The organism is Liquorilactobacillus vini DSM 20605 (genome assembly GCF_000255495.1).
Taxonomy (GTDB): domain Bacteria; phylum Bacillota; class Bacilli; order Lactobacillales; family Lactobacillaceae; genus Liquorilactobacillus; species Liquorilactobacillus vini.
On sequence record NZ_AHYZ01000062.1, the window covers coordinates 1 to 57,671 of the forward strand.

At 39.5% G+C, this 57,671-nt stretch carries 70 protein-coding genes and 2 pseudogenes (1 of these 72 running past the window's edge); 6 read left to right on the plus strand and 66 right to left on the minus strand.

Annotation, left to right across the window (positions count from 1 at the left end):
• Positions 1–199: 199 nt before the first annotated feature.
• Positions 200–784, minus strand: a complete 585-nt coding sequence (locus ON15_RS03860; RefSeq protein ID WP_010580173.1) for a DJ-1/PfpI family protein — start codon at positions 782–784, stop codon at positions 200–202.
• Positions 785–1,237: 453 nt separating this feature from the next.
• The gene (locus ON15_RS03865; protein WP_010580174.1) at positions 1,238–1,702 is read right to left on the minus strand and encodes a GNAT family N-acetyltransferase; all 465 of its coding nucleotides are present in this window, start codon (positions 1,700–1,702) and stop codon (positions 1,238–1,240) included.
• Positions 1,703–1,815: 113 nt separating this feature from the next.
• Between ON15_RS03865 and ON15_RS03870 the strand changes: the two genes are divergently transcribed.
• Both ON15_RS03870 and ON15_RS03875 read left to right on the plus strand, forming a co-directional pair.
• Positions 1,816–3,009, plus strand: coding sequence for a recombinase family protein (locus ON15_RS03870; RefSeq protein ID WP_081580158.1), 1,194 nt, complete (start codon positions 1,816–1,818; stop codon positions 3,007–3,009).
• Positions 3,002–3,196 (plus strand): phage integrase family site-specific recombinase, encoded by a 195-nt coding sequence (locus tag ON15_RS03875; RefSeq protein WP_010580176.1) that lies wholly within the window; start codon positions 3,002–3,004, stop codon positions 3,194–3,196. The genes ON15_RS03870 and ON15_RS03875 overlap by 8 nt, the downstream gene beginning before the upstream one ends.
• 64 nt (positions 3,197–3,260) lie before the next feature.
• Here the strand turns inward: ON15_RS03875 and ltrA are convergent, their stop codons facing one another.
• Positions 3,261–4,643 carry a group II intron reverse transcriptase/maturase gene (gene ltrA / locus ON15_RS03880; RefSeq protein ID WP_010580177.1) on the minus strand — a complete coding sequence of 461 codons (1,383 nt, stop codon included), beginning with the start codon at positions 4,641–4,643 and terminating at the stop codon, positions 3,261–3,263.
• Positions 4,644–5,070: 427 nt separating this feature from the next.
• Between ltrA and ON15_RS12190 the strand changes: the two are divergent.
• A pseudogene (locus ON15_RS12190) lies at positions 5,071–6,486 on the plus strand (recombinase family protein).
• Positions 6,487–6,510: 24 nt separating this feature from the next.
• On the opposite strand, the gene ON15_RS11220 reads toward ON15_RS12190, so the two are convergent.
• The 25 genes and pseudogenes from ON15_RS11220 to ON15_RS04020 form a co-directional block, all read right to left on the minus strand.
• Positions 6,511–7,203 carry an aspartate/glutamate racemase family protein gene (locus tag ON15_RS11220; protein ID WP_328285371.1) on the minus strand — a complete coding sequence of 231 codons (693 nt, stop codon included), beginning with the start codon at positions 7,201–7,203 and terminating at the stop codon, positions 6,511–6,513.
• A 27-nt stretch (positions 7,204–7,230) separates the two neighbouring features.
• Positions 7,231–7,818 (minus strand): uracil-DNA glycosylase family protein, encoded by a 588-nt coding sequence (locus tag ON15_RS03905; protein WP_010580179.1) that lies wholly within the window; start codon positions 7,816–7,818, stop codon positions 7,231–7,233.
• An 81-nt stretch (positions 7,819–7,899) separates the two neighbouring features.
• Positions 7,900–8,535, minus strand: coding sequence for a Crp/Fnr family transcriptional regulator (locus ON15_RS03910; protein WP_010580180.1), 636 nt, complete (start codon positions 8,533–8,535; stop codon positions 7,900–7,902).
• A 19-nt stretch (positions 8,536–8,554) separates the two neighbouring features.
• The gene (locus ON15_RS03915) at positions 8,555–9,100 is read right to left on the minus strand and encodes a DNA-binding protein (protein WP_010580181.1); all 546 of its coding nucleotides are present in this window, start codon (positions 9,098–9,100) and stop codon (positions 8,555–8,557) included.
• Positions 9,100–9,330, minus strand: a complete 231-nt coding sequence (locus tag ON15_RS03920; RefSeq protein WP_003671691.1) for a heavy-metal-associated domain-containing protein — start codon at positions 9,328–9,330, stop codon at positions 9,100–9,102. The genes ON15_RS03915 and ON15_RS03920 overlap by 1 nt, the downstream gene beginning before the upstream one ends.
• A 25-nt stretch (positions 9,331–9,355) precedes the next feature.
• Positions 9,356–11,256: pseudogene (locus ON15_RS03925) on the minus strand (heavy metal translocating P-type ATPase).
• Between the two features lie 223 nt (positions 11,257–11,479).
• Positions 11,480–12,037: a hypothetical protein gene (locus ON15_RS03930; protein WP_010580183.1), complete on the minus strand. Its 558-nt coding sequence runs from the start codon at positions 12,035–12,037 to the stop codon at positions 11,480–11,482.
• A gap of 338 nt (positions 12,038–12,375) precedes the next feature.
• The gene (rlmD, locus tag ON15_RS03935; protein WP_010580184.1) at positions 12,376–13,749 is read right to left on the minus strand and encodes a 23S rRNA (uracil(1939)-C(5))-methyltransferase RlmD; all 1,374 of its coding nucleotides are present in this window, start codon (positions 13,747–13,749) and stop codon (positions 12,376–12,378) included.
• Positions 13,750–13,822: 73 nt separating this feature from the next.
• Positions 13,823–14,869 (minus strand): diacylglycerol kinase, encoded by a 1,047-nt coding sequence (locus tag ON15_RS03940; RefSeq protein ID WP_010580185.1) that lies wholly within the window; start codon positions 14,867–14,869, stop codon positions 13,823–13,825.
• 40 nt (positions 14,870–14,909) lie between these two features.
• The gene (gene gatB, locus ON15_RS03945; protein WP_010580186.1) at positions 14,910–16,340 is read right to left on the minus strand and encodes an Asp-tRNA(Asn)/Glu-tRNA(Gln) amidotransferase subunit GatB; all 1,431 of its coding nucleotides are present in this window, start codon (positions 16,338–16,340) and stop codon (positions 14,910–14,912) included.
• A complete protein-coding gene (gene gatA / locus ON15_RS03950) occupies positions 16,340–17,803 on the minus strand; it encodes an Asp-tRNA(Asn)/Glu-tRNA(Gln) amidotransferase subunit GatA (protein ID WP_010580187.1) in 1,464 nt (487 codons plus the stop codon). Before gatA ends, gatB begins: the two co-directional genes overlap by 1 nt.
• A 3-nt stretch (positions 17,804–17,806) precedes the next feature.
• Positions 17,807–18,109, minus strand: a complete 303-nt coding sequence (gene gatC, locus ON15_RS03955) for an Asp-tRNA(Asn)/Glu-tRNA(Gln) amidotransferase subunit GatC (protein WP_010580188.1) — start codon at positions 18,107–18,109, stop codon at positions 17,807–17,809.
• Positions 18,110–18,198: 89 nt separating this feature from the next.
• Positions 18,199–19,335 carry a CamS family sex pheromone protein gene (locus tag ON15_RS03960; RefSeq protein ID WP_010580189.1) on the minus strand — a complete coding sequence of 379 codons (1,137 nt, stop codon included), beginning with the start codon at positions 19,333–19,335 and terminating at the stop codon, positions 18,199–18,201.
• Complete coding sequence (gene ligA / locus ON15_RS03965) at positions 19,332–21,341, minus strand: NAD-dependent DNA ligase LigA (RefSeq protein WP_010580190.1); 2,010 nt, start codon at positions 21,339–21,341, stop codon at positions 19,332–19,334. Before ligA ends, ON15_RS03960 begins: the two co-directional genes overlap by 4 nt.
• 21 nt (positions 21,342–21,362) lie before the next feature.
• Positions 21,363–23,615 (minus strand): DNA helicase PcrA, encoded by a 2,253-nt coding sequence (pcrA, locus tag ON15_RS03970; protein ID WP_010580191.1) that lies wholly within the window; start codon positions 23,613–23,615, stop codon positions 21,363–21,365.
• A 93-nt stretch (positions 23,616–23,708) separates the two neighbouring features.
• Positions 23,709–24,857, minus strand: a complete 1,149-nt coding sequence (locus tag ON15_RS03975; RefSeq protein ID WP_010580192.1) for an ATP-grasp domain-containing protein — start codon at positions 24,855–24,857, stop codon at positions 23,709–23,711.
• A 180-nt stretch (positions 24,858–25,037) separates the two neighbouring features.
• Positions 25,038–26,351 carry a nucleobase:cation symporter-2 family protein gene (locus ON15_RS03980; RefSeq protein ID WP_010580193.1) on the minus strand — a complete coding sequence of 438 codons (1,314 nt, stop codon included), beginning with the start codon at positions 26,349–26,351 and terminating at the stop codon, positions 25,038–25,040.
• Positions 26,351–26,932, minus strand: a complete 582-nt coding sequence (locus ON15_RS03985) for a xanthine phosphoribosyltransferase (RefSeq protein WP_010580194.1) — start codon at positions 26,930–26,932, stop codon at positions 26,351–26,353. Before ON15_RS03985 ends, ON15_RS03980 begins: the two co-directional genes overlap by 1 nt.
• A gap of 167 nt (positions 26,933–27,099) precedes the next feature.
• Positions 27,100–27,759 carry a glycoside hydrolase family 73 protein gene (locus ON15_RS03990; protein WP_010580195.1) on the minus strand — a complete coding sequence of 220 codons (660 nt, stop codon included), beginning with the start codon at positions 27,757–27,759 and terminating at the stop codon, positions 27,100–27,102.
• A gap of 11 nt (positions 27,760–27,770) precedes the next feature.
• Positions 27,771–28,367: an ECF transporter S component gene (locus ON15_RS03995; protein ID WP_010580196.1), complete on the minus strand. Its 597-nt coding sequence runs from the start codon at positions 28,365–28,367 to the stop codon at positions 27,771–27,773.
• A gap of 163 nt (positions 28,368–28,530) precedes the next feature.
• Positions 28,531–28,968: a MarR family winged helix-turn-helix transcriptional regulator gene (locus tag ON15_RS04000; RefSeq protein ID WP_010580197.1), complete on the minus strand. Its 438-nt coding sequence runs from the start codon at positions 28,966–28,968 to the stop codon at positions 28,531–28,533.
• 474 nt (positions 28,969–29,442) lie between these two features.
• Complete coding sequence (locus ON15_RS04005) at positions 29,443–29,649, minus strand: heavy-metal-associated domain-containing protein (protein WP_010580198.1); 207 nt, start codon at positions 29,647–29,649, stop codon at positions 29,443–29,445.
• Positions 29,612–31,876: a heavy metal translocating P-type ATPase gene (locus tag ON15_RS04010; RefSeq protein ID WP_010580199.1), complete on the minus strand. Its 2,265-nt coding sequence runs from the start codon at positions 31,874–31,876 to the stop codon at positions 29,612–29,614. Before ON15_RS04010 ends, ON15_RS04005 begins: the two co-directional genes overlap by 38 nt.
• A gap of 59 nt (positions 31,877–31,935) precedes the next feature.
• Complete coding sequence (locus ON15_RS04015; protein ID WP_010580200.1) at positions 31,936–32,403, minus strand: CopY/TcrY family copper transport repressor; 468 nt, start codon at positions 32,401–32,403, stop codon at positions 31,936–31,938.
• A gap of 30 nt (positions 32,404–32,433) precedes the next feature.
• Complete coding sequence (locus ON15_RS04020) at positions 32,434–33,615, minus strand: pyridoxal phosphate-dependent aminotransferase (protein WP_010580201.1); 1,182 nt, start codon at positions 33,613–33,615, stop codon at positions 32,434–32,436.
• Positions 33,616–33,831: 216 nt separating this feature from the next.
• Between ON15_RS04020 and ON15_RS04025 the strand changes: the two genes are divergently transcribed.
• Positions 33,832–34,737: an L-lactate dehydrogenase gene (locus ON15_RS04025; protein WP_010580202.1), complete on the plus strand. Its 906-nt coding sequence runs from the start codon at positions 33,832–33,834 to the stop codon at positions 34,735–34,737.
• A gap of 126 nt (positions 34,738–34,863) precedes the next feature.
• Here ON15_RS04025 and rpsI read toward each other — a convergent pair whose 3' ends face one another.
• From rpsI to rpsJ, 35 genes are all read right to left on the minus strand, one after another.
• Positions 34,864–35,256, minus strand: coding sequence for a 30S ribosomal protein S9 (gene rpsI, locus ON15_RS04030; RefSeq protein WP_010580203.1), 393 nt, complete (start codon positions 35,254–35,256; stop codon positions 34,864–34,866).
• A 13-nt stretch (positions 35,257–35,269) separates the two neighbouring features.
• Positions 35,270–35,713 carry a 50S ribosomal protein L13 gene (gene rplM / locus ON15_RS04035; protein WP_010580204.1) on the minus strand — a complete coding sequence of 148 codons (444 nt, stop codon included), beginning with the start codon at positions 35,711–35,713 and terminating at the stop codon, positions 35,270–35,272.
• A 134-nt stretch (positions 35,714–35,847) separates the two neighbouring features.
• On the minus strand, positions 35,848–36,597 hold the full coding sequence (gene truA / locus ON15_RS04040) for a tRNA pseudouridine(38-40) synthase TruA (RefSeq protein ID WP_010580205.1): 750 nt from the start codon (positions 36,595–36,597) through the stop codon (positions 35,848–35,850).
• Between the two features lie 28 nt (positions 36,598–36,625).
• Positions 36,626–37,423, minus strand: a complete 798-nt coding sequence (locus tag ON15_RS04045) for an energy-coupling factor transporter transmembrane component T family protein (RefSeq protein ID WP_010580206.1) — start codon at positions 37,421–37,423, stop codon at positions 36,626–36,628.
• Positions 37,416–38,291, minus strand: a complete 876-nt coding sequence (locus tag ON15_RS04050) for an energy-coupling factor ABC transporter ATP-binding protein (RefSeq protein WP_026049477.1) — start codon at positions 38,289–38,291, stop codon at positions 37,416–37,418. The genes ON15_RS04045 and ON15_RS04050 overlap by 8 nt, the downstream gene beginning before the upstream one ends.
• Entirely contained in the window at positions 38,267–39,103 is an 837-nt protein-coding gene (locus ON15_RS04055) for an energy-coupling factor ABC transporter ATP-binding protein (protein ID WP_010580208.1), read from the minus strand. The genes ON15_RS04050 and ON15_RS04055 overlap by 25 nt, the downstream gene beginning before the upstream one ends.
• A gap of 313 nt (positions 39,104–39,416) precedes the next feature.
• Positions 39,417–39,800: a 50S ribosomal protein L17 gene (rplQ, locus tag ON15_RS04060; RefSeq protein WP_010580209.1), complete on the minus strand. Its 384-nt coding sequence runs from the start codon at positions 39,798–39,800 to the stop codon at positions 39,417–39,419.
• A 29-nt stretch (positions 39,801–39,829) separates the two neighbouring features.
• Entirely contained in the window at positions 39,830–40,774 is a 945-nt protein-coding gene (locus ON15_RS04065) for a DNA-directed RNA polymerase subunit alpha (RefSeq protein WP_010580210.1), read from the minus strand.
• An 84-nt stretch (positions 40,775–40,858) separates the two neighbouring features.
• Complete coding sequence (gene rpsK, locus ON15_RS04070) at positions 40,859–41,248, minus strand: 30S ribosomal protein S11 (RefSeq protein WP_010580211.1); 390 nt, start codon at positions 41,246–41,248, stop codon at positions 40,859–40,861.
• Between the two features lie 24 nt (positions 41,249–41,272).
• Entirely contained in the window at positions 41,273–41,638 is a 366-nt protein-coding gene (rpsM, locus tag ON15_RS04075; RefSeq protein ID WP_010580212.1) for a 30S ribosomal protein S13, read from the minus strand.
• Between the two features lie 30 nt (positions 41,639–41,668).
• On the minus strand, positions 41,669–41,782 hold the full coding sequence (rpmJ, locus tag ON15_RS04080; RefSeq protein ID WP_003689393.1) for a 50S ribosomal protein L36: 114 nt from the start codon (positions 41,780–41,782) through the stop codon (positions 41,669–41,671).
• 34 nt (positions 41,783–41,816) lie between these two features.
• On the minus strand, positions 41,817–42,035 hold the full coding sequence (gene infA / locus ON15_RS04085; protein ID WP_010580213.1) for a translation initiation factor IF-1: 219 nt from the start codon (positions 42,033–42,035) through the stop codon (positions 41,817–41,819).
• Positions 42,036–42,215: 180 nt separating this feature from the next.
• On the minus strand, positions 42,216–42,872 hold the full coding sequence (locus tag ON15_RS04090) for an adenylate kinase (RefSeq protein WP_010580214.1): 657 nt from the start codon (positions 42,870–42,872) through the stop codon (positions 42,216–42,218).
• Between the two features lie 92 nt (positions 42,873–42,964).
• Entirely contained in the window at positions 42,965–44,263 is a 1,299-nt protein-coding gene (secY, locus tag ON15_RS04095) for a preprotein translocase subunit SecY (RefSeq protein WP_010580215.1), read from the minus strand.
• Positions 44,263–44,697 (minus strand): 50S ribosomal protein L15, encoded by a 435-nt coding sequence (gene rplO / locus ON15_RS04100; protein ID WP_010580216.1) that lies wholly within the window; start codon positions 44,695–44,697, stop codon positions 44,263–44,265. Before rplO ends, secY begins: the two co-directional genes overlap by 1 nt.
• A 34-nt stretch (positions 44,698–44,731) precedes the next feature.
• Positions 44,732–44,914 (minus strand): 50S ribosomal protein L30, encoded by a 183-nt coding sequence (gene rpmD, locus ON15_RS04105; protein ID WP_010580217.1) that lies wholly within the window; start codon positions 44,912–44,914, stop codon positions 44,732–44,734.
• Positions 44,915–44,929: 15 nt separating this feature from the next.
• The gene (rpsE, locus tag ON15_RS04110) at positions 44,930–45,430 is read right to left on the minus strand and encodes a 30S ribosomal protein S5 (protein WP_010580218.1); all 501 of its coding nucleotides are present in this window, start codon (positions 45,428–45,430) and stop codon (positions 44,930–44,932) included.
• Positions 45,431–45,450: 20 nt separating this feature from the next.
• A complete protein-coding gene (rplR, locus tag ON15_RS04115) occupies positions 45,451–45,807 on the minus strand; it encodes a 50S ribosomal protein L18 (protein WP_010580219.1) in 357 nt (118 codons plus the stop codon).
• Between the two features lie 26 nt (positions 45,808–45,833).
• Positions 45,834–46,370: a 50S ribosomal protein L6 gene (gene rplF / locus ON15_RS04120; protein ID WP_010580220.1), complete on the minus strand. Its 537-nt coding sequence runs from the start codon at positions 46,368–46,370 to the stop codon at positions 45,834–45,836.
• 26 nt (positions 46,371–46,396) lie between these two features.
• Positions 46,397–46,795, minus strand: coding sequence for a 30S ribosomal protein S8 (rpsH, locus tag ON15_RS04125; RefSeq protein WP_010580221.1), 399 nt, complete (start codon positions 46,793–46,795; stop codon positions 46,397–46,399).
• Positions 46,796–46,826: 31 nt separating this feature from the next.
• Positions 46,827–47,012 carry a type Z 30S ribosomal protein S14 gene (locus ON15_RS04130; RefSeq protein WP_010580222.1) on the minus strand — a complete coding sequence of 62 codons (186 nt, stop codon included), beginning with the start codon at positions 47,010–47,012 and terminating at the stop codon, positions 46,827–46,829.
• 14 nt (positions 47,013–47,026) lie between these two features.
• The gene (gene rplE, locus ON15_RS04135) at positions 47,027–47,569 is read right to left on the minus strand and encodes a 50S ribosomal protein L5 (RefSeq protein WP_010580223.1); all 543 of its coding nucleotides are present in this window, start codon (positions 47,567–47,569) and stop codon (positions 47,027–47,029) included.
• Between the two features lie 25 nt (positions 47,570–47,594).
• Positions 47,595–47,906, minus strand: a complete 312-nt coding sequence (gene rplX, locus ON15_RS04140) for a 50S ribosomal protein L24 (RefSeq protein ID WP_010580224.1) — start codon at positions 47,904–47,906, stop codon at positions 47,595–47,597.
• A 30-nt stretch (positions 47,907–47,936) separates the two neighbouring features.
• Positions 47,937–48,305: a 50S ribosomal protein L14 gene (rplN, locus tag ON15_RS04145; RefSeq protein WP_010580225.1), complete on the minus strand. Its 369-nt coding sequence runs from the start codon at positions 48,303–48,305 to the stop codon at positions 47,937–47,939.
• Positions 48,306–48,372: 67 nt separating this feature from the next.
• Positions 48,373–48,639, minus strand: a complete 267-nt coding sequence (gene rpsQ, locus ON15_RS04150) for a 30S ribosomal protein S17 (RefSeq protein WP_010580226.1) — start codon at positions 48,637–48,639, stop codon at positions 48,373–48,375.
• A 25-nt stretch (positions 48,640–48,664) separates the two neighbouring features.
• Positions 48,665–48,859: a 50S ribosomal protein L29 gene (rpmC, locus tag ON15_RS04155; protein ID WP_010580227.1), complete on the minus strand. Its 195-nt coding sequence runs from the start codon at positions 48,857–48,859 to the stop codon at positions 48,665–48,667.
• Positions 48,849–49,283 (minus strand): 50S ribosomal protein L16, encoded by a 435-nt coding sequence (gene rplP / locus ON15_RS04160; protein ID WP_010580228.1) that lies wholly within the window; start codon positions 49,281–49,283, stop codon positions 48,849–48,851. Before rplP ends, rpmC begins: the two co-directional genes overlap by 11 nt.
• 3 nt (positions 49,284–49,286) lie before the next feature.
• A complete protein-coding gene (gene rpsC, locus ON15_RS04165; RefSeq protein WP_010580229.1) occupies positions 49,287–49,943 on the minus strand; it encodes a 30S ribosomal protein S3 in 657 nt (218 codons plus the stop codon).
• A gap of 13 nt (positions 49,944–49,956) precedes the next feature.
• Positions 49,957–50,304 (minus strand): 50S ribosomal protein L22, encoded by a 348-nt coding sequence (gene rplV / locus ON15_RS04170; RefSeq protein WP_010580230.1) that lies wholly within the window; start codon positions 50,302–50,304, stop codon positions 49,957–49,959.
• A 13-nt stretch (positions 50,305–50,317) separates the two neighbouring features.
• Positions 50,318–50,599 (minus strand): 30S ribosomal protein S19, encoded by a 282-nt coding sequence (gene rpsS / locus ON15_RS04175; RefSeq protein ID WP_010580231.1) that lies wholly within the window; start codon positions 50,597–50,599, stop codon positions 50,318–50,320.
• Between the two features lie 49 nt (positions 50,600–50,648).
• A complete protein-coding gene (gene rplB, locus ON15_RS04180) occupies positions 50,649–51,479 on the minus strand; it encodes a 50S ribosomal protein L2 (protein ID WP_010580232.1) in 831 nt (276 codons plus the stop codon).
• A gap of 21 nt (positions 51,480–51,500) precedes the next feature.
• A complete protein-coding gene (gene rplW, locus ON15_RS04185; RefSeq protein ID WP_010580233.1) occupies positions 51,501–51,785 on the minus strand; it encodes a 50S ribosomal protein L23 in 285 nt (94 codons plus the stop codon).
• Positions 51,785–52,408 (minus strand): 50S ribosomal protein L4, encoded by a 624-nt coding sequence (gene rplD, locus ON15_RS04190; protein ID WP_010580234.1) that lies wholly within the window; start codon positions 52,406–52,408, stop codon positions 51,785–51,787. Before rplD ends, rplW begins: the two co-directional genes overlap by 1 nt.
• 21 nt (positions 52,409–52,429) lie before the next feature.
• Complete coding sequence (gene rplC, locus ON15_RS04195) at positions 52,430–53,059, minus strand: 50S ribosomal protein L3 (protein WP_010580235.1); 630 nt, start codon at positions 53,057–53,059, stop codon at positions 52,430–52,432.
• Between the two features lie 38 nt (positions 53,060–53,097).
• Positions 53,098–53,406, minus strand: a complete 309-nt coding sequence (rpsJ, locus tag ON15_RS04200) for a 30S ribosomal protein S10 (RefSeq protein ID WP_010580236.1) — start codon at positions 53,404–53,406, stop codon at positions 53,098–53,100.
• Positions 53,407–53,669: 263 nt separating this feature from the next.
• Here rpsJ and ON15_RS04205 point away from each other — a divergent pair, with 263 nt between their 5' ends.
• On the plus strand, positions 53,670–54,218 hold the full coding sequence (locus ON15_RS04205) for a cysteine hydrolase family protein (RefSeq protein ID WP_010580237.1): 549 nt from the start codon (positions 53,670–53,672) through the stop codon (positions 54,216–54,218).
• A gap of 35 nt (positions 54,219–54,253) precedes the next feature.
• Here ON15_RS04205 and fusA read toward each other — a convergent pair whose 3' ends face one another.
• From fusA to rpsL, 3 genes are all read right to left on the minus strand, one after another.
• Positions 54,254–56,347, minus strand: a complete 2,094-nt coding sequence (gene fusA, locus ON15_RS04210; protein WP_010580238.1) for an elongation factor G — start codon at positions 56,345–56,347, stop codon at positions 54,254–54,256.
• A 119-nt stretch (positions 56,348–56,466) separates the two neighbouring features.
• Complete coding sequence (gene rpsG / locus ON15_RS04215; RefSeq protein WP_010580239.1) at positions 56,467–56,937, minus strand: 30S ribosomal protein S7; 471 nt, start codon at positions 56,935–56,937, stop codon at positions 56,467–56,469.
• A 34-nt stretch (positions 56,938–56,971) separates the two neighbouring features.
• Positions 56,972–57,385 carry a 30S ribosomal protein S12 gene (rpsL, locus tag ON15_RS04220; RefSeq protein WP_010580240.1) on the minus strand — a complete coding sequence of 138 codons (414 nt, stop codon included), beginning with the start codon at positions 57,383–57,385 and terminating at the stop codon, positions 56,972–56,974.
• Positions 57,386–57,627: 242 nt separating this feature from the next.
• Between rpsL and ON15_RS12280 the strand changes: the two genes are divergently transcribed.
• On the plus strand, positions 57,628–57,671 hold the beginning of the coding sequence (locus ON15_RS12280; RefSeq protein ID WP_026049478.1) for a prepilin peptidase. The gene runs 637 nt beyond the window's last position; only the first 44 of its 681 coding nucleotides appear in the window; its start codon is at positions 57,628–57,630; the stop codon falls past the right edge of the window.

The following is a 57,671-nucleotide window of genomic DNA, read 5'->3' on the forward strand; positions in this document are numbered from 1 at the left end:
TACAGCTCTGCTGGTTAAAATTCACTTGAAATTTTTTAGTAATCCTTAACGTCATTTTTTCACTCCTTTTTTAATTGCTCAAGCTTGTCCCTGTCTGTTACCATTTTTTGACTTTAGTCAGCTATTAAAAAAGACAAACAGAAATATTTTCCATATCTCCATTTGCCCGCTTACAAGCCATTAGCAGCAATTAAATAAATTAAAGACTATTTTGAATATTATCAGCTAAATAGTCATAAAGCATTCCATGTTTCAAGTCTTTCGTATCATAGCCTAACGTTTCCGCAATCGCATAGGCAAACGCCCAAGCTGTTGCCGGTCCGCGACTAGTTAAAATCTTATGTTTCTGATCAGTCACGGTAATATCTTCTTTGAAATTGCCAGTTGGTTCATCTTTTCTTGTTTCTGAATCTAAGCCAGGAAAAATTGTATAATCGGCATCAGCTAAAACACCATAGCGAGCTAGAGCCCGGGGTGCGGCACACATGGCTGCATCCCATTGGCCATTTTCATGGCGTTTAACCATTAAATCCCGCAACTTCTGATTATCCCGCAAATTAGCTGAGCCAGTCATGCCACCGGGAAAAGCCACCAAATCATAATCCAGTAAGCTATCATCAACCACTTTATCGCACGTTAGTTTGATTTTATGATCACCCATGACATCCCTGCTGGTCAAACCAACCATGTCTGTTGGAATGCCTAGCCGCCTTAGGACATCAACAACACTCAAGCCTTCAACTTCTTCACAACCATCAGCAAAAACAACTGCTACTTTCGTCATGCATAAACTTCCTTTCTCGTTAAAAATCATGGATTTACTTCAATAACTAGTATGTTTGTTTAATCAACCACTATAACTAAATATCATCTATTAAGCGCAGCTAAAACTCCGCTTACAAATATTTCCAATTAAACAAATTAATTGTTCGATTCATTGGCTATTTTAGCACATTAACTGTTTACTAATCGCAAAAAAGCTTTAAAAAAGGTTGGATAATCATTGCTATTTTTGATCGCAGCCTGTATTTCACCGACCATTTAAAAACACTAGCATCTTTAAAGAAGCAAAAGTTAGTTGCATTTTATCAGTAATCTGCTATACCAACTGGTTTTCTTTCTTTTAACAGCTTGAGCACCCACGTAAAATAAAATTTAACCATCAAGTTAGCTATTTTTCAATTCGATCGCTAAAATTTTGCAAAACACACTCTCAAAAATTAATGTAAACTTTCACCTATTTCCCAATATATTTGATATAAATTTGACAAGGATTCCATTTATCCCACAAAGTTGGAAAACATTCTAACTTTTTATATCCTAAATGTTGGTAAAAACGATTGGTTAAATCATATTCTTGATGGCAACCGAACTTGACTGTTTTGACTTGTGAATAAGTGCATCCCAACTGCTTTGCTTTCGCTTCATAAGCTTTCACTAGTTTTGTTCCGATTCCATTTCGCTGATATTTTTTCTTAACTCCCATCACATAAATCTCTGCGCAGTCTTCGCTAGTTAAATTCAAAACAATGAAACCAGCAAATTCATCATCAACCTGGTAAGCCATAAATGGCCTGTTTTGAGAATTAATAATGTACTCCCTTGTACTTTCAGACAATCCAAACCATTCAGGAAGATCAGCTAGAATTGCTTTAGCAATGAGTCTTTTTTTCTTTTTATCAGTTATTTCTTCAATATTCAACTGTATAAAGCCTCCCAAATAAGGCGGTGACCTTTAATATTTCATGTGCTTGATAAAATATTTTACTGTTTTTTATTTTGATCAAGAAATATCCTCAGCTTCTTAACATCAAGATGATAATTAATGACCATATATATCCAATCCTGATAAAAATATTCTACCAAAAGCTGTCCATAATTGATACTAGCTCCAACTTAGTTATTAAGCCCAGTGAAGCGAAAATTATTAAGCAGATTTTCACCAGCTTCTTACAAGGTCAATCAACTGGACATATTGCCAAGCAGTTAAATACTCAGCAAATTCAAACCCAGCGTGGTCATCATTGGTGGAGTAGTACCATCATTAATATCCTGCGCAATATTAACTATACCGGTGATATGCTATGCCAGAAAACCTACCGCGATGATCAATACCACCGGCATTTTAATCAAGGCGAACTAGCACAGTATTTAATTGAGGACCATCATAAAGGAATAATCAACCATCATGACTTTAATCAAGTCCAAGATCGATTGAAACAAGTCGCACAAGAACGACACATTGAGTCCGGGAATCACAAATACCAGCAACACTACCTATTCACCGGGAAACTCATTTGTGATTATTGCGGTTCTGCGTTCAAACGACAGACGCGGCCAAATAAAACCTGCTGGGCTTGTCAGAAGCATTTGCATTCGGCAAAGCTATGCCCAGTGAGAGCAATTCCCGAGGAATGGATTCAAAACGCCTTTTGCAACATGATGAATAAACTGACCTTCAGTAAAAAGTTCTTAATGTTGCCTTTAGTGCAACAATTAAGGGACAACCTTATCAATGATCCTGCCGGGAAGCTAAGTCAATTTGCCAAGCAGATTAAAGAAAATGATGACAAGGCGGAAACATTAAATAAGCTGTTACAGGCAGGTTTAATTGATCAGTCATTGTATATCAATCAAACCGCTGAACTGGAACAAAGCACCTATCAGATTCAACAGCGAATTAAACAAATTAACAGTAATCACACTGACGATGCCAATAATCTGGAGGACTTTCGCGAACTTCTCCGCTGGTGCCAGCAAGGACAATTACTAACTAGGTTTGATCCCAAACTGTTTCAAACTTATGTCCGGTCAGTTAAGATTCTTAATCAATATGAGATTACCTTTCAGCTAAAATGTGGACTTAATTTGGAAGAACATCTTGCCAAGAAAGCCATGGTTAACGAGCATTTCTATCGAGATATTATTCATCAACGGTTCAATGAACCTATTAAACAGGCTGAATATCTATACAGTACCATTAAAAGTGAGGTGGACCTAATTGGGTAAAGTACATATCATTCCTGCTCATCAGCAACGTGGCAATAGTGTCCACCGTTTACCAGATGAACCACAATCAGAAAAACTACGAGTTGCGGCCTACTGCCGGGTATCAACTGAACTTGATGAACAAGCTAACTCATATGAAACACAAGTTAGTCACTATAAAGAGCTGAATCGAGTAGGAGGTAATTGATTATTTCAATTACCGACCTCTCACACCACCGTACGTACGGTTCCGTATACGGCGGTTCAATAATTTAAGCACTCTGTATTTGCTGGAGTGTCTTGGACAGATTTATTAGTCCAAGACGCTCCAGCTTTTGATTTGTATACGTATAGGTTAGTGTTTTACTATGGGCAGTTCGCCAATATCCCTTGCGGGTATTGGCATTAGTCTTGGCCTGTTCCGGTGTCATTCCTAGCTTAATTAGCTCACGATATCGGGTTTTGATTTTCTTCCACCGTTTCCATATCAACTGTCTAATTCTACTTCGCAACCATTGGTCCAGTTGTTGAATAAACGTCTTCATCTTGCCAATCCCATAGTACTGTAGCCATCCTCGCATTTTCTGTTTAATTTCCTTCATCAACATTAACCAACTAATTCCACGACTTCGCCCAGTCATTATCTTAAGGGCTTGTTTGATTCGCTGTTTCACGACCTTATGCGGTCGTGCATATGCCCCATTACGGTCTACACCGAGCGTAAATCCTAGAAACTTTAGTCGGAGTGGTGAACCAACCGTTGTTTTATGGCGGTTAATTGTTAGTTCCAACTTGTTTTCAAGAAAGATTGTGACATTGCGCAAGACTCGTTCTCCCGCTCGCTTACTTTTGACATAAATATTACAGTCATCGGCATAGCGCACAAATTGGTGGCCCCGCTGGGTCAATAGTTTGTCCAACTCGTTGAGGTAGATATTGGCCAGTAGCGGCGACAGGTTCCCACCTTGTGGTGTTCCCTTCGTCGTTTTTCGAAACATCTCGCCATTCATGACCCCGCTTGTTAGAAAGCGCCGAATTAGGTGGAGTAGCCATGGGTCAGTTACTCGTTGTTTGATGAAGTTCATTAGTAAGTCGTGGTTAACCGTATCAAAGTATGCCTTTAAATCGAGGTCTACCACATAGTGGTAGCCTTGATTGTAGAGTTCGGTGACGCTTTGAATCGCGTCATGCGCACTCCGGCCTGGTCGGAATCCATAGCTATTGTCGGAAAATACTTGTTCGTATATCGGGGAAATCACCTGTACCACAGCTTGTTGGATCATACGATCAACAACTGTAGGCACTCCCAGTTTTCTGGTTGAGCCATCGGGTTTTGGTATCTCTACCCGTCTGACTGGTTGCGGCCGATATGTTCCATTACGTAAACTCTCTAGGAGTTCTTCCCGGTTCTTGTAAATATATTCGGCCAGTTGGTCAACGGTCATGCCGTCAATTCCAGCTGCGCCCTTATTCCTCCGAACACGCTTAAACGCTAGGTTCAGATTACTACTTGCAAGGACCCGGTCTACAAATTGAATGCCATCCTGCGCCGTACTTTCACCGTTAGTAGTACTATGCGCCCCAAGATACTCTTTGTCTTCCAGACTATCCATCCCTTGGCGGTCAGCTTGTTCTGTTTTCTGCAATTTTCGCACTACCAACACCTCCAGTATCAGTGAGAATTATTATTGTTCAGTCCTTCATCTGTCATACGGCAGATTACTATGACCTCGGCTGACTCCTACCGGATTCAGCTAGCCATCACTGACTAGTTTGTTTCCGTACACCTATACCGGCGTCCTTGTTGGGAACTTATCCGCCAGGCCTCCCCGGGTAAGAGTGATAGCTTTCATACCATGCAACCGTTGGCTTTACTGACTTAGACTTCGAGTAGTGTAGGACTTCAGTTTGTGAAGCAACTTCATCCAGTCTAATCAGCCTTGTAGCCACTTCTTGTACATCGGTTCGGTATTTTGTCTTAGGCTTCCTTTAGACTCCGTCTCACGGCGGACGCCCTTGCCTTCAACTCGTGGTTCCGACTACTACGGCCCACAGCGGACTTACACCGCCTAGTTATCACCCATGCCGGGCGCACTTCAAAAAGATCCCAGCTGGGAAATGGCCGGAATCTTTGCCGATGATGGAATCTCAGGAACTAATACCAAGAAACGGGAACAATTTAATAAAATGATTGCCGCTTGTAAAGCTGGTAAGATTGACTTAATTGTTACCAAATCAATTAGTCGGTTTGCGCGGAATACAATTGATTGTCTAAAGTATATCCGGGACTTGAAAGCCATCAATGTGGCAATCTTTTTTGAAAAAGAGAACATTAACACAATGGACGCCAAAGGTGAGGTCCTAATTACCATTATGGCTTCCCTCGCCCAGCAAGAAAGTGAGTCCTTATCCCAAAATGTCAAACTCGGGTTGCAATATCGTTACCAGCAAGGCAAGGTTCTGATTAACCATAATCACTTTTTGGGCTATACCAAGGATAAAGATGGCAATTTAGTGATTGAACCAGAAGAAGCTAAAACGGTTAAACGAATCTTCTATAGCTACCTGCAAGGCATGACGATGAAACAAATTGCCGAATCACTCAAGGTAGATGGTGTCTTAACCGGCGGCAAGGGAACTAATTGGGGATCCAGCGGTGTTAACCGGATTCTAAAAAACTAGAAATATATGGGTAATGCACTCCTCCAGAAAACTTATACCGTTGACTTTTTAACCAAGAAACGAGTTAAGAATAAAGGGATCATGCCCCAATACTATGTTGAAAATGACCATCCAGCGATTATTCCTAAATCGGTCTTCATGCAAGTACAGAATCTAATCCGTCAACGGCGTAACGGCATTACTACCAAAAATGGTCGTCACCGCAGAGTTAACGGCAAATACTGCTTTTCGCAACGGGTCTTTTGCGGAAAATGTGGTGACATCTTCCAGAGAAACATGTGGTATCGGCCAACCAAAGTTGCTGTTTGGCGTTGTGCCAGCCGAATTAGACGTAGCAAGAAAGGTCGACGTTGTATGATCCGTAATATTAAGGAACAGTTATTAAAAGTGGCAACCCTTGATGCCATCAATCAGCTAATCGAAAGCCATGAGCTAGCCGATAAACAAATTAAGGCTAACATCATGAAGATCGTGAAGAATTCCAAAGGGCCAACAATTGAAGAACTTGATAAGCAACTGGAAGATGCACAGTTAAAACTAATTCAAGCTGCTAACCAGCACCAAAACTGTGACGATCTCACTCAAGAGGTCATGGTTCTACGGAAACAAAAGGAAAAGGTGCAGAGCATAGAAACAGAAAATCAAGTTAAACTACACAATATCAACCAGGTCAGCGATTTCGTAGATGAGCACCAGCACGGCATCCAAGAATTCGATCCGCAACTTGTCCGCCGCCTAATCGAAAAAATCACCATCTTTCAACGTTACATGGAGTTCACGTTCAAAGATAGTGAAGTGGTTAAAGTTAAGTTGTAAATATTCAGGATCTGCGGCACTCAGTTATTTTAGCTTTTTTAGAAGTTGATCCACAGCAGCCTTGATTTGAACCTGAGCAATATCAAACACTTGAATGTTATTGAAATCTTCCTGCCCTAAGATTAACGGCAATTCGGTACATCCCAAGACTGCACCATCAAGGTGATCTTTTTGAACCATCTTATTGATAATTATCATTAACTGCTGCTTAGTCTCTTTCTTAACAATCCCGTTTTCGAGTTCGTCTACAATTTTTTGATGAATTATGGATTGATTATTTTCACTGGGACGGCAAACTTCAATTCCGGCCTCTCGAAATGGCTTGATGAAAAAGTCATTTTGCATTGTAAATTTGGTGCCTAGTAAAGCTAATCGTTGAAGGTGCAACTGCTGGGCAGCCGCTACCGCTGTCTCGACAATGCTTAACAATGGCAAATCAGTGCGCGCTTGAATCTGATCAAATAATAGATAGGGCGTATTGCCACACATCAATCCAAAGTCACACCCGGCTTTCAATAAATTATTGGCCGCAGCTCCTACATAACCGGCGACTTTATCATACTGTTGAGCATCAAGCAGACGGAACATGTGATACATATTAATGGATTCGATAGTGATACGAGGCAGCTCTTTATCAGTCCCGATCTGCTCCTGATACCGCTTAATGATTGCCGAATAATAATTCATTGTTGCTTCTGGGCCTATACCACCGATAATGCCTAGTTTCTACATCTGGATCATCCCCTAATTATTTAGAATTATTTGAATTCTTCTTTGCAGGTCTGGAATTACCTGCTCCTCGAACCATGGATTTTTTGCCTCCCAAATTTTATTTCGTGGTGACGGATGAACGATTGGAAAATAGTCTGGCAGGTATTGCTGATAGTTCCTGACAATATCAGTCAACCGATCTTTGTACCTTAGATGAAGGTACCTCCTCGTTGCATAAGCACCCACTAAAATGGTTAGTTGAATGTCATGCATTAACTTTAATAGTTGTGGATGCCATTTTTTAGCAAAGTCCTTGCGCGGTGGAAGATCTCCAGACTTGCCTTTCCCGGGATAATAAAAATCCATTGGTAAAATTGCAATCATTCCAGAATTATAGAAAACGTCTCTCGAAACCCCTAACCAGGTCCGAAGACGATCACCACTAGGATCATCCCAGAATTTCATTTTTTCTTGGGCAATTCGTCCTGGTGCTTGACCAATGATATTTATTCTGGCAGATGAAGAAGCATAGTAAAGTGGCTTGATCCCTTGCTTTGTAAAAGATTCATTATCAGGATCTGCTTGAATTTCTTGAAAAATTTTTTGAAATTCACTTTGCATATAATATGACCCGCCTTTCTCTTATTTTCTAAACTGATATAATGTGTATATTATCAACTAAGCAATAATTGCCTAATTAAACTAATTTTCGAATAATTCAATTCGACGTAATTGACGCTTCAGTTGACCTTGCTTTTTTAATAAAGCAAATTTACGAGACAGGGTCTCAGGTGTTGTTCCAAGGTATAAGGCTAAGTCCTTCATTTTTAAGGGTAAGGTAAAATTGTTTTTACCAATTTCATCTGCATATGTTTGTAAATACTTTAATAACCGGTCTTCAACCTTCGGCAAAGCCAACAAGTGAATTTGTTTTTGCATTTCCGAAACTTTAACAATATTTAGTTCCAATAATCGAATACTTAATTCTGGCTGTTTATGCATCAGCTTCAGTAGATCCTGCCGTTTTAATAAACAAATTTCACTGTGTTCCGTAGCCTCGACGTAATTATTGATATTTTCTTGACCAAAAAGCCAATCCTCACCAATATAATCACCCGTATGCAAGATTTGCAAAACATTCTCATAGCCGTCTTCATCTAAGGTGTACTGCTTAGCGTTACCATCAGCGACAATTACTAAATTATCATTTATCGTTGGATCAATTATTACTTCACCCTTTTGATAGTTTTTATGCTGAACTAATTTTTCGATTTGCATCTTCTCATCCTGAGGTAAAGCATTAAATAGTGGTACTAAGTTAACACATAAATCAGCCATTAAATTCATCGTCCTTTAATTAAAAGTCATCATCGTCGTCTTCGACATACAATCCTTCTTTTAGTTCATGACCTAAGAAGTCTTGAGTTACCCGAATTTGCTCCTTAATCCAAGCCATTAAATTAGTTAAATTAGCAGATAATTCTGGCCAACTTTCATTGTTAGCTAAAGCAATTGCCTTAGTAATGAAGAGCGTTTGCGTATCAAAATCTTTTACCAAGGCAAATAATTGCTTATCATCTGCTAAATATTTACTACTGCCATCTTCTTCTAGCATAGTATATTCCTTAAATTGAGCTGTAATTGTTGGAATACTTTCACCATTATTAACCAATAAGTGATTCAATTGGTCAAATTCCTGACGTTCATAAGCAATCCAACCAGCAGCTTTTTCGGCTAAAAAAAGACTAGCAGATCCTTTAGCAAATAAGTTAGCTTGGTTAATCTTTAAAGAATGGATTAACAAGTTAGAAATAATGTGACCAGTCATGGCAGCTGCAGTTGGCTGATGGTGATCAAGGTCGCTTTGCTTCAATTCCGCCTGGTATTTTTCTTCTGCATTCATCAGTTAAGCTCCTTTTCCTTAATTCCTTGTACTTCATAACCCATTTTTTCAATAGCTGTCTTGACGTCAACAGTTTTAGTCTTATCAGGATCCAACGTAAATTTTAGCTTTCCTGCATTGAATAAAACTTTGATTTGGTCGGTTCCATCCAAACTACCAACCGCCCTTTCAATTTTGCTTAAGCATGAAGGACAGGTCATGCCAGATAATTTCATCATTACTTTTTCCATGATTAAATTCACCTTCCTTATTAATTTACATATCTAATGATACTTTGTTTTGTTGATTATAAACTTGATGATCGTCAATTTTTGTTGAAATTTGATTAATCTCATCCCGTTCAAGATAACAATTAAGATGCTAAATTCATGAATAAACATCCCACTTGCCATTTCAACATAACCCGCAAACAAACCGATGAACAACAATAAGACTGTCAGTAAAGCCATCACGATATTTTCATTCATGTTCAAAATTGTCTTCTTGGATAATCCAAGGGCATAAGCGATCTTTCGCAAGTCATTTTTAACTAAAACTATGTCTGAAACTTCAATGGCAACATCCGCTCCACTACCAACGGCAATTGCAACATTAGCATTAGCTAAGGCCGGACTATCATTGATCCCATCACCAATAAAAGCAATATGGTGTCCCTTAGCTCTTTCTTTTTTAACAAAAGCAGCCTTGTCTTGTGGCAACATTTGACCATGAACTTCATCGATTGGCAACTTCGCCGCAATTCGTTCAGCAGTTTCTTGATTGTCTCCAGAAAGCATCACTAGCTTCTTAACCCCTAATTCTTTTAAGTGGGTTAAAGCATCATTAGCTTCTGGGCGCAATTGGTCTTTAATACCAAAAACAGCTAATTGACTTTGGTCCTCATTGGCAAAAGTGACAATTGAATTACCTAATTGACTCAAATGATCAATTGTTTTACCCAATTTTGCATTGGCACGAGTATTTTCAACAATTAATTTTTGGTTACCTAAATAATATTTTTGATTATTTAAAGTGGCGATGATTCCCTTACCCTTAACAGTTTCCACTTTAATTGAAGCTGGCTTTTGTTTATTTAATTTGGCAATTGCCTGAGCTAAGGGGTGGTTACTTTGACGCTCAATTTGAGCAGCTAATTTAATAATTTCATCTTTGGGCCCATTTAATACCTCAATTGCACTAACTTCTGGATGTCCAACAGTCAAAGTGCCGGTTTTATCAAAAGCAATTTCATCAATCCGGTGAGTTTGATCCATTACTTGCGACCCTTTAAACATAATGCCGCTTTTAGCACCATTACCGATACCAGCAACTGTAGATACTGGTACACCAATAACTAGAGCACCTGGGCAGCCTAGCACCATGACCGTAATAGCTAACTTAAGATCTTTAGTAATTAGGCCCACAGCAATCGCAATTACAAGTACGGCAGGAGTGTAATATTTGGAAAACCGGTTAATTAACTTTTCTGTATGTGACTTTGTATCTTGTGCTTCTTCAACCATTTCAATAATTTTACCGAAAGTCGTATCTTCACCGACTGCGGTAGTTTCGACAGTCAATGTACCGTTTTCAAGGATAGTTCCTGCATATACTTCATTACCGGCTTTTTTATTAACTAATTTAGATTCACCGTTAACACTGGCTTCATTAAGATAACCAGAACCTGAAATAACCTTGCCATCGACTGGAACCTGATCACCAGTTTTAACTAAAATCTTCTCACCAGGATCAATGAAATCGACGTCTTCTTTCTCAGTTGAGCCATCATCTTGAACAACTAACGCAGTCTGTGGTGCCATTTTGGTTAAATCAGCAACGGCTGACCGCGTTTTCTTTAGGGTTAATTCTTCCAGTACATCTCCTAACATGAATAGCCAAGTAACAATGGCTGCTTCATTAAATTTACCAATAATGAAGGCACCGATTACCGCCAGCGATACTAATACATCAATAGAAATTAATTTAACCCTTAAAGATGAAATAGCCGTCAAAGCAATTGGAAGCACTCCGACAATTCCCACGATAAGCATTAAAGCCTGGTATGGTAAATTCATGTGCAATAGCCATTTAGATCCTTCAGCAAGCAACAGCAGAATAGTATTAACAAGCAAAAGCTGCTTTTTGTACCCCATAAAAAATTGTTGTAACTTAATCATTTTTCACCTCTCCCTTTCTTGACACTACACATTATAGGTAAAAAACAATTTAGGTGACTTGACTGTTATCAAGATACTAGTGTCTTTTTATATTTATCTTTTAAGCAAAAAATCACAGTTTTATCGTGTAAATTTCGTTTAATAAAAGAGATAATATACAAAGAAGACTAGAAACCATGCAAAAAGCATAGACTCTGGCTTTCAAATTTCAGTTCTATAAAAATTAATGTGCCAATTTAATCTCTCCAGCAGCAATTGGCAAAGTTGTATGTGCATCATAACTCATAACATTACCGGCAACGCTAGATGGTAATTTAAGATCCGCTGGTACGCCGTGAACATAAACTACTCGTTTATCTAATTGAAGATCCTCACTACCAAATGCTTGCTTAAATTTTGCTTGTAAATCTTTTAATGGGACATCCTTATCATATTCATAATGACCATATTTATCTGCAACCGGGTAGCCATCATGGGGAATGTTCATTTCTTGTGGTACATCATCAAAAGGAACCATCGTTGTCCCAGATACTGCCTTTGTTTCAGGTAAATCAATAAAACCATCATGATTCACGTCCTGCATTAGCGTCGGAACATGAGCTTGTTTCCCATCTGGAAATCCATGGAAATGTTCCCAATATTCAATATTGGCAGGCGTATCAAACATTTCCACATGAATATGAAGGCTATTACCATTTTCACTAAATGTTGCTATTCCATGCGTCTGTGTTTCAATTTTATCCGCATTTATTGGTTTAATTTTTGCAATATAATCAACCATATTTCTCATCCTTCCATTTGACTATTGCAATATAAATCTAGCATAAAAGCATTTTACAAAAATTGATTAGAATCAATAAATTAAATCTTTGATTATAAATATCTTTAATAATTAACATCCATTATCTTATCGTCATGTCAACCATTACTGCTTCTCTCATCAACTTAACCAACTCACCTCCCCAAAACGGACACTTATCTACACAACCTAAAAATCCAGCACGTCGTCCACTCGACCCTCTAGCTCAACAAGCAAAAAGTGTACTAATTCCAATCACCAAAAGAGGAATTAGTACACTTTTCATCTATCAAGAATGCCGGCATACCAGCGTTTACAGGCTATTTATCTGTGCGCTCAAGGACGGTTACGGATTCCACATGATTTGTCTGGGGAAATTGATCAAACGGCTGGATCGGCTGGGCAACCGCGTAACCGTGATCGGCCAAAAAACGCAGATCACGGACCAAAGTTGCTGGATTACAACTGACATAAACGATCCGCTTGGGTGCCAGCTGCAAGGCACTCGCCAAAACCTCTGAATCCAGTCCCTTGCGTGGCGGATCAAAGACCACTACATCTGGTTTAAGATCTTGATCGGCCCATTTTTTCATCCACTCGACGGCCGAACCAACTTGAAATTCCACATTTTTAATCCGGTTTAAGGCCGCATTCTTTTTTGCATCAGCAATTGCTTCCGGAACGATTTCAACCCCTAAAACTCGCTTAGCCTGAAGTGCCAGGTTTAATGAAATTGTTCCGATCCCGCAATATGCATCAATCACTGTTTCTTGACCAGTCAAATGAGCAGCTTCAATGGCGAATTGATAGATTTTTTCAGTCTGCAAAGAATTCACTTGGAAAAATGACTGTGGGGAAATTGCAAAATTGATTCCATTCAGCTGATCAGTGATTTGTTCTTTGCCGGCAAGCAATTTTTCAGTTTTTCCTAGAATAACATTAGTCCGCGCGGGATTAATATTTTGGTAAACGCTGACGACATCTGGGCAATGCTCAATTATTTCCTGGGCAATTTGATTTGCTGCCGGTAATTTACGCGAGCGGGTGACCAAGATCACCATGACCTCACCAGAATAATGACCGCGACGAATGACGATATGACGCAAGATTCCGCTGTGTGCTGGTTCATTATAAGCAGGAATCTCAAATTCGCGTAAAATATCGCGGACGACCATTAAAATCTGATCGATTCTAGGATCCTGAATTAAAAAATCGTGCAAAACAACGAACTGATGACTCCGCTGCTTGAAAAAGCCCGTTTCCAGTTGGCCGTTGACCATTCGAACCGGAATTTGAGCTTTATTGCGATAGTGTAGTGGCTCTGCCATTCCGACCGTCGGGGCAACCGCAATTTGATCTAAATGAACTTTATGCAATAGCTCGCGAAGCTGATTTTGTTTAAACTGAAGTTGGGCTTGATAGGTCAAATGCTGCAGCGGTGCGATCCCCGTTTGCAAATAAGCCAACTTAGAATTAGCTTGGCGCTCTGGACTATCATTGTATCGTTCCACGACTTTAGCGAAGCCGTAATTCTTGCTGACTTTTAAAACATGGGCCAAAATTTTTTCACCTGGCAGGGCATTTTCAATAAACAAGGGATAATGTCCAACCTTGGCTACTCCTCTGCCCTGATAGCTTAAGTCCTCAATCGTTAATTCTAGTTCCTGATTTTTTTGAACTGGAACATTTTTCATACTTCTATCTCACTTTCTTAATTAGTCAAAAAACACCGTGCTCTTAATATCTTGAAGCAACGGTGTTTTTAGCTTATTCTTTATTTGCCGTTTGGTCAGTGATCTTGTTCACAGGGCTTTTCTCCTGCTTGGCAATTCCTTCCATTTCCGCAACAAAATGCTCACGAGCATCCTCTTGTGCATCTTCAATTGGTGAAGTGATTGCAGTTGCTGGAATTTCGTCAATATTAGCTAACATTTCAATATGCTGCTTCAAATTGCGAAAAGCCATTGGAGCATCCCCACCATATTCACCATCAATGTTAATCATCAATTTATCATCAACCGGATGGGCAATTAGCTTCGATGTTTTAACATATAAGATCCGGGGATCATTGATATGCTTGCCGCCATTTAAAACCATTGTGATCAGCTGTAGGATCTCAACTAAATTGCTAGTTTTAACCACGATCAGTGTAAATTTACCATCGTCCAACGAAGCATCTGGAACAATTTGTTCAAAACCACCGACCGAATTTGTTAGCGCCAAGAAAAACATCGAGGCTGTTCCATCAAATTCGCCACCATCATATTGTAAACTCATTTTAATTGGCTTGATTCGCGGTAACAGTTCTGCTCCCTTAACCAAATAGGCTAAATAGCCGAACAAAGATTTATATTCAGATGGTACGCCATAGGTTAATTCGGTCAACAACCCTCCAGCTGCGATATTAACAAAATACTTTTTGCCAGCTTGACCGATATCCATTTTTACGGTTTTACCATTTGCAATCACTTTAGCAGCTTCAATTGGACTTTCCCGCGGAATCCGCAAAGCCCGGGCATAATCATTCGTTGTTCCAGCCGGAATGATTCCCATTTTGGGCCGGTGTTTTAACGGAGCGATCCCATTAACAACCTCATTGATTGTCCCATCTCCGCCAGCCGCGATCACTAAATTAAAACCAGCTCGTGCAACTCTTTTTGCTTCATTTCTAGCTGAGTTAGGCTCGGAAGTAGTTTGGAAAGCACTCGTTTCATAGCCAGCTCTTTCCAGAATATTCAGGATGTTCACTAAATCATACTTCATAGCTTCCCGGCCAGAAGTCGGATTATAAATAATTCGACAGCGTTTTTGCATTCTCAATTACCCCTTTAATCACCCAAACTTATTTTAACGACTATCTGGCCTGCAAACTTGCCAGCAATAACTGATTAACAACTTTTGGATTGGCTTTTCCGTGTGTTTGTTTCATAATCTGACCAACCAAGAAACCAATTGCTCGATCTTTGCCGTTCTTAAAGTCATCAATTGACTTTTGGTTATTGTCTAAAACTTGATCAATGATTGGCTGTAAAACTGCTGGATCAGATAACTGGACCATACCCTTTTGCTCGACCCAAGCTTTTGGTTCCGTATCATTAGTAATGATCTCTTTGAAGACTTTTTTCGCAATCTTCGAAGAAATCGTCTCATTTTCAATCATTTTGATCATTGTTGCCAAATGGGCAGGCGTTAATTTAGTTGCTGGCAAATCGATCTGTTTGGCATTCAAATAAGCGTTAACTTCACCCATCAACCAGTTAGCAGCTAATTTAGGAGCCGCGCCAGCAGCAACAGTTGCTTCAAAGAAATCGGACATTTCCTTGGTCTGTGTCAAAACTCCTGCATCATATTCTGGCAGTTTCCACTCTGAAACATAACGTGCGCGCCGTTTATCCGGCATCTCAGGAATCGATTGACGAACTTCTTCAATCCATTCATCAGATATGTGAACCGGCGGCAGATCCGGTTCTGGGAAATAGCGATAGTCGCTGGCACCTTCCTTGACCCGCATCAAAACTGTTTCACCTGTTGCTTCATCAAAACGCCGCGTTTCCTGCTGAACTTTGCCACCAGCCAGCAAAACCCGCTGTTGCCGTTTCGATTCATAATGAGCTCCCTTACGAACATGTTCAAAAGAGTTTAAGTTCTTCATTTCTGTCTTGGTTCCCAATTTATCTGAACCAATTGGATGCACGGAAACATTAACATCAGCTCGCATTGAGCCTTCTTCCATCTTAACATCAGAAACACCGGTAAACTGTACGATCTGCCGTAATTTCACCAAGTAGGCATAAGCTTCATCGGCCGATGAAATATCTGGTTTTGAAACGATTTCGATCAATGGTGTTCCCTGGCGGTTTAGATCGACATATGAATAGCCGTCCGGACTATGCGTATTTTTACCAGCGTCTTCTTCAACGTGCATTTCCTCGATCCCGATTTTCTTTTTTTTGCCATCGACTTCAATTTCAACCCAGCCATTGCGGCCAATCGGCGTTTCTGATTGGGTGATCTGATAAGCTTTCGGATTATCAGGATAGAAGTAATTTTTTCGATCAAAAAGCATATCACGCGTAATCTCACAATTCAAAGCTAAAGCCGCCCGCATTCCGAATTCAATAATCCCGCGGTTGATTGTTGGCAAAGCACCCGGATACCCCCAGTCAACAACATTGGTATTCGTATTCGGCTCAGCCCCGTATTCAACGGGTGCTGGCGAAAATGCTTTCGAATTGGTTTTTAATTCAACATGGACTTCAAGTCCGATCGTTGCTTCAAAATTCATTAATTCTGGCCTCCAATCGCTGGAACTTGTTTATGAAAATCGGTTGCTTGTTCAAAGGCATAACCAGCGCGATACAAAGTCTGCTCATCAAACTGATTGGCAATCAACTGCAACCCAACCGGCAAACCATTTGAAAAACCGGCTGGCAATGACATCCCTGGCAAACCGGCTAAGTTTACGGGAATTGTCAATATATCATTCATGTACATGGTAACTGGGTCATCAATATCTTCACCGATCCCAAAAGCAGTGGTCGGAGCAGTTGGTCCCAAGATCAGGTCATAGTCCCGGTAAACCTTAGCGAAATCACGGCAAATCAAAGTCCGAACCTGCGCAGCTTTCTTGAAAAAGGCATCATAGGTTCCAGCCGATAATGAGAAAGTTCCTAACATGATGCGCCGTTTAACTTCATCGCCGAACGCTTTGGAACGCGACTTGACATAAACATCTTCCAAATTCTTAACATCCTGTGCCCGATAACCATAACGAATGCCATCAAAGCGTTGCAGATTAGAACTCGCTTCAGATGATGCGATGATGTAATAAACTGGCACACCATATTTACTGTGCGGCAAGCTGACCTCAGCGACTGATGCACCTAATTTTTCAAAGGTGTTGATCGCATTTTGAATTGCTTCTCGAACATCAGCGGCGATCCCTTTACCAAGATATTCTTTCGGGACAGCAATCCGCATCCCCTTGATGTCGCCATCCAAACCAGCGGCAAAATCTGGAACTGACTGCGTTGAACTGGTAGCATCATGTGGATCAACCCCACTGATAGCATTTAAGATCAACGCATTGTCTTTAACCGTTCGCGTCAATGGTCCAATCTGATCCATACTGGAAGCAAAGGCAATCAGGCCAAACCGTGATACTCGACCATATGTTGGCTTGACGCCGACGATACCGTTAAAAGCAGCTGGCTGGCGGATCGAACCGCCTGTATCTGAGCCTAAAGCTCCGATTACTTCACCACTGGCAACAGCAGCAGCCGACCCACCTGATGAACCGCCAGGAACTTTGGTCTGATCCCAAGCATTCTTCGTAATTTTAAAAGCCGAGTTTTCTGTTGAACCGCCCATCGCAAACTCATCAAGATTGGTTTTACCAACAGTAATGACTTGTTTAACAGCTAATTTATCCATGACCGTTGCATTGTAGATTGGCTGAAAGTTTTCTAAGATTTTGCTGGCAGCAGTGGTCCGCAAATCTTTCGTGACAATGTTGTCTTTAATTGCTAAAGGAATTCCTGCCAGAATATTTTCTGGATCGACGCCATTTTGGTCAAGCAAAGCAGCTTGCTCGAGAGCAGTTTGTTCGTTAAGCGTCAAAAAAGCTGCTAGTTTTTGATCACGCTGTTTGATCGTGGCAAAAGTTTCCTTGACCAATTCAGTAACGCTAATTTCTTTTTTTACTAATAATTCATGTAGACTGGTCAGATCTTGCTTAAAGTAATCCATTGCTTATGCTTCCCCACTTTCATCAATGATTGCCGGAACTTTGATGTAACCGTCTTGACTATCCGGAACATTTTTCATCAATAACTCACGATCAGTTCCTTTTTCGGCAACATCAGCCCGCATAACATTTTTGGCATCGGTAACATGAGTCGTTACTGGTACATCAGTTGTATCAACTTCACTTAACTGTTGGACCATCTTAATAATTTCATCCATTTGTCCAGTGAACTTCTGGAGCTGTTGATCGGTGAAAGCTAATTTAGCTAACCCCGCAACATGTTTTACTTCATCTGCAGTGATTGCCATTAGTACTCCTTCTTTCCCTTTAATAACTGTATTTTAGCATAAGATTTTTATCTGCTGGAACCTCAATCAAAAATTCATTGTTTTTTTTACTAATAACTACTGAAAACATGGGTATAATAATTAGTTTGCTTAGCAGTTTTAGCCAAGAAGCTCTGAACTGTCCCATCGCTTCCCTTGACAGTAATGTCAATTGGAATTCCACTTGGCAAATAATTTCGCGCAGCTTGCGCTAAATATTGGGTAAAACTGATAATTTCTGTTTCACTGTAAAATTGCGTTGTGATATTAACATGCAAACCTTGCAGCTGTTTATTATCATATTCCGCTTGAGCTGTCACACCGGCCAAGTTCGGGAAGAAATTCTGAACTTGTTTTTTAAAGCTTTCAAAAGAAGTTTCATCATTATCATTTGGCACCGAATTAGTTGAAGTCGCCGGCATGATATAGCTCTTCAGATTGATATCATTCCAGGTGCTGATCGTACTGCCGCTTTTGACATAAGCATATGAATAAAATGACCCGCCAACCAAGCTATCATTTGGTGCTTGTTCAAACATTGCAATTAAAATTGGTACATTATTGCCAACTTTTTTACGCACTCGTTGCAAAACTTTAGCAGCAGCTAGACGGCCTTCTTCGATCATTTTAGCTTTGGAAATTGTGGTTGAATAAGTTGCCCCGTATTGTTCTTTTTGATAATAATCCTTATGATTCATGCCAATTCCGATCGTCATACCAGATAAAGTCAATTTGCCATTCTTTTGTTTCATATAATCCTGTTCTTCAAGTTGCTGAACATAGATTGGATTACGTTTATTCGGATCAGTTTGACCATTATTCTCTGGATTCAATCCTGAAGAATTAGACTTAGATTGACGTCCCAGCCAATTTTCAACTGTCGCTTTTGAAAGGATCTGTCCTTCACGAAAGATGTAATCACTGGTTGAAAACTTGCTTTTAGACAACTGCAACAAGCCGCTTTCAAAGCTCTTCAAATTTAACAAGTTATCTGAGTTTTGCGAAATTCCGACGCCGCGTGACTTACTAGTCAAATAACTTCCGTTGTTGATCACCGTTTGATACTGGCTGTTATTTGATTTAGCAGTGATCTGATAAGATGAGCTGCTTTTGCTTGGTGAAGAGCTTGTTGAAGTTTTGCTGCTTTGGCTGCAGCCGCCTAAAAGCAAGGCAATTAACGCACTAACAAGAATGCCAATTTTTTTCACTTTTCTGCCTCCATTAATTCAATAAATCTGTTTTCCGTCATGATTTCGACTTTTAAGGACTGAGCTTTGGTCAACTTACTACCAGCAGCTTGACCAGCAATTAGCAAATCAGTTTTTGCAGAAACACTGCCCGTCACTTGCGCGCCATGTGCTTCTAGCCATTTCTTAGCTTGCAAACGGGTTAAAGTTTCTAATTTCCCGGTCAAGACAACGCGTTTATGACTAAAGAAACTATCACTCGGTATTGCCGCCGAAGTTTGACCCAAATATTTTAGATTGACTCCGACAGCTGACAATTCCGCGATCAGCTGTTTGACTTCCTGATTTGCAAAATAAGTCACGACGCTTTGGGCAATCGTCGGCCCAATTGAAGCCAACCCGGCAATTTGATCTTCATCAGCTTGCATTAACTGTTCCACGCTGCCAAAATTTTGTAAGAGCAAGCGAGCAGCCTTAATTCCAACGTGATGAATCCCTAAACCATATAATAAGCGTTCAGCTGAATTATGCCGGCTATGATCAATTGCCGTCAAGAGATTTTGAGTCGATTTTTCTTTAAATTTATCTAATTTTAACAAATCATTAGCTTCTAATCGGTATAAATCAGCCACATCTGCTATTAAATTCTGTCGATAAAGCTGTTCGACAATGCGTGGTCCAAGACCAGTAATCTCCATTGCATCCCGCGAAGCAAAATGAACGATACTTTCTTTAATTAAGGCAGGGCACTTAGGATTGATGCAACGCAAAGCTACTTCTTCGTCCAAATGAACCAGCTTAGCCTGACAGACTGGACAGTTAGTCAAGATCTCAGTTGGCTGACTGGTCGCCGGGCGCTGTTTTAAAACGACCTCTGAAATTTCAGGAATTATGTCACCAGCTTTATGCAACTTGACCGTATCACCTACCCGAATATCTTTTTGCAAAAGATAGTCCGGATTATGCAGCGAAGCACGGCTGACAGTCGTTCCGGCCAACACAACTGGGTCCATAACGGCTGTTGGAGTAACGATCCCAGTTCGACCGATTGTCCATTCAATTTGCCGCACAATGGTTGTTTGTTCATCTGGTGGAAACTTAAAGGCAATCGCCCAGCGCGGCACTTTGATCGTATTACCAACCTGCTGATGAATTTTTAGCTGATTGGCTTTTAAAACAATCCCATCAATATCATAAGCCAATTTGGGCCGTTTGGCTTGATACTCATCAAGATAAGCCTCAATTTCTTGGTGAGTATGAGCAACCCGGGATTCCTGGTTGACCTTAAAACCCCAAGCCGCTAACTGTTTGATAACGGCATTTTGTGTTTGCAAGCCAAATTTTTCGGGCTCCATCAAATAATAAATAAAGGTACTCAGCTGGCGGGCAGCTGTGATCCGCGAATCTAACTGCCGCAAGCTGCCAGCCGCTGCATTGCGTGGATTAGCAAAAACCGGCAAGCCCTCTGCTTCACGGCGCTGATTTAAGCGAACAAACGCCGCCTTAGGCATATAACACTCACCCCGAACTTCCACCGAGACTGGCTCACTTAGCCGTAGCGGAATTGCCTTGATGGTTTTTAAATTATTAGTGATGTTTTCACCAATGATCCCATTGCCGCGGGTTGATCCTTCAACCAACAATCCATCACGATAAACTAAAGAAATCGCCAAACCATCGATCTTTAATTCACAATTGTAAGCAACTGCTTGTTGAACTTGCTGCTGCAATCGCTGATCGAACTCAAATAACTCGGCTTTTGAAAAGACATCCCCTAAAGATAGCATCGGGATGGCGTGCCGCTTTTTTTCAAATTTGTTCAGGACCTGACCACCCACTCTTTGGGTTGGCGAATCAGGCGTGATCAACTGAGAAAACTGTTTTTCGAGCTGCTGCAGCTGCCGATAAGCTTGATCATAAACCTGATCTTCAACAGTTGGAGCGTCTTCAACATAATATTGGCGGCTCCAAGTATTCAGCTGCTCACGCAACTGAGCTGCTTGCTGAGCTGCTTGCGCCTCATTCATGATATAAGTCCTCCTTTAAGTCTACTGCTTTTTATGACTAATTGGGGCAAAAGCTGCTAATAAACGTTTAATCCCTTGGCCCGGAAAGGCAATATCTAATTCTAAATCCTCACCACTGCCCGATAATTTGACAATCGTTCCCTGACCCCAATTCTTATGCCAGACTTTATCCCCAATCTTCCAGGCCGCTTTTTGGGCTCCAGTTCCGGGATTAACCGCTTGAACACTGGAAGTTGCATGCTGTCTGGTCCGCAACGGTGAATTAGTAACACGACGGCTGCTCAGTTGATGACGATGCCAAGCTCCAACATTGGTGGCTGCGGCCTGTGAGTTTTCGCTTTCCAACAAACTTGGATCGATCTCATCAATAAAGCGGGAAACTGGATTAGTCTGCTGGCGGCCATAAAGCATCCGTGATAAAGCATTCGTTAAATATAATTTTTGTTTTGCCCGGGTAATGCCGACATATGCCAATCGTCGTTCTTCTTCAAGTTCGGTTTCATTGAACGCTGCACGTCCCAGCGGAAAAAGCCCTTCTTCCATCCCAACTAAAAAGACAACTGGAAATTCCAATCCCTTAGCTGCATGTAAAGTCATCAAAGCAACTTCATCAGTTTCTTCGCTTAAAGAGTCCTGATCCGACATCAAAGCCAAATCAGCAAGAAAATCAACAAATCGATCACTGTCTTCATTTTCTGGTTGCCAGGTAGCATCAAATTGGCGCGTTACTGTCAAAAATTCATCCAAGTTTTCTAACCGGCTTTGATTTTCCAAATTTTTAGTTGCTTGCAATGCTGCCTGATAGCCACTTTGGACGAGAATCTTTTCGGTTAATTCGGTAATATCAACTGATTGCTGTAACTGATGTAAGTGATTGATCATTACCGCAAAGTTTTCAAGCTCCCGTGCCGCTTTGCCAGAAATATTGGCCATCGCTGGATTTTCAGCCGCTTTTAATAAAGAAATTTGCTGATAAGCGGCAAAATCTGTCAACTTTTCTAAACTAGCTGCACCAATTCCCCGCTTGGGCTCGTTAACAACCCGATTGAAACTTAGTGAATCTTGGGGATTAGTAACTAATTGCAAGTAAGCTAAAATATCCAAGATTTCTTTGCGATCATAAAATTTATGTGCACCTACAATTCGATAAGGAATATTTGATTTGACAAAAGCTTCTTCAACCGTTCGCGATTGAGCATTGGTCCGATACAGAATAGCAAAGTCTTGATAGCGATAGCTTTTATCCTGCATTAACTGCTGAATCTGACGAATAACAAAATAAGCCTCATCATTAGCACTCTGTGCCCGATAATAATGGATCTTATCGCCCTGATGGTTTTCTGTCCATAATTTTTTCACCTTGCGATTAACGTTGTTTTTAATAACTGAGTTGGCTGCCTGTATAATCGTTTTAGTCGACCGATAATTCTGTTCGAGTTTAACAACTTTAGCACTTGGATAATCTTTTTCAAAATCCAAAATATTTTGCATATTAGCACCACGCCAACCATAGATACTCTGATCAGCATCACCGACAACGCACAAGTTATGTGAGCCGGCAGCTAGCTGACTGACAAGCTGATATTGTGCTTCATTAGTATCTTGATATTCATCAACGTGCAGATAAAGAAATTTATCCTGATAATGTTTTAAAATCTCCGGCTCTTGCTTAAAAAGTTTTAAAGTCAACATAATCAAATCATCAAAATCCACTGCCTGATTCTTTTCTAAGCCCTGTTGATACAAGCGATAAGCTTGGGCCGCTTGTTTTTCAAACGGACCATTGGCTTGAGCGGCTAATTCAGCTGGTGTCAATAACTGATTTTTAGCATTAGAAACACTGGCTAATAAAGACCGCGGATCAAACTTTTTGTTATCCAAATTTAATTCAGCTAAAACATTCTTCATCAAAGTTCGCTGTTCGCTAGTTCCAACGATTGTAAAGGTCCGTTCGTAACCTAATTTGTCGATATCACGGCGCAAAATTCGCACACATAAAGCGTGAAAAGTCGAAACCCAAACGTCAGCCGCCGCCGCTCCCAACAATTGGCTGACACGTTCTTGCATTTCACGAGCAGCTTTATTGGTAAAAGTGATCGCCAAAATATTCCAAGGATTAATGCCAACATTTTCAATCAAATAAGCGATGCGATGAGTCAAGACCCGTGTTTTCCCACTACCGGCACCGGCAATTACCAACAATGGTCCATTAATTTGTTCCACTGCTTCTTTTTGTTTATCGTTTAACCCAGTTAAGATTTCTCCGGCTTCCAAAATTTTCAATCCCCTCTTGAATCCAATCAATTTTTATTATAACAAAAATAAAAACAAGCTTCTTGAAAAAAACATGAAGCTTGCCTTGTTTTTTTATTCTCCATCAGTCTCAGTCGGTTCCTGCCAGACGCTCGTTGCAGCCAGCTGCTCCTTAATCTCATCAACATTGTCTCCTTGAGCTAACAGATAACCAGGTTCTTGCTGGCGAGCTATTTTGGGATAACGATAAAAGCGATAGTGCCAATTAGTTTTCAAAATCCACTGTGTCCGGAGCGCTTCTAAATCACTAGTATGCAATTTGACCATCACCGTTGGCTTTAACAATTCAACGTCACCTAGTGGCATTTTAGCTAAGGCCCGCATATGCTGCTCAAACATTGAGACATTGGTTGCTTTGTCAAAAACATAGCCTACTGGATGGATCGTTGGAACAATTTTTTTAACATAGATTGCTCCATTTTCCGTTAAGAAAAAGGCAATTTCCAAGGCACCAGTATAAGTCAGATTTTCAGCGATCGTCGTTGCTAATTTGTGAATTTCAGCTGCAACATTAGTTTCAATTTGACCGCCAACTGCCGATTCAAATAAACGCCGATCACGATAATAGTTTTCAACGATCGGGAAAAGCTTCAACTCACCCTCTTCATCTTTAACAACAACTACAGAGAGTTCCTTTTTAAACGGGATCCAAGCTTCTAAAACAAAAGTCCCGTAATCAATAAAATCTGCACAACGCGCAATGTCACTTTGTTTCGTAATCAATTGTTGGTAGCGATGTCCAAATTCTTTTTGAATCGGCTTAATAATGCATGGATAGCCAATTGAGCTAACTGATTGATAAACATCATCCAAGCTGACGATCGTGGCATATGGTGCAATATTTATGTTGATTTGTTCCAAAAAAGCCCGCTCTAATAATCGATCCTGTGAAATTTCAAGTGCATCTTTGCCTTGCGGGATACGCGTGAAACGTTCCAAAAAACCAATGACTTCTGCCGGCACTTGATCAGAAACATACGTGACCGCTGAACACCTTTCAGCAAAGTCCTGCAGCTTTGCTTTGTCTTTAAAGTTGCCGATGATTCCCAAATCAGCTTCCTGGACTGTGGGAGCTGCTTCATTTGAATTATAAGCAATGACTTTAAAGCCCATTTTTTTGGCTGTTTCTGCCAACATAATTCCATTTGGACTTTCACCAATTATCCCAAGTGTATCTCCTGGAAATAATACTTCATTAGCCATAATCTCACTACTTTCTCTGTAAACGAACTTTATTTTACCCAAAGGCTTAATCTATTTTTATTTTAACATAGAAAATCAACTTAATTATTTAATATTTGGCAAAATTATTTTTCATTATTAAGCAAAAAAATCGAAATCCTTAATAAGTGGACTTCGATCAAAAACTATCAATTATTATTTTTAATTTTCAGCTTGCTTGCGTTCAATTAGCCCAGCCTTGCCCTTTAAAATAATGTTTAAAAGAACCGCAGCCAAACTAGCTACCACAATTCCATTCCCCAAGAAAAGTTGAGCTGTCTTTGGTAAAAACTCAAAAATACCTGGATAAACCGAAACCCCTAAGCCTAAACCAATTGAAACAGCGACAATCAACAGATTGCGTTGATCATTAAAATCAACATCAAACAGCATTCGGATTCCTTGCACACTAATCATTGAAAACATCACCAGCATGGCGCCACCTAAGACCGAAGTTGGAATAATGGTCGCAAAAGCGCCAATTTTGGGAATTAGGCCCATCAGCATCAATAAAGTTGCTGACCAATAAATCGGCCGCTTGGTTTTGATACCAGATAATTGCAATAAACCAACATTTTGTGAAAAGGTCGTGTAAGGAAAAGTATTAAAAATCCCGCCTAAGATTTGTGCTAATCCTTCAGCTCGATAACCCCGTTTTAAATCAGCTGCTTGAATATCCTGATGCAAGATCCCACCTAAAGCAAAGAAAACTCCAGTTGATTCAACCATCGAAACGAGGGCAATAATGATCATCGTCAATGATGATGACCATTCAAATTGCGGCAAACCAAAATAAAACGGCTGAGGAAAATGGAACCAACTAGCTTGCGCAATTGGCGCCAAAGAAACTACTCCCATCGCAAGTGCCAAAAGCGTTCCTAATACCAGCCCAACCAAAACGGCAATTGAGCTTAAAAATCCCTTACCCCAGCGTTGAACGGCCAAAATGATCACAACTGTTATAAAGGCCAACAATAAATTCTTCAAATTGCCAAAGTTTTTGGCAGTTGCATCCCCGCCACCCATATTTTGAACAGCAATTGGAATCAGTGTCAATCCAATCACAGTAATCAGCGAGCCGGTCACCACTGGTGGAAAAAGCTTCTTAATTCGCGAAAATTGGCCTGCTACCAAAAAAACAAAAATTCCTGCAACGATGATTGCTCCATACATCGTCCCAATAGTGAATTCTTTACCAATCATTTTAAGTGGTTCAACTGCTTGAATCGCACAACCTAAAACAACTGGCAGGCCGATTCCAAAATAACGATTACGTAATAATTGCAATAAAGTTGCCAAACCGCACATAAAAATATCAATTGAAACTAAGTAAGTCATTTGTTCGCTATTGAACTTCAAAGCCGTTCCGATCAATAACGGAACGGCAACTGCTCCTGAGTACATTGCTAATAAATGCTGCAGCCCCAAAACAGCGGCTTTGCCTTGGGAAACCCTTCTTTGTGTTTCTTCAATCATTATTTACTTTCCTCCACAAATTGAACCTGACCGTTGTCAAACGAAGCAATTTTTGCCAACGATTCCAGATGAACTCCTTGATCTTTAATCCGCTTTGCGCCACCTTGAAATGATTTTTCAATTGCAATCCCGACACCAACAACCTGGGCATGTGCCTGCTGACAAATCTCCAACATTCCCGAGACAGCTTCACCATTAGCTAGAAAGTCATCGATAATCAAAACTCGGTCATTTTTATTTAAAAATTTACTTTCAATTGTGACCGTATTCTCAATCTTCTTGGTATAGGAATAAACATGTGCACAATAAACATCGCCAGGCATTGTACTGCTTTTTTTCTTACGACCAAATAAAACTGGAACATGAAGCAGCAATCCGGTCATCATAGCCGGCGCAATTCCTGACGATTCAATTGTTAAAATTTTAGTTATTTTCTCTTTACCAAACAGATTAACGAATTCTTTGCCGATATCCAGCATTAGATCTGGATCAATTTGATGATTAAGAAACTGATTGACTTTCAAAACATTTCCTGGTAAGACGACTCCATCTTGCTTGATCCGTTCCTCAAGTATTTTCAACTTATTTCCTTCCCTTCAAAAATAAAAGGCTCCTTCTACCAATAAAACGTAAAAGCAGCAAATTAGATTTTCCCTTCAACTTCCAGTACTGATGATCATAATCAGATAAACACCTTTGACAATAACATACAATTACATCGAAAACAACACCTATTATTCGTTTTCTATTACTGATCATAGCGATTTAAATGATACTTTTCGATCACTTCAATCAATTTCTGAGCGTAGGCCGGATCAGTCGCATAACCTTGAGCTTGCAGCGCTTGAGCTGCCTGCCGATAATTATTTGCTTGCAGCACCGCTTGATAGTGATTTTTGTCCCACTTAGTCCCATTTAAGAGCAATTGCGTATGCGCCGCAATTGAAGCTGCCCAATTATCATAAACAGCAAAGCGGGCTTCGACAGTGATCCAGCTTCCATTCACATATTCCTTAGTTGTCAATAGCTTTGAATTTGTTTGATTGCTTTTAATACCAAATAAGTTGTGATACTTACTAGCTAATTGACTTTGTCCCCAATCAGATTCCAAAGCTGCTTGCGCTAAAGTAATGCTGGTCAATATATGATGCTGCTCTTGTTGCTGCTGAGCTGCTGGTAAGATTTGTTCAATAAAAGCTTTTTTTTGCGTATTATCAATGGTGACTACGTTTTGATTATTACGCGAAAATTTTCCCAACCATCCCAACGTTAATAAAAAAGTCAAAAAAACCAATAAGATAATTAACAATAAACTGCTGGGTTTTAAATGGCCATGGTCATACCAAAAATTATTTTTTCGACTACGTTTGCTTTTTCTAACAGTTTTTCTGTTCCTTTTTGTCGTCATTTTTCCATCTCTTAGTTATTAATCTGGTTGTGGCGGTTTTTGAGCAAAGCTAAACTCACAGCTGGAGCAATTATCGCAGCTGCTACTGCTTCCGGAATGCCATTTGTTCCAATGACCGTCAACAAATATGGCAGCAAAGCTTGGGTATTAATTTGATAAAGGATCTGCGACTGGTTACGATAAAAGAGATAAATTTGACCCAATACCAATAGCGTATTAGTCAGTGAACCCATAATCGCACTAATCATCATCGCCGCCAGTGGTTTTAGCGAACAATTTTTCAGCCAGCTAAATATCCAGCCACTAACAACACCAATCATAATCCGTGGTAAAATTGCTACAAAAGGATTGACAAAAACAATCGTTGCCAAAGGACTAGTTGGCCAAACAAAAGCCCGAATAAAGGTGATCAATCCCCAAGCTCCACCGATTATTGCGCCGGCTAAAGGTCCTAAAACAAAAGCTGCCACAATAACGGTAATATGAATCAAAGTTAAATTTAAAGGTCCCAGTGGGATATAACCCAAAAAGGGAATTATATTTTGTAAAATAATAATAGCGCAAAAAAATGCCAAAACAACTAATTGTTTAATCTTTTTATTTTGCAAGGAATTCACTCCGATCTGTTATTTGGCATAATTATAGCATATCATTTTCTGTGTCGGTGACGTATCAAAATCGGTAAGTCTCTTGAAATTTAAATTTATAGTCTAGTTAGCAAAAAAAGGCCGAGCCAAAAAGCTCAGTCCTCTGGTATGAATTTTTAAAATTTTAAAGCTCGTCTAAACCTTCTTCAGAAACAATGTCTGTCGTCTGGCGCAAAACTCGTTTAAAAATTGCTAAGTCCTTAGGAGCAACTTCATCTTCCAAGCGATTTTCTAAACGCTGCCAAAATTCTTCATCTGTTTCGAGCATTTTTAAATATTTATCTGTTACCAGCAAATGGGTAACTCGCCGATCAACATCATCAAGCTGCTTTTCAATCAAACCTAATTTCATCAACTTTTTGATGTGGTAATTAGTATTCGGCGTTGATTGATCAAGCAAACGCGAAATCATCCCAATCGTTGGTTCCTTGAGTTGGTAGATGGCTTCCAGATAATAAACATCAATCGCACCTAGTCGAGCAAAGTCAGGATCATTTTGACGATGTTCATGCAGGCGCAAAACTTGAGTCAAGTTTGTTAAAGATTTTTGAAGTGTAATCAATTTAAATGCCTCCATAAATTTAAAATATTTTACAATTAAAACAGACTACCATAATATACTAAATTACATCTTAGTTGTCAAGCTTAAAATTATAAAGCAACTTTATTTTTGTATATTATAATCATATTTTACATTAAAGACATAAAAATAGCTAAAAAAAAGGCTCGCAGAATTTTAAGTTTCTTATATTATTCAAAATTTTAAGCACACACATTTAGGTGGTACTAATTTTTAAGAAAATTTTATTAGAATTTTTTGCAAACGTAAAAATTATTTTAAAATCCTATTTTTTCAATATCGATACTTATTAATTTTATTTGTGTCAAAGGATAAACAGATACTTATTTTAATTACTAAATGTTAAGTAAATTTTTTTGTTTAAAAAAGAACTGAAGAAATCAAATTTTTCTTCAGCCCTTTTAGTTTTGCTCGTAATCAAGTCTTGATTCCAAATATTTAGCGTTCAAATTACGTTTAATCGACAAATCTTTCGGCATGATAATGCGTACCTGCTAAAACATTATTCAATTCTTCAAGGGTTGCTTGACCATTAAAACTTGCTTTGCCAGCTGTTAGGTTGACTTTAACCTGATCAACACCATTTAAACCACTAAAAGCTTTTTGCACCTTATCGGCACATCCGCTACATTTCATTCCTGATACTAAGACTTCTTTTGACATCTTGAAGACCTCCATTTAATTGATTTAATTTTACCCGCTTTAGCCGCAGGGCATTTAAAACGACTGAAACTGAACTAAAACTCATTGCTGCTCCGGCAATTGCTGGATTGAGCAGCGGACCGCCAAAAAGTGATAAAACTCCTAGCGCAACTGGAATGCCCAAGGTATTGTAAGCAAAAGCCCAGAATAGGTTTTCCTTAATATTTAAGAGTGTTTTACGACTAAGGATGACTGCATTTAGCAATTCATTTAAACTTGAATGCATCAGTACCACATCAGCTGCCTCAATCGCAACATTAGTGCCATTGCCAATCGCAATCCCCACATCTGCCAAAGCTAAAGCCGGCGCATCATTGATTCCATCACCAACCATGGCAACCTTATGGCCTTCTTGTTGCAATTGCTGGATCACTGCTGCTTTTTGAGTTGGCAAAACTTCTGCAAAAACTCGGTTAATGCCAACCTGCTGAGCGACTTGATCAGCAACTGCTTGTTTATCACCAGTTAATAAAACAACTTCGATCTTGGCTGTTGCCAGGCGATTGATTACTTGGCGGGCTTCAGGACGAAGTGGATCAACAATATTGATTTCACCAAGCAGCTGTCGCTCATCGGCTAAGTAGACCACAGTCTGCCCAATTGCCTGCTTAGGTTTCAAATCAGCAACAATTTTTTGCTTTTGCAATAATTTTTGATTACCCAAATAATACTGCTGACCAGCAATCTTACCACTGATTCCTAAACCTGGATAAGTTTTAAATTCGCTGACTGACTCGTTTGTCATGGATGCTGCTTTAACAATTGCTGCTGCTAATGGATGACTGCTACCACTTTCTAAACTAGCGGCAATTGTTAATAATTCCTGACTCGAACGATCACTATTCGTAAAAACTTGGGCTACATGAGGATCACCTTGCGTTAAGGTCCCAGTTTTATCAAAAACAATCGTCGTAATCCGCGACATCATTTCCAAAGCTGGGCTATTTTTGAACAAGATTCCATTTTCGGCTGCTTTGCCGCCGCCAACCATTAAAGCTGTTGGTGTTGCTAAACCAAGTGCACACGGACAAGCAATTACTAATACAGCCACAAAAACTTGTAAAGCAAAGTTGAGGGAGGCCCCAGCAACCAGCCAGCCTATCCCACCTAAAAAGGCAATCAGTAAAATTGCTGGAACAAAGTAAGCCGCAACTTGATCAGCTAACCGCGCAATTGGTGCTTTAGTTGCCTGAGCATCAGCCACTAATTTGATGATTTGAGCTAAGACCGTTTTTTCACCGACCTGAGTAGCCTGAATTGTAATTCTGCCCAGTTGATTCTGGGTACCACCAATTACTTGGTCGCCAACACTTTTGGTCACTGGTAAGCTCTCGCCAGTAATCATTGATTCATCAATACTCGTTTGTCCTGACAGAATCTGTCCATCCGTTGGCACCTGTAAACCAGCTTTCACCAACAGGTGGTCACCTGGCTGAATTTGATCAGCCGCAATTTTTTCTACCGTTCCATCTGCTAAAAGCCGATCAGCTTGGGGCGGAACTAGATTCAACAAAGAGTTCAATGAACCAACTGCTTTTTGTTTAGCAGCAAATTCCAGATACTTACCACACATGATCAGCGTTAAAATCATTGCTGCTGTTTCGTAATACAAATATCCAGACTGACCTTGAAATAAAATCAGCCAAGTGTTAACCAAACTGGTCAGCATTGCCGTCCAAGTTCCTAATGCTACTAAAGAATCCATGTTAGGATGGAATCGAAGCAGTGAACTGAACCCCTTCAGCCAATGCTGCCGGCCAAAATAAAAAACACCACTGGTCAATAATAATTCAATGATCGCTCGTTTGCCCAAAGCCGCACTGCCACCAAGAAAATTCGGCAAAACCCAACCAAACATCGAACCCATTGCTAAATACAAAACCGGAAGCGTTAATAAGATTGCTCCCATTAAATCAGTTTTCATCTGCTGCTTTTGGCGCTGCTTTTTTTGTGCCTGTTGTTGATCAATCAGCTGGTGCTGTAATTTCGCCCCATAGCCTGCATGCTCAACCGCCGTGACAATCTGAGCTGGTTCTAATTTTCTTTCATCATAAGCAACTTGCATTTTCTCGGTTGCTAAATTAACATTAGCAGTTTTAACTCCTTTGAGTTGTCCAACAGCTTTTTCAACTGTTTGCGCACAACTGGCACAAACCATGCCATCAATTTCATATTGTTCCTGCCTCATCTGATCACCTCTTTTCATAGGTTATTATACCGGTTCCGTTTACTAATGTAAACACAAAATCAAAAGTTTTTCTTACTTTTGGCCATTGCACAGCCATGGTAATCTAAATGCATAGTTGGCAGACAATCACACGGTAATTGCTCTGGCGCTGTCTGATATTTTTGCCTTAGCTCCGTTTCAAGTGCTGATATATCATTCTTAGTTAACGGAAACTGTTTAACTAATGACTGCAATGCACTTCCAACATGCATTTGACAAATTTTTTCAAAAACATTCGTCGTCATTAAATCAATGGCCTCTTGTTCATTGATCAATGGATGATAAACGAAGCTACGTTTTTGCGTCGTCGTTGCCAAAACTTTTTTTTGAATCAAACGGCGCAAGAGAGTCTTGATCGTGGCTTCTTTCCAGTGATTCTTTGCAGCTAAATTGTCAATAATCTGTCGACTGGTTGCCTGTTGCAAGGTCCAAACAACCCGCATGATTTGCCATTCTGCATCACTAATCTCAACTGTTTTCGCTGTCAATTTTCATCCATCTTCTTTCTAAAATCATCCTTACTGATCAAACAAATGCAAGGCACCAATTCGTTGAACTGCTTCAACCAACCGTGCTGGTGAAACTAGCAAACCAATCCGCACATACTGATCGCCTAATTTTCCGAAACCTTTTCCAGGTGCGACAGCAACATTAACTTGATCCAACAATGAATCAGCAAAAGTTTCACTGGTATAGCCTTGAGGAACTGGCATCCAAGTATAGAAAGTTCCCTTAGGCACATATGGCTGCCAGCCAATTTTTCTAGCAGCAGTCAGGAAAGCATCCCGCCGTTTTTGATATAAACTAACCAAGTGATCGATTTGCTCTTGAGCTTGATCTGAAAGCAAAGCAGTAATCCCAGCTTCTTGGATTGCTGGGAAAATGCTGACAAACAGATGATCCTGGATCAAATTCAAGGCCGAAATAATTGAGGCATTACCAGCCGCAAACGCAATTCGCCAACCAGCCATGTTGAATGTTTTTGAAAATGTATAGATTTCAATCCCAACGTCTTTAGCACCTGCAGCCTGCAAAAAGCTAGGATTTTGATAGCCATCAAAACCCAAAGCTCCATAAGCAAAATCACTGACAATTCCAAGTTGATGCTGTTTGGCAAATTCAACTGTTTGCTGGTAAAACTCAGGTGTCGCCGCGGCACCAGTCGGATTATTAGGATAATTAAGATACATAAACTTCGCTTGATCAGCCGCTTGTTGATCAAATTTTTGATAATCCGGCAAAAAGTTGTTTTTTTCTAAGAGAGGAAAGGTTTGATACTTGACCTGACCTAAAGCAACTCCAGACAGATAATCGGGATAACCTGGATCTGGAAGCAACATTAAATCACCAGGATTCATTAAAGCCCAGGGTAATTCGACTAAACCAATTTTTGATCCACCTAAAATGGCAATTTCCGTTTCCGGATCGAGTTTGACTCCATAGTGCTTTTGATAAAACTCAGCAGCAGCTTGCTTTAAAGTCAGCAAACCAGTAAAAGGTGAGTACTTATGATTTTGCGGCTTAACCGTTGCAGCTTGCATCGCCTTAACAATGTAATCATAAGTTGGTTGATCAGGATTCCCTTGTCCAAGATTGATTACATCATTTCCAGCAACAATTTTTTGATTGACCTTGCTAACTAAAGTAGCAAAAAACTGCGCTGGTAAAGTTCCCATTAATTCTGATTTTTCAAAAAACAATATTCGACCGCTTCTTTCTTTATCAATCTTGAAATTAAAAATCAATTTCAGCTGAATAATTTCTTAATTTGTATTATACCGCAATTCATCATGGATTTTTAAAATTCTATTCATGACTGGTGATAATTTTATTTAGTAGTTTTTCTACTTGACTTTACATAAAATTAAACTTAAATTAATTGTAAGGGTTTTAAAAACATTCAGGAGGTACTCATTTTGCGAAAAATTGGTGTGATTGGCCTCGGCCATGTTGGTGCAACTATTGCTTATACGCTTGTTGCCAAAGGTATCGTAGATGAATTAGTGATCATTGATAAAAATCAAGATAAAGCAACTGCTGAAGAATATGATTTAAGGGATACTTTAGCACGCCTCGATACTTTTACCAAGATCATTCCGCAAGATTATCAGGCCCTATGTGATGCGGATATTATTATTACTGCTTTTGGTAATATCGATTCAATCAGGATGAACGGCGATCGGTTTGGTGAATTGAAATTCAATATGCAAGCTGTCCAAGAAGTCGCTGCAGGGATTAAATCCTCTGGCTTTAATGGAGTGCTAATTAATATTACTAACCCGTGTGATGTGATCACAACCATATTGCAGCAGCAAATTGGGCTCAGCAAGCAGCAAGTCTTCGGAACCGGGACTTTTCTAGATACGGCCAGAATGCAGCGTGCAGTCGGTCAAGCACTGCATGAGGATCCCAAAAATGTTAGTGGTTATGTTTTAGGTGAGCATGGTGAGTCACAATTTACTGCTTGGTCGACGGTTGAAGTTAAAGGTCATCCAATTACTAAAATGGCTCAAGAACTAGCTTTAGATTTAGATGAATTAGACCAGCAAGCGCGACGGGGCGGTTGGTTAGTCTTTTATGGCAAGCATTATACTTGCTATGCCATTGCAACCTGTGCAATCAAATTGGCTCTGGCTGTTTTGTCAGATGCCCACTTAGCCTGCCCAACTTCAGTCTACCTTGACCAGTACCAACATTATATTGGTTACCCAGCTGTTATCGGCCGTCAAGGAATTATTGAACTTAATCCACTAAAATTAACAACTGCTGAACAAGCTAAACTTGACCAGTCGGCTAAAACGATTAAAGAAAAGCTTAATTAAAAACAAAAACTTTATCTATCTCCAGTCTAGTTTCAGTTAACTAAATTAGCTAACTGAAGCTTTTTTAATTTAAAAAAAGCCAGCTGCCAATTTGGCAACTGACCTGAAAAGCCAAGGAATGTTGGTTTAACGTTTTGAAAATTGTGGTGCTTTACGAGCTTTCTTCAAACCTGGTTTCTTTCGTTCTTTCATTCGAGCATCACGTGTCAAGAGACCAGCACGCTTCAAAACTCCACGGAAATCAGGATCAACTTCTAATAAAGCCCGGGCAATTCCATGACGAATTGCACCAGCTTGACCAGAAAAGCCGCCACCATTAACATTAACTAAAACGTCGTAAGCATCTTTTGTTTCAGTAACATCAAACGGCTGTACCATTACTTCACGCAAGTTTGCAAATGGAATATAATTTTCAGCTGAACGACCATTAATCGTAATTTTACCTGTACCCGGTACCAAACGAACACGAGCAACAGAGTTTTTACGACGGCCAGTTCCTTTGTATTGTACTTGAGCCAAATTCAGTCTCCTCCTAAATTAAGTTTGTAATATCGAGTACTTCAGGCTGCTGTGCTGTATGTTGATGGTCAGCACCGCGATAAACGCGAAGTTTCTTCATTTGAGCATGGCCTAAACTTCCCTTAGGCATCATACCTTTGATCGATAAAGTAATTAATTTTTCTGGATCCTTTTCACGGTAATCTCCAGCAGTTCTTGCTTTTAAACCACCTGGATGATCCGTATGATGATAGTAAATTTTATGATCTGCTTTACGCCCAGTTAAGGCAACTTTTTCAGCATTAATAACAATTACAAAATCACCAGTATCAACATTCGGTGTAAAAGTCGGTTTGTTCTTACCACGCAAAACGGAAGCAACGACAGCCGATAAACGTCCCAAAGGAACATCTGTTGCATCAACGACATACCATTTACGTTCCACTTCGCCTGGTTTTGCAATATAAGTTGTACGCACGATTTTTTCCTCCATTTTTATATGCTTGTTTGACGCATAATAAGTTTCCGGGGCCTACTAGTGGGGCAAACAATACCAACTTTAATGTTACTTTTTTTTGCTCCTAAAGTCAATATTTATCCTAAATTTAATTGTTAATAAACAACTTCTTTTAAATACAAACCGCTGGCTGGTGCCGTACCACGACACTGAGTCCGATCCTTCACCTGATATAAACGTAAAAAGTCATGAACCGGGCGTCGCTTACTGCCAATTTCCAGCAAAGCTGCAACCATGATTCGAACTTGATTATACAAAAATCCATTCCCATAAAATTCAAAAATCAATTCGTGTTCAGCTGTTTGCATTTGAACCGTTGCCGAATAAATTGTCCGAACATGGGTCTTGGCTTGACTGCCAGCAGCCACAAAGCTCGAAAAATCATGCGTTCCGACAACATCTTTTAAGGCCTCACGAATCAAAGTAACATCTAGCGGATATTTCCAGTGCCCAGTATAAAAGCGTTTAAAGGGATCCACATACCAGCAGAGACTAACGCGATATAAATAGCGCTTGCCATGTGTTGTATATCGTGCGTGAAAGTTAGCTGAAACATGCTCAGCTTGCAGGACCTGCATATCAAGTGGCAACATACTGTTTAACCCATTGACAATTCCGCTATCAGGGACATCATTGACCAAATCAAAATGCACGACTTGGCCCAATGCATGAACACCAGCATCTGTCCGTCCAGACCCAAAAATATGAACATAATTATTTGCTTTATTCATTCGATTAACAGCTTTTTCAAGAACTCCTTGAACTGTCCGCTGATGGGGCTGAACTTGAAAACCAGCAAAGTTCGTCCCATCATAAGCCAAAGTTACTTTGTATCTGACAGTCACTATTTCCACTCTCTCTAATTATAAATTTCTACCAATTTCGTAAAAGCAGCATCCCAATAGTTAAGGCCAAAAATGCTAAACAGCTTAAAGTATCATGGTACAACCACTGATGTACGCGATACTTGGTCCGTCCTTCACCACCATGATAACCACGCGCCTCCATTGCAGTTGCTAAATCTTCCGCCCGATTAAACGCACTAACAAATAACGGAATCAGCAACGGTACCACTGCTTTTAAACGTTGCATTAAGCTTCCTTGATCAAAATTCACCCCACGCGAACGCTGCGCATTCATAATTTTAAGCGCTTCATCCATTAAAGTCGGCACAAATCTCAAAGCAATCGAAAGCATCAGTGAAACTTCATAAACTGGGAAATGAACTTTTTTCAACGGCTTGAGGAGCGACTCCATGGCCCCAGCGATTTCCAAAGGCGGAGTCGTAAGGGTCAGTAACGTCGACATAAAAATAATTAAAACAAAGCGGCAGAAAACATAAATTCCACTGACTAAGCCAGTGCTTGTAACTGATAAGATACCCCAGTGCCAATAAACTGTTCCACCGGTACTAAAAAAAATCTGTAGAACGACCGTAAATAAAATTAGCCAAATTAACGGGCGAACACCCTTCCAAAAAAAACCAATTTTAATTTTTGCCAGTAAAATCGTCAAAGCCATAAAGAAAAACAGCAAAAAATAGGATGACCAGTTATTAGCCAAAAAGATAATAATAATAAAGTAAAAACTCAGAAGCAGTTTAGCCCGCGGATCTAAACGATGGATCAATGACGAACCTGGCAGATATCTTCCCAAAAGAATTTTATTCATCTTGACTTACTCCTTTTGGTAAAAAATTGGCTAGCTGGTTGGCCAGCTGACTTACAGTTAACGGCAGTGGTGAAAACTTGAAAGTTGATTTTTTTTCAATTTCAAACGCAAATTTGGTTGCGTGGGGCAAGCCCAAGTGGTGTTTGTTTAACCACTCTACTTGACTAAAAAGTTGCTGAGGTGTTTGTTGAGTCAGCAATTTCCCTTGTTCCATCACTAAAACTTGATCTGCATATTCTGCAACATCATCCATTTGATGTGAAACTAAAATAACTGTTAAATGCTGTTGTGACTTTAAACGCGCAAAAAGCTCCATAATTTCCTGATGACCCTTAGGATCTAAACCAGCAGTTGGTTCGTCTAAAACCAAAACTTTTGGTTTCATAACTAAGATCCCTGCAATTGCAACTCGCCGCATTTGACCACCTGACAACTCAAAGGGCGATTTATCTAAAACTGAATCAGGTAATCTAACTGCTTCAGCTGCTTCTTTGGCCAATTGAGCCGCTTTTTCCTCATCGATCCCAAAATTCTTAGGAGCAAAAGCAATATCACGCAAAACTGTCTCCTCAAATAATTGAGCTTCTGGAAATTGAAACACCACACCGACTTGTCGCCGTAAATCACTTAACTCTTTATTAGTTGTTTGTGGAGTAATCATCTGCTCTTGAACCATTAAACGACCGTGAGTGGGTTTTAATAATCCATTTAAATGCTGAACCAAGGTTGACTTACCACTACCAGTATGACCAATGATTGCGGTATAACTTTCATCCGGCAGAGAAAAGCTGACCTGATTTAAAGCCTGGTGAGCAAATGGCGTATTTGGTTGATAAATGTAGTCTACTTTTTCAAAATTGATTGACAAATCCAATCGACCATCCTTTGTTCAGTATAATATTCCGATGGGGTCAAAACATCTTGCTGCTTTAACGCTAGTTTGACTTTTTCTGAAAATGGCACATCCAAACCTAAGTTAGTCAGTGTTTGCCCTTGACTAAAGACGTTAGCTGGTGAGGCAGCATCAAGAATTTTCCCATCATCTAAAACCACTACCCGATCAGCTAAAGAAGCCTCATCAATATCATGCGTGATTGAAATAACGGTTAAGCCTTCCTGTTCCTTTAGTTCTTTAATTAGAGAAATCACATCATAACGTCCCGCAGGATCAAGCATGCTGGTTGCTTCATCCAAAATAACAATTTTTGGTTTTAACGCAATCACTCCTGCAATTGCTACGCGTTGCTTTTGACCACCTGATAAATTAGCCGGTTCTTGTTCAGAGAATTCCCACATATTGACGCGCTTCAAAGCAGCCGCAACCCGTTGATGCATTTTCTCGTATGGAACAGCCTGATTTTCTAAACCAAATGCCACATCATCAGCCACATTGGCACCAACAAATTGATTCTCTGGATTTTGGAAAACCATGCCAATTTTTTTCCGCAACTGCCAAACATTTTCAGAACTCATCTTTTGCTGATCAATCCAGATCTCCCCCGCTTGCGGCACTAAAAGCCCATCAATCAGTCGGGCTAAAGTACTTTTACCACTACCATTGTGTCCAATAATTGCTAACCACTCATAACGATTAATAGCCAAATTAAAATCATGAAACAGCCAGCTGTCTTGCTGAGAATATTTAAAATTGAGATTCTTAATTTCAGCTATTTTTTCCATGTGATCCTCCCGAAAAATTTCTTTGACAATAATAATAACATATAATCAGTTGATTTTTAGCAATTGTTAGTGTTTTTCAGAAAAAGACCCGCGCTAGCGAAAAATTAAAGATTAAAGAATCTAAAAAACCCGCGACCATGAAATCTTAATCATTGCCCGGGCTTTCATTTAATAATCTATTAAGACAAAAAAATCACTTTTTATAACGAAGGTTTCCCCACCAAAATAGATGAGTACTTAGGACTAGACTCGGTTTTAACCCAACATCGTAACGCCCAGTTATCGCTATAAAAGTGACAATCTAAAAAAGCAATTAATCAACTAACTCCAAGACAACCATTTTGGCAGCATCACCACGTCGCTCATTTATTTTCAAGATCCGCGTATAACCACCCTTACGATCTTTAAAACGAGGAGCAACTTCGGCAAATAATTTTTGCAAAGCCGTTTGTACAACAACTTTATCTGTTTCTTCTTTAACATCAGCAACTACATCCATCATGAAAGCAGCTGCGCGACGACGTGAAGCTAAATCGCCCTTTTTTCCAAGAGAAATCATCTTATCAGCCGTTTTGCGAACTTCCTTAGCACGAGCTTCAGTCGTAACAATTCGACCATTAACGATCAAATCAGTTGTCAAATTGCGGAGCATAGCACGACGATGTCCGCTTGTACGACCTAATTTACGGTAACCCATCTTAAATTTCCCTCCTTTGCAAACTAATTTTAATCTTCATGACGCAATGATAAGCCAAGATCAGACAATTTATTCTTAACTTCTTCAAGTGATTTACGTCCTAAATTACGAACTTTCATCATATCAGCTTCTGATTTGTCAGTTAACTCTTGAACAGTGTTAATCCCTGCGCGTTTCAAACAATTATAGGAACGAACAGATAAATCCAATTCTTCAATCGTCATTTCAAGCATTTTTTCTTTATGTGTTTCTTCTTTTTCGACCATGATTTCAGCATTCTTAGCTTCATCAGTTAAATCAACAAACAAGGTCAAATGCTCTGTTAAAATTTTAGCCGATAAACTGATTGCTTCGCTAGGCGTAATCGAACCATTTGTCCAAACTTCCAACGTCAATTTATCATAATCGTCTTTTTGACCAACACGTGTTTTTTCAACTTGATAATTGACACGTTCGATCGGGGTATAAATTGAATCGATTGGCAAAACACCAATCGGCATTTCATCAGCTTTTGCTTTATTTTCATCAGCAGAAACGTAGCCACGTCCAGTATTAGCAGTCATTCTAACATGAAGAGTAGTTCCTTCAGCTAAAGTACAAAGATATAAATCTGGGTTTAAAACTTCGACCTCACTACTACCCTGAACATCTCCAGCGGTAACTTTGGCTGGACCAGTAACGTTAATTTCGAGATTTTGAGCTTCTTCAGAACTAATTTTTAATGCTACTTTTTTCAGATTTAAAATAATCTGCGTAACATCTTCTCTAACACCTTTGATTGTGGAAAATTCATGTAAGACACCGTCAATTTGAATGCTGGTAATCGCAGCCCCAGGAAGTGAAGAAAGTAAAATCCGACGAAGCGAATTACCCAAAGTTGTGCCATAGCCACGTTCTAACGGCTCAACAATAAATTTACCAAAATTAGAACTTTCTTCGATTTTGTGAATTTTCGGTTTTTCAAATTCAATCATTCTTATCTTTACCCCTTTCAAAGCGCTACGTGCGATTTGGCGGAAACATTATGAAGATCTACCTCAAAATGAATGCTGACCATATTAGACACGACGACGCTTTGGAGGACGACATCCATTATGAGGAACAGGTGTCACATCACGAATTGAAGTAACTTCCAATCCAGTACTTTGTAAAGCACGAATGGCAGCTTCACGTCCAGAACCTGGACCTTTAACAGCTACTTCAACAGCTTTCATACCATGCTCCATTGAATCCTTAGCCGCAGCTTCCGCAGCCATTTGAGCAGCAAAAGGTGTCGATTTACGACTTCCCTTAAAACCCAGTGCGCCAGCTGAAGACCAAGCAACAGCATTTCCATGGACATCAGTGATCATAACTAATGTATTATTAAAGGTAGAATGGATATGTGCTACTCCGCTTTCAATATTTTTTTTGATTCGGCGTTTACGAGAACTCTTTCTAACAGCCATTAACTGATAACCCTCCTTATCCTATTATTTCTTTCTTCCAGCAATTGATGTAGCTGGGCCTTTGCATGTCCGAGCATTGTTTTTCGTGTTTTGTCCACGACTAGGTAAATGACGACGATGGCGAAGACCTCGGTATGAACCAATTTCAGACAAACGTTTAACGTTCAAACTTACTTCACGACGCAAGTCACCTTCAACCTTGTAATGATCAACTTCTGCACGGATCTTGTCCTCTTGGTCAGCAGTCAAATCACGAACGCGAACATCTTCTGATACTCCTGCATCAGCTAAAATCTTTTGAGCAGTTGAATTACCGATTCCATAAATGTAAGTTAATCCGATCACAATTCTTTTATCACGTGGTAGATCAACCCCTGCAATACGAGCCATAACAATTACACCTCCTAAATTTTAAATTAATTATCCCTGACGTTGCTTATGCTTGGGATTTGAACAAATTACCATAACACGTCCTTTGCGCTTAATAACTTTGCAGTGTTCACACATTGGCTTTACTGATGGTCTTACCTTCATGAATTATACCTCCCGATAAAATTTGAAGTACAATCTATTTAAAGCGATAGGTAATGCGTCCCTTAGTTAAATCGTAAGGGGACATTTCAACTGTGACCCTGTCACCAGGTAAAATTCGAATATAATGCATCCTGATTTTACCAGAAACATGGGCCAAAATTTCATGTCCATTTTCGAGTTCAACTTTGAACATCGCATTGGGCAAAGTTTCTTTAACTTTACCTTCAATTTCAATCACATCATCTTTCGCCACGTAAAAGTACCTCCTTAAATGGTCTTTTAACTTCTCACCTGATCGACCAACACGTTCGATCCTGTTACTGTTAGCTGATTCAACCGCATCGATTAATCTAAAAATGGACAGACTGCCCCATTGAAAAGATAAACCTGAAATAGTATACCATTCTCATGGGCTTCATGCAACTAACTAATCTTAATTTTCTAATCCCAACAGAACTTTCTGAATATCCTGGAAAACTTGATCGATTTCCTGATTACCATTAACTTGATACAATAAATCCTTTTTTTCATAAAAATCAAGCAATGGTGTGTTCATTTTCAGATTAACATCTAAACGATTTTTAACCGTTTCTGGACGATCATCTTCCCGCTGATAAAAATCAGTACCACCACAACGATCACAGACGCCCGCTTTTTTGGTTGGATTGAAAATCTTGTGATACGTAGCACCACATTGGCGACAAATATACCGGCCAGTCAAGCGGTCCATCAAAGAAGCTGGATCAACGTGAATGTTGATCACTGCTGCCAATGAACGATCAAGATCTGTTCCCATCTTTTCCAAAGCTTTTGCCTGTACTAGATTTCTTGGGAAACCATCCAATAAGTAACCACTCTTAGTATCAGATTCAGCCAAACGATCACGAACAATTCCATTTGTCACTTCATCGGGAACCAACTCGCCACGATCAATAAACGATTTGGCTTTAATGCCCATTTCCGTTTGGTTCTGAATTGCGGCTCGAAAAATATCTCCAGTAGAAATATGCGGTATCTGATATCGATCAATGATTCGCTCAGCTTGAGTACCCTTACCGGCTCCCGGTAAACCCATCAGCATTAAATTCATTGCAGTCATAACTTTGACCTCCCAAAAATAATTCTACTAAACGTAAAAAGCTGAATTCATTTTAACTTAAATGATATCCAACCCATTAACTATTATTTACGAATGAATCCGACATACTCCCGCTTCATCATCATACCTTTTAATTGCCGAATTGATTCAAGTGAAACACCAACTACAATTAACAAACTGGTACCACCTAAACCAATTGATTCATCCAGTCCCCAAATACTTGAAGCAATTAATGGAATCAATGAAACTAAACCAAGAAACAACGAACCCACCGAACTTAAACGCATTAATAATCTTGAAACATAACTTTCAGTCTCTTTCCCAGGCCAAACGCTTGGAATATAACTGCCTTGCTTCTGAAGGTTTTTAGCTAACTTTTCAGGATTAACTTGAACAAAAGCATAGAAGAAAGTAAACAAAACGATTAAAATCGTATATAGCACCATTCCAGCAGGCTTTTGCATATTAAACAAATTCGTTAATACCTGATACCAAGTATCCTCAGAATGATTTTGTGTAAAGACCATTAAAATCGTTTGCGGAGTAGCAATAAACGAACTTGCAAAAATAACAGGAATAACACCAGCAACGTTAATTTTCAGTGGTAAATAAGAATTATCAGTTGCTCCAGCTAAGCGCCGAGTATATTGAATTGGGATTTTATAATTTGCCTGTTCAACAAAAGTCACAAATGAAACAATTATTAAGACTGCAAGGACTAATGCCAAAACATAAAGGGCTCCTTGCCAATAATCACTTGGCGTTGAATCAACAAACTGCTCAACATAAACTTGATGGACCGCACTTGGCATTCTGGCAAGAATACCAGCCATAATGATCACGGAAATACCATTACCAAATCCTCGATCGGTTATCATATCACCCAGCCAAGTAGTAAACATTGAACCACCAGTTAGAATGACACCGATGCTGACATAAGTTTTAATGCTTGGGTCTGTCACTAAGCTTAAACTGCTCAAAGCATTAAAACCGGCAGTAATACTAATTGATTGTACAAACGCCAACACGATCGTCAAATATCTTGCCGTCTGATTTAATTTTCGACGACCCACTTCGCCTTGTTTGCTCCATTCTACAAATCGTGGAACAATATCCATTTGCAATAATTGAACAACAATCTGCGCGGTAATGTATGGTGAAACTCCCATTGCTAAAATCGAATAGTTAGTCAAACCACCACCGCTGAAAGTGTTTAAGATACTAACTAACCCTGAAGATGCAACGCTATTTAAAGCTTTAGCGTTGATCCCAGGGACCGTGATATATGTGCCTAAACGAAATACAATCAAGACGCCTAGAGTAAACAGAATCTTATTACGAATATCTTTGACAGCTAGAGCGTTCTTCATCGTTTTAAGCATTAAATCACCTCAGCTTGACCGCCAACAGCTTCAATTGCTTCTTTTGCAGCTACAGAAAATTTATTTGCTTTGACAGTTAACTTTTTAGTTAATTGACCATTGCCAAGAATTTTAACGCCATCTTTTTCATTTTTAACAATTTTCTTTTCAACTAATAAAGTTGGCGTAATTTCTGTACCATCTTCAAAAGTATCAAGTGTCTTTAAATTTACAACCGCATATTCTTTACGATTAATATTTTTAAAGCCACGTTTTGGCATCCGTCGGAACAATGGCATTTGGCCACCTTCAAAGCCCAAACGAACTTTGCCACGTGCTTTTTGACCCTTTTGACCACGGCCAGCAGTCTTACCATTACCGGATGAAGTTCCACGGCCAACACGATTACGAACTTGACGAGAACCCTCACTTGCTTTTAATTCATGCAATTTCACCAAAAAGGCACCTCCTTTAATATTCAGAATTTTCTTAGTTAGCTAATTCAACTGCAACCAAGTGGTTAATCTTTGCAATTGCGCCACGAGTTGCCGCGTTATCAGGCAAAACAACTGAACTATTAATACGTCCAAGGCCTAGAGCTTTAACTACCTCACGTTGTTTTTGTGGACGGCCAATGACGCTATGAGTTAATGTAACTTTTAAATCTGCCATTTTCTAACGTCCTCCCTATTCAGCTAAGTGTTGAGTTGAAACACCACGTAAAGCAGCTACTTCAGCAGTACTCTTCATCTTTGCTAATCCACTCATCGTTGCTCTAACAACATTAACTGGAGCGTTTGAACCGAGTGATTTACTGGTTACATCAGCAATTCCAGCCAATTCCATAACGGCTCTGACGGCCCCACCTGCAGCAACACCTGAACCAGCAATCGCGGGTTTTAATAAAATCCGGCTGCCACTATGTTCACCTAGAACTTCGTGTGGTAATGTTTCGCCAACCATTGGAACCTCGATCAAATTTTTACGAGCTGCATCAACTGCTTTGCGAATTGCATCTGGAACTTCTTGTGCTTTTCCAGTTCCAAATCCGACATGACCGTTGTGATCACCAACAATTACCAAGGCAGCAAAACGCAAACGACGTCCACCTTTAACAACTTTTGTGATCCGATTAATAGCAACCACACGATCTTCCAAATCTAATTTTGCTGGATCAATAAAAGCCATAAACTATTTCCCTCCCTTGATTAAAAGTCTAATCCATTTTCGCGAGCAGCATCAGCTAATGCTTCAACCCGGCCATGATATAAATAACCGCCACGATCGAAAACAACTTCCTTGATGCCCTTTTCGACAGCGCGCTTAGCAACTAATACACCAACTGAAGCAGCCTGCTCTGTTTTGGTTTTACCATTAACTTCCTCGTCTAATGTAGAGGCACTAACAAGCGTCACACCCGCTACGTCATCAATTACTTGAGCGTAGATGTTTTTGTTTGAACGATAAACATTTAAGCGTGGGCACTTAGCTGTACCAGAGACTTTTCCACGAACACGAATATGACGTTTTTGTCGTGTTTTATTTTTGTCTGGTTTTGTAATCAAAATTTTCACCTCTTAATAGTTAATAATTATTTACCAGTCTTACCTTCCTTGCGACGTACATATTCACCAACGTAGCGAATACCTTTGCCTTTGTACGGTTCAGGAGCACGAGTCAAGCGAATCCGTGCAGCAAGGTCGCCAACCTTTTCTTTTGAAATACCTGAAACAACGACTGAAGTTGCTGAAGGTGCTTCAAGTTTAATTTCATCCGTTGATTCAAATTCAACTGGATGGGAATAGCCAACGTTCAAAACCAAGGTCTTACCTTTCATCTGAGCACGGTAACCAACACCTCTAAGTTCAAGTTCTTTCTTGAATCCTTCTGTAACACCGACTACCATATTATGAAAGTTAGCTCGACTTGTTCCATGTAATGCCTTTGTTTTATTATCATCAGCTGAACGATCAAACTTGACAACATTATCTTTAATTTCAAAAGAAATCTTGTCAGAAAATTCACGTGTCAATTCACCTTTTGGCCCTTTGACAGTAATTTTATCGCCATCTTTTTTTACTTCAACGCCTGCTGGCAATACAACTTCTTTATAACCAATTCGACTCACAAGTTACACCTCCCTGCTGTTTAATTTTACCAAACATAAGCAAGAACTTCTCCACCAATTTTCTTTGCTCTTGCTTGTTTGTCCGTAATAACTCCTTCAGAAGTCGAAAGAATTGCGATTCCTAAACCGTTTAACACTTTAGGAACAGCATCTGACTTAACATATGATCTTAAACCAGGTTTAGAGATACGTTTAATTCCAGAAATTACCCGCTCGTTGTTTTTACCATACTTTAAGAAAATACGGATCATGCCCTGCTTATTATCGTCGATGTATTCAACATCGCGAACGAATCCTTCATTTTTTAAGATCTCTGCAATATCATGCTTGATTTTTGATGCCGGAATTTCTACTGATTCATGCTTAGCTAAACTAGCATTCCGAATTCGTGTTAAAAAATCTGCAATCGGATCTGTCATGGCCATTGATTTACCCTCCTTTTTTCAAAAATATAATTTACCAGCTAGCCTTTTTCATGCCAGGAATCTGACCTTTATGTGCCAGTTCACGCAGGCAAACACGGCATAGTTTAAATTTGCGATAAACTGAATGAGGACGCCCACAACGCGCACAACGTGTATATTCCTGTGATGAGAACTTTGCCGGACGTTTGTTCTTAGCAATTTGTGATTTTTTAGCCAATGTAAAACCCCCTTTTATTTAGCAAATGGCATTCCTAGTTTTGTCAATAATTCACGTGCTTCTTCATCAGTTTGAGCGGTGGTTACCAAAACAATATCCATCCCACGAACTTTGTTAACATCATCAAAATCAATTTCAGGGAAAATTAATTGTTCACGAATTCCCAATGTATAATTTCCACGACCATCAAAAGCCCGTTTGCTAACACCATGAAAATCACGAACACGCGGCAGTGAAACCGAAACTAATTTGTCAAGAAAATCATACATCCGACTAGCCCGTAAAGTTACCTTCGTGCCGATTGGCATCCCTTCACGCAAACGAAAACCAGCAATTGATTTCTTTGCTTTCGTAATAATTGGTTTTTGACCAGAGATCAACGTTAACTCTTCAACAGCTTCATCCAAATTCTTGGAATTCGAAACAGCATCACCAACACCCATGTTGATAACAATTTTTTCAACCTTTGGCACTTGCATAATTGAAGTATAATTAAATTTTTCCATTAAAGCAGGAACGATCTCTTTATCATACTTTTCTTTTAAACGATTTGTCATGAAGACTTTATCCTCCCTTCTCGATTTACTTATCTAAAACTTCACCAGTTTTTTTAGAAAAACGGACCTTTTTACCGTCGACAATCTTATGGCCAACACGAGTTGGTTGACCGTTTGAAGGATCAAGCACAGCAACATTTGATACATGAATTGGTGCTTCAACCTCAACAATTCCACCATTTGGATTAGCATTGCTTGGCTTTTGATGTTTCTTAATTACATTAACACCCTTAACAATTACTCGTTGCTCTTTCAGTAAAACTTTTTCAACAACGCCTTCTTTGCCCTTATCTTTACCAGCAATCACTTTTACTTTATCATTCTTTTTTACGAACATCTTCGCACCTCCTTGAGCAATTGGCTTAAATTACAATACTTCAGGTGCTAAGGAAACAATCTTCATAAAGTTTCCATCACGTAATTCACGTGCCACCGGTCCGAAAATACGAGTTCCCTTTGGCGACTTGTCGTCATTAATAATAACCGCAGCATTTTCATCAAACTTAATGTAAGAACCATCAACACGATGGCTACCAAACTTCGTCCGGACAACTACAGCCTTAACAACATCGCCTTTTTTGACAACGCCACCTGGTGTTGCTTGTTTTACCGTAGCAACAATAATATCACCGACACTTGCTGTTTTAACTCTTGAACCCCCTAAAATCTTAATTACCAAAATTTCACGAGCCCCAGAGTTGTCGGCAACTTTTAAACGACTTTCCTGTTGGATCACTAGATGTGTCCTCCTTTCGCAAACAAATCAGAATACGAATTAAGTAGATCGCTAATTAATTTAAGCATTAAATAATAACTGCTTTCTCAACGATATCAACTAAACGAAAACGCTTGGTCGCTGACAATGGACGTGTTTCCATAATCCGCACAATGTCGCCAACTTTTGCTTCATTATTCTCATCATGAGCTTTAAATTTTTTTGAATACTTAACACGTTTGCCGTATACTTTATGATTCTTATATGTTTCAACGACAACAGTAATTGTTTTATCCATTTTGTCAGAAACGACCCGACCTTGATAAACCTTACGTTGATTGCGAGTTTCAGCCATGCTTTATTTGCCCCCTTTTCGTATTCTATTTATTAAGTTCTTTTTGTCGTAAAACAGTCTTAATACGAGCAATCGACTTACGAACTTCTTTTAATCTAGCAGTATTCTGCAACTGACCGGTTGCGAGTTGAAAACGCAGATTAAAAAGCTCTTTCTTAAATTCTTTTTCTTTTTCGAGCATTTCAGCAGTGGTTAATTCTTTAATTTCTTTAGTTTTCATTCGATTCGCCACCTACTTCCTCACGTTTTACAAACTTAGTTCTGATTGGTAGTTTGTAAGAAGCCAGTCTAAACGCTTCACGTGCAACTTCTTCAGAAACATCGCCAATTTCAAACAAAATCTTACCACGTTTTACTGGAGCTACCCAACCTTCAGGAGCACCTTTCCCTGAACCCATTCGAACACCAATTGCTTTTGATGTATATGATTTATGAGGGAAAATTTTGATCCAAACTCTTCCACCACGCTTCATGTAACGCGTCATGGCAATTCTGGCAGCTTCAATCTGACGGTTGGTAATCCAATGTGAATCAAGTGCTTGTAGACCATATTCTCCAAACGCTATAGTCTTACCGCCCTTAGCTTCACCACGCATCTTACCGCGAAATTCACGACGATGCTTTGTCCGCTTTGGTACTAACATAGATTATTTCCCTCCTTCGCGGTTTGCCTTTTTTTCGGGCAGCACCTCTCCACGATAGATCCAAACTTTAACACCTAATCTACCATAAGTTGTTGCTGCTTCTGTCCAGGCGTAATCAACATCTGCACGTAATGTATGCAGTGGAACAGTTCCTTCAGAAAAATGCTCAACACGAGACATATCTGCTCCATTTAAACGTCCAGCGACCTGAACTTTGATACCTTTGGCTCCTGCTCTCATCGTCCGTTGAATTCCTTGTTTCATTGCCCGACGAAATGCAACACGATTTTCCAGCTGTTCAGCAATTGCTTCACCAACTAATTTAGCATCAAGATCCGGCTTTTTAATTTCAACTATATTGATGTGAACACGTTTGCCAGTTAATTTGTTTAATTCATTACGAAGTTTTTCTACTTCAGCTCCACCTTTGCCAATAACCATGCCAGGTTTAGCTGTATGAACTGAAATATTTACTCTTTTAGCAGCTCGTTCAATTTCAACAGTTGAAACTGAAGCATCCGCTAATTTTGTCTGAATGTATTTCCGAATATGCAAATCTTCATGCAAATTATCCGCAAAATCTTTTTCAGCATACCACTTGGCATCCCAATCGCGAATAATTCCGACACGCAATCCAGTTGGATTTACTTTTTGACCCACGCATTATCCCTCCTTATTTGCTTGATACAACGACTGTAATATGACTTGTTCGTTTGTTGATCGGAGAAGCTGAACCCTTAGCTCTTGGACGAAAACGTTTCAAGGTTGGTCCTTCGTTGACAAATGCTTCACTGACTACAAGGTCTTCTGCATCAAGATCAAAATTATTTTCTGCATTTGCAATTGCAGATTTTAGAACTTTTTCAATAATAGTAGCTCCCGCTCTTGGAGTAAATTTTAAAATACCTAAAGCTTCGGCAACACTTTTACCACGAATCAGATCAATCACCAGTCGTGCTTTGCGAGCAGGGATTCGAACTGTTTTGGCAGTTGCTTTTGCTGATGTAACTTGTTCAGCCATTTATAACCCTCCCTTACTTAACAGCTGTTTTCTTATCATCTGTTCCGTGGCCATGGAATGTTCGTGTTGGTACGAATTCTCCTAATTTATGACCAACCATATCTTCTTGAATATATACCGGAACATGCTTGCGTCCATCATAGACTGCGATTGTATAGCCAATAAAACTTGGAAAAATTGTTGAACGACGCGACCAAGTCTTGATAACTGATTTTTTTTCTTTATCTGCTTGTGCTTCAATTTTTTTCATTAAATGTGCATCTGCAAATGGTCCTTTTTTCAAACTACGACTCAATGTGAATCCTCCCTTCGGACTTAAATGATTTTAAGCAACTAATTTAAGTTTAAGCATTCCGCTTACGCACAATAAATTTGTTGGATTTTGCCTTCTTCGAACGTGTCTTGTAACCGGCAGTCTTTTTACCCCATGGTGACATTGGGCTTGGACGACCAACAGGAGCTTTCCCTTCACCACCACCATGTGGATGATCGTTAGGGTTCATAACAGATCCACGAACTTTAGGACGACGACCAGCCCAACGTGTTCGGCCTGCTTTCCCGCTATTGATTAATTCGTGCTGTTCATTACCAACTGCTCCAATCGTTGCTCGGCAGTCAGCTAAAATCATCCGAACTTCACCAGAATTAAGGCGAACCAAAACATATTTGTTTTCTTTACCCAAAACTTGTGCCGAGGCACCAGCAGCTCGAACTAATTGACCACCTTTTCCAGGTTTCAATTCAATATTGTGAACAATTGTTCCAACTGGAATTTCCGAAAGCTTTTTAGAATTCCCAACTTTAATATCTGCATCATCACCTGATTGAACTAACTGACCTACTTTTAAGTCCTTTGGTGCAATGATATATGACTTCGTACCATCAGCGTAAACCAGCAAAGCAATGTTGGCTGAGCGATTTGGATCATACTCAATTGCCTTGACTGTTGCTGGGACATCATCCTTAAGCCGCTTGAAATCAATCAAACGATACTGACGTTTATGCCCGCCACCACGATGACGAACCGTAATACGACCATAACTATTACGGCCAGCTGTCTTGCTCTGTGAAACTAATAGGGATTTTTCAGGAACTGTTTTAGTGATTTCTGAAAAATCGGAACCAGTCATATTGCGACGGCCGTTTGAGGTCGGTTTAAACTTCTTGATCCCCACGTGAATTCCCTCCTATGTTAATTATTCTTCAAAAAATTTGATTGCTTTTGAATCGGAACTTAAAGTTGCAATTGCTTTGCGACGTTTATTAGTATAGCCAACATAACGTCCAACCCGTTTTTTCTTTCCTTTAACATTAATAACATTCAGTTTTACTACCTTAACATCAAACAATTCTTCAATGGCAGCTTTAATTTGTGGTTTCGTAGCTTGAGTTGCCACATCAAAAACATAACGTTTGTTATCCATCTCAGCTGTTGATGCTTCAGTAATAACTGGTTTTAAAATTATTTTTTGCGATTCCATTATGCAAGAACCTCCTCTACTTGAGAAAGAGCTTCTTGAGTCATGACCAACTTATCATTATTAAGAACATCTAAAACATTAACATTCTTAGCATTAATGACCGTAACGTTTGCCAAATTACGAGCTGATAAAGCAGCTAAGTCGTTGCCATCTTCAAGAACTACTAATACTTTCGATTGAACATCCAAGCTTGCCAAAACTTTAGCAAAATCTTTGGTCTTTGGTGCTTCAAAAGTTAATTTATCAACAACCATCAAGTCTTGATCAGCAACTTTTTGTGACAAAACAGACTTGATTGCTAAACGACGAACTTTTCTTGGAAGTTTGTAACTGTATGAACGCGGTGTTGGTCCAAAGACTGTTCCGCCACCAACCCATTGTGGTGAACGAATTGATCCCTGACGAGCACGGCCGGTTCCTTTTTGACGCCATGGCTTTTTACCACCACCAGAAACTGCACTTCGATTTTTTACCGCATGCGTTCCTTGACGTAAAGATGCACGCTGCATGAGTACAGCATCAAACACAACACTTTCATTTGGTTTGATTCCAAAAATTTCTTTGCTTAATGAAACTTCACCATTTTTGCTACCATCTTGCTTATATAATGCAACTGTCGGCATTTAAACTTCCTCCTTTCCTAGTTATTTTTCTTTTACTGTGCCTGTGATCGTTACTAATGATTTGTTTGCACCAGGAACATTTCCTCGGATTAACAAAACATTATTATCAGTGTCAGCTTTAACAATTTGCAAGTTTTTAATTGTTACTCGTTTGTTACCCATTCTACCTGGTAAGACTTTGCCTTTGAAAACACGGTTAATAATAACACCCATCGAACCTGGACGACGATGGTACCGAGAGCCATGAGCCATCGGTCCACGTGATTGTCCCCAGCGTTTAATATTACCTTGGAAGCCATGGCCTTTCGATGTGCCGGTAACGTCAACTACATCCCCAGCTACAAAGATGTCAGCCTTTACTTCGTCTCCTACCTTATAGTCTCCCAGCTCAACATCTCTGATTTCACGAATGAAGCGCTTAGGAGCAGTTTTTGCTTTTGCTGCATGACCCTTAGCAGGTTTGTTAGCCAAGACTTCGCGTAAATCATCAAAACCTAATTGAACAGCTTCGTAGCCGTCATTTTCAACAGTCTTGACTTGCAAAACAACATTAGTTCCAACTTCAACCACAGTAACTGGGATCAATTCGCCATTTTCAGCAAAGACTTGTGTCATACCCACTTTTTTTCCTAAGATTCCTTTTTTGGTCATGTCTACACCTCCAAATTTAAATTCTGTTTTTTAGCTAATTACAGTTTGATTTCAATATCAACACCACTTGGTAAATCCAGTTTCATCAAAGAATCAACTGTTTTGGGTGTCGGATTAACAATATCAATCAAGCGTTTATGTGTTTGCATTTCGAATTGTTCACGTGAATCCTTATATTTATGTGGAGCACGAATTACCGTGTACAATGTTCGTTCTGTTGGCAACGGAATTGGACCTGAAATTGCAGCTCCTGTCCTCTTAGCAGTCTCAACGATTTTATCGGCTGACTGATCGAGGATCCGATGCTCATATGCCTTTAAACGAATCCGAATTTTTTGTTTTGCCATTTTATTCCCTCCTTCGTCCATTTTAAAAATAAGACTAGCTCCGCGAAAATTACCGCCGCACCCCATGGCAATGCTTCCGGGTGTGTCGCAACCTTTCACATCAAAGCTCACACAATCAATAAATGTGCGCACTCATCCCATGACAAGTACCTTACTATAATAACTGTTTTTTTTATTCAAATCAAGAATAAATTTATTAATTCTTGTTTTTTTTCACAAAAAGTGTATCTTTTAGATTAAGATCTATTTTGGGAGGTGCTATTTTGACAAAAGCATTATTGATAATTGATTACACAAACGACTTTGTAGCTGATTCAGGAGCATTAACTTGTGGACAACCTGGTCAAGCAATTGAGAAAGCAATTCTTTCATTAGCTAATTCGTTTTTAGAGAAGAATCAATGGGTTATCTTTCCAACCGATCTGCATCAAAAAAATGATCCTTATCATCCAGAAACCAATCTTTTTCCACCTCATAACCTCAAAAATACTTGGGGAAGAAAATTATTTGGAAAAGTTAACAACTGGTATCAAAAAAATCAAGAAAATTCCCATGTTTATTTTTTTGATAAGAATCGCTATTCAGCTTTTGTTAATACTAATTTAGAAAATTACCTACGCAGTCGTAAAATCGATGAGCTTTGGCTAGCTGGTGTTTGTACTGACATTTGTGTTTTGCACACCGCTATTGATGCTTATAATAAAAATTTTAAGATCGTGATTCCGCAAGCAGCTGTTGCTAGTTTTGATCCACAAGGACACCAATGGGCTTTACGGCACTTCAAAAATTGTTTAGCTGCAAAAATTATTTAAAAAAAGGAAACTCAATTTGAGTTTCCTTTTTATTTTTAACTAGCATTCCCGCCATTTTTCTTAATAATTTCTTCTTGAATTGATTTTGGCACTGGTTCATAATGATCCATCGTCATAGTAAATGTACCACGACCTTGAGTTGCAGAGCGTAAAGTTGTAGCATAGCCAAACATTTCAGCAAGTGGAACAAATGCTTTTACCATTTGAGCATTTCCCCGGTTTTCCATTCCTTCAACACGACCACGACGAGCAGTTACATGTCCCATAACATCACCCAAATAATCCTCAGGTGTTACGATTTCCACCCGCATGATTGGTTCAAGGATTACAGCACCAGCCACTTTAGCAGCGTTTCTCAAAGCTAATGAAGCTGCAATCTTGAATGCTGCTTCACTTGAATCGACTTCGTGATAACTACCATCATAGAGCTTAGCCTTCACATCAATCAGCGGATAGCCAGCCAAGACACCATTTTTCATTGCTTCTTTTAAACCAGCCTCAACCGCTGGAATATATTCACGCGGAACAACACCACCGACAATTGCATCTTCGAATTCAAAGCCCTTGCCTTCATCATTTGGTGTAAACTCAATCCAAACATCACCATATTGACCTTTACCACCAGACTGATGAACAAACTTACCTTGAACTGAAACTTGTTTGGTAAAGGTTTCACGATAAGCAACTTGCGGCTCACCAACTCTAGCATCAACTTTGAATTCACGCCGCATCCGATCAACAATAATATCCAAATGCAACTCACCCATGCCGGCAATTAAAGTTTCACCAGTTTCAGGATTAGTTTCAGCCTTAAAGGTTGGATCTTCTTCAGCCAGTTTTTGTAAAGCCACATCCATTTTATCTTGATCAGCTTTAGTTTTGGGCTCAATTGATACTTGAATAACTGGATCTGGGAAATCCATTGACTCAAGAATCAGCGGATGATCAACATCCGTTAAAGAATCACCAGTTGTAGTTGCCTTTAAACCAATCGCGGCAGCAATATCGCCTGAAAATACTTCTGGAATTTCCTTCCGATGATTCGAATGCATTTGCAGTAAACGACCAACACGTTCACGTTTATCTTTTGTAGCATTCAAAACATAAGAGCCGGATTCAAGTGTTCCTGAATAAACTCTAAAGAAAGTCAGCCGCCCAACAAATGGATCAGTTGCAATTTTAAAAGCTAAACCAGCAAATGGCTTATCATCACCAGCCGTCAATTCAACTTCTTCGTTAGTATCGGGATCAGTTGCTTTATAAGGCTTAACATCTAATGGGGAAGGCAAATAGTCATTCACCCCATCCAACATCATCTGGACACCCTTGTTTTTGAAAGCTGATCCAGCAAAAACTGGATATAACTCCAAATTCAAGGTTGCTTTACGAATAGCAGCTTTCAATTCTTCAACAGAAATTTCTTCACCGCCAAGATATTTTTCCATAATATCATCATCAACGTCGGCAATTTCTTCAATCATTTTTTCACGACGTTTCTGAGCTTCCGCTTTATATTCGTCAGGAACATCGATTGTGTCCCATTTTGAGCCAAGTTTATCTTCATCATAAACATCGGCTTTCATTTCAACTAAATCAATTACCCCTTCAAAATTGTCCTCAGCACCAATCGGCATCTGAACTGCCACCGCATTAGCCTGTAAACGATCATGAATTGTATTAACTGAATAATCAAAGTCCGCGCCGATCTTATCCATTTTATTAACAAAAACAATTCTTGGAACAGAATATGTTGTTGCCTGGCGCCAAACATTTTCAGTTTGAGGTTCAACCCCAGATTGTGCATCTAAAACAACAACTGCTCCATCAAGTACACGCAGCGAACGTTCTACTTCAACCGTAAAATCAACGTGTCCTGGAGTATCAATGATGTTAATTCGATGATCGTGCCATTGAGCGGTTGTTGCGGCAGATGTAATTGTAATGCCCCGTTCTTTTTCCTGAGCCATCCAGTCCATTTGAGAATCACCATCATGAGTTTCTCCAATTTTGTGAATTTTACCAGTATAGTACAGGATGCGTTCGGTTGTTGTCGTTTTACCTGCATCAATATGAGCAACAATCCCAATGTTACGTGTTTTTTCAAGCGGAAATTCACGTTTATTAGCCATTTTTGAGAATTTCTCTCCTTTCAGAATTATGACCAATTTCAAAAAACCAATTGTAGTTTCTTAAAAAAATGACTACTATAAGGATTTACCCAAACCATATAATAGCCATTTACTAAAAATTACCAACGATAATGTGCAAATGCTCGGTTTGCATCTGCCATTTTATGTGTATCTTCACGTTTTTTAACTGAAGCACCAGTATTATTCGCTGCATCGATAATTTCTTTTGCTAATCTTTCTGGCATTGTATGTTCGCCGCGAAGACGAGAATAGTTTACAATCCAACGCAAGCCTAATGTTGTTCTTCTGTCAGGACGAACTTCAATTGGGACTTGATAGTTAGATCCACCAACACGCCGAGCACGAACTTCAAGCACTGGCATAACATTTTTCATGGCTTCTTCAAAAACATCCAATGGTTCATTACCAGTTTGTTCTTTAATTAAATCAAAAGCTTGATACAAAATTTTTGAAGCTGTTCCACGTTTGCCATCGATCATTAAATGGTTGATCAAGCGCGTAACCAATTTAGATTTGTAAATTGGATCTGGGAGCACTTCACGTTTTGAAACTGCACCTTTTCTTGGCATTTAAATAACCTCCTAATATTCCTTTTTAACTCGATTACTTCTTTGGTTTCTTAGTACCATACTTCGAACGACCTTGTTTACGATCAGTAACACCGGCTGTATCCAAAGCACCACGAACAATATGATAACGAACACCAGGAAGGTCTTTAACACGACCACCACGAATCAAAACGACACTATGTTCCTGTAAATTATGTCCAATTCCCGGAATATAAGCAGTAACTTCGATCAGGTTTGACAATCGAACACGAGCATACTTCCGTAAAGCTGAATTAGGCTTCTTTGGGGTCATAGTTCCGACACGAGTAGCTACTCCACGTTTTTGTGGTGCAGGATTATTAGTCTGAATTTTGTTATAACTGTTGTAACCGAAGTTTAAAGCAGGCGAATTTGACTTAGAAGTCTTTGACTTGCGCCCCTTACGAATCAACTGATTAATTGTTGGCATCTAATGCTTCTCCTCCTAATATTTTTTCTAATTTAAGTACACACATCCAGGCGGTTCATTTTTTACAAAAAATAAAAGCCCAAACGTACTATGAATGCTAACGTTCCACAGTCAGCATGTTCCGCACAGTACGGAAGAACTGTTCACATAAAGCACCTTGACTAGGTTACCACGATATATAAAAGTTTGTCAACCTAAATTGTTTCTTTATTTTGCGTATTTATCCGTTGGAGGCGGAAAATATGATTATAACTTGTTTATGCTTTGTCTTAGGTTGCTGCTGGGG

Coding starts and splice junctions, on each gene's coding strand:
- ON15_RS03860 (WP_010580173.1), bottom strand. CDS start 784: ATGACGAAAGTAGCAGTTGTTTTTGCTGATGGTTGTGAAGAAGTTGAA.
- ON15_RS03870 (WP_081580158.1), top strand. CDS start 1,816: ATGATAATTAATGACCATATATATCCAATCCTGATAAAAATATTCTAC.
- ON15_RS03905 (WP_010580179.1), bottom strand. CDS start 7,818: ATGCAAAGTGAATTTCAAAAAATTTTTCAAGAAATTCAAGCAGATCCT.
- ON15_RS03910 (WP_010580180.1), bottom strand. CDS start 8,535: ATGGCTGATTTATGTGTTAACTTAGTACCACTATTTAATGCTTTACCT.
- ON15_RS03915 (WP_010580181.1), bottom strand. CDS start 9,100: ATGAATGCAGAAGAAAAATACCAGGCGGAATTGAAGCAAAGCGACCTT.
- ON15_RS03920 (WP_003671691.1), bottom strand. CDS start 9,330: ATGGAAAAAGTAATGATGAAATTATCTGGCATGACCTGTCCTTCATGC.
- ON15_RS03930 (WP_010580183.1), bottom strand. CDS start 12,037: ATGGTTGATTATATTGCAAAAATTAAACCAATAAATGCGGATAAAATT.
- rlmD (WP_010580184.1), bottom strand. CDS start 13,749: ATGAAAAATGTTCCAGTTCAAAAAAATCAGGAACTAGAATTAACGATT.
- ON15_RS03940 (WP_010580185.1), bottom strand. CDS start 14,869: ATGCAAAAACGCTGTCGAATTATTTATAATCCGACTTCTGGCCGGGAA.
- gatB (WP_010580186.1), bottom strand. CDS start 16,340: ATGAATTTTGAAGCAACGATCGGACTTGAAGTCCATGTTGAATTAAAA.
- gatA (WP_010580187.1), bottom strand. CDS start 17,803: ATGGATTACTTTAAGCAAGATCTGACCAGTCTACATGAATTATTAGTA.
- gatC (WP_010580188.1), bottom strand. CDS start 18,109: ATGGCAATCACTGCAGATGAAGTAAAACATGTTGCGGGGTTAGCTAAA.
- ligA (WP_010580190.1), bottom strand. CDS start 21,341: ATGAATGAGGCGCAAGCAGCTCAGCAAGCAGCTCAGTTGCGTGAGCAG.
- ON15_RS03975 (WP_010580192.1), bottom strand. CDS start 24,857: ATGGCTAATGAAGTATTATTTCCAGGAGATACACTTGGGATAATTGGT.
- ON15_RS03980 (WP_010580193.1), bottom strand. CDS start 26,351: ATGATTGAAGAAACACAAAGAAGGGTTTCCCAAGGCAAAGCCGCTGTT.
- ON15_RS03990 (WP_010580195.1), bottom strand. CDS start 27,759: ATGACGACAAAAAGGAACAGAAAAACTGTTAGAAAAAGCAAACGTAGT.
- ON15_RS04005 (WP_010580198.1), bottom strand. CDS start 29,649: ATGTCAAAAGAAGTCTTAGTATCAGGAATGAAATGTAGCGGATGTGCC.
- ON15_RS04010 (WP_010580199.1), bottom strand. CDS start 31,876: ATGAGGCAGGAACAATATGAAATTGATGGCATGGTTTGTGCCAGTTGT.
- ON15_RS04045 (WP_010580206.1), bottom strand. CDS start 37,423: ATGAATAAAATTCTTTTGGGAAGATATCTGCCAGGTTCGTCATTGATC.
- ON15_RS04055 (WP_010580208.1), bottom strand. CDS start 39,103: ATGGAAAAAATAGCTGAAATTAAGAATCTCAATTTTAAATATTCTCAG.
- rplQ (WP_010580209.1), bottom strand. CDS start 39,800: ATGGGTTACCGTAAATTAGGTCGTACAAGCGGACATCGTCGTGCTATG.
- ON15_RS04065 (WP_010580210.1), bottom strand. CDS start 40,774: ATGATTGAATTTGAAAAACCGAAAATTCACAAAATCGAAGAAAGTTCT.
- rpsK (WP_010580211.1), bottom strand. CDS start 41,248: ATGGCTGTTAGAAAGAGTTCTCGTAAACGCCGAATCAAAAAAAATATT.
- rpsM (WP_010580212.1), bottom strand. CDS start 41,638: ATGGCTCGTATTGCAGGGGTTGATCTACCACGTGATAAAAGAATTGTG.
- rpmJ (WP_003689393.1), bottom strand. CDS start 41,782: ATGAAGGTAAGACCATCAGTAAAGCCAATGTGTGAACACTGCAAAGTT.
- ON15_RS04090 (WP_010580214.1), bottom strand. CDS start 42,872: ATGAATTTAATGCTGATGGGTTTACCGGGAGCCGGTAAGGGTACTCAA.
- secY (WP_010580215.1), bottom strand. CDS start 44,263: ATGCTTAAAACGATGAAGAACGCTCTAGCTGTCAAAGATATTCGTAAT.
- rpmD (WP_010580217.1), bottom strand. CDS start 44,914: ATGGCAGATTTAAAAGTTACATTAACTCATAGCGTCATTGGCCGTCCA.
- rpsE (WP_010580218.1), bottom strand. CDS start 45,430: ATGGCTTTTATTGATCCAGCAAAATTAGATTTGGAAGATCGTGTGGTT.
- rpsH (WP_010580221.1), bottom strand. CDS start 46,795: ATGGCCATGACAGATCCGATTGCAGATTTTTTAACACGAATTCGGAAT.
- rplE (WP_010580223.1), bottom strand. CDS start 47,569: ATGACAAATCGTTTAAAAGAAAAGTATGATAAAGAGATCGTTCCTGCT.
- rplX (WP_010580224.1), bottom strand. CDS start 47,906: ATGTTCGTAAAAAAGAATGATAAAGTAAAAGTGATTGCTGGTAAAGAT.
- rpsQ (WP_010580226.1), bottom strand. CDS start 48,639: ATGGCTGAAACTCGCAATCAACGTAAGGTTTATCAAGGTCGGGTCGTT.
- rpmC (WP_010580227.1), bottom strand. CDS start 48,859: ATGAAAACTAAAGAAATTAAAGAATTAACCACTGCTGAAATGCTCGAA.
- rplP (WP_010580228.1), bottom strand. CDS start 49,283: ATGTTAGTACCAAAGCGGACAAAGCATCGTCGTGAATTTCGCGGTAAG.
- rplV (WP_010580230.1), bottom strand. CDS start 50,304: ATGGCTGAACAAGTTACATCAGCAAAAGCAACTGCCAAAACAGTTCGA.
- rplW (WP_010580233.1), bottom strand. CDS start 51,785: ATGGAATCGCAAAAAATAATTTTAAAACCAGTTATTACTGAAGCATCA.
- rplD (WP_010580234.1), bottom strand. CDS start 52,408: ATGCCGACAGTTGCATTATATAAGCAAGATGGTAGCAAAAATGGTGAA.
- rplC (WP_010580235.1), bottom strand. CDS start 53,059: ATGACCAAAAAAGGAATCTTAGGAAAAAAAGTGGGTATGACACAAGTC.
- rpsJ (WP_010580236.1), bottom strand. CDS start 53,406: ATGGCAAAACAAAAAATTCGGATTCGTTTAAAGGCATATGAGCATCGG.
- fusA (WP_010580238.1), bottom strand. CDS start 56,347: ATGGCTAATAAACGTGAATTTCCGCTTGAAAAAACACGTAACATTGGG.
- rpsG (WP_010580239.1), bottom strand. CDS start 56,937: ATGCCAAGAAAAGGTGCAGTTTCAAAACGTGAAGTGCTCCCAGATCCA.
- rpsL (WP_010580240.1), bottom strand. CDS start 57,385: ATGCCAACAATTAATCAGTTGATTCGTAAGGGGCGCAAGTCAAAGACT.